The 57,671-nt window shown below is 70.5% G+C and carries 47 protein-coding genes and 2 pseudogenes (1 of these 49 cut by a window edge); 17 read left to right on the top strand and 32 right to left on the bottom strand.

The window, feature by feature from the left end; all coding sequences use genetic code 11:
* Positions 1 to 339 precede the first annotated feature (339 nt).
* Positions 340 to 1,467 carry a secretion protein snm4 gene (locus AB0D04_RS09425; RefSeq protein WP_362701114.1) on the bottom strand — a complete coding sequence of 376 codons (1,128 nt, stop codon included), beginning with the start codon at positions 1,465 to 1,467 and terminating at the stop codon, positions 340 to 342.
* Positions 1,468 to 1,639: 172 nt separating this feature from the next.
* Between AB0D04_RS09425 and AB0D04_RS09420 the strand changes: the two genes are divergently transcribed.
* The 7 genes from AB0D04_RS09420 to rarD all read left to right on the top strand — a co-directional run bounded on the left by AB0D04_RS09420 (position 1,640) and on the right by rarD (position 10,787).
* Complete coding sequence (locus AB0D04_RS09420; protein WP_362701111.1) at positions 1,640 to 2,836, top strand: sensor domain-containing protein; 1,197 nt, start codon at positions 1,640 to 1,642, stop codon at positions 2,834 to 2,836.
* Between the two features lie 211 nt (positions 2,837 to 3,047).
* Positions 3,048 to 4,364: a sensor domain-containing protein gene (locus tag AB0D04_RS09415; protein WP_362701108.1), complete on the top strand. Its 1,317-nt coding sequence runs from the start codon at positions 3,048 to 3,050 to the stop codon at positions 4,362 to 4,364.
* Positions 4,365 to 4,610: 246 nt separating this feature from the next.
* Complete coding sequence (locus AB0D04_RS09410) at positions 4,611 to 5,270, top strand: response regulator transcription factor (protein ID WP_362701176.1); 660 nt, start codon at positions 4,611 to 4,613, stop codon at positions 5,268 to 5,270.
* Positions 5,271 to 5,565: 295 nt separating this feature from the next.
* Entirely contained in the window at positions 5,566 to 7,506 is a 1,941-nt protein-coding gene (locus tag AB0D04_RS09405) for a 2-oxoacid:acceptor oxidoreductase subunit alpha (RefSeq protein WP_362701105.1), read from the top strand.
* Entirely contained in the window at positions 7,499 to 8,596 is a 1,098-nt protein-coding gene (locus AB0D04_RS09400) for a 2-oxoacid:ferredoxin oxidoreductase subunit beta (protein ID WP_362701102.1), read from the top strand. Before AB0D04_RS09405 ends, AB0D04_RS09400 begins: the two co-directional genes overlap by 8 nt.
* Before the next feature lie 183 nt (positions 8,597 to 8,779).
* Positions 8,780 to 9,688, top strand: coding sequence for an SDR family oxidoreductase (locus tag AB0D04_RS09395; RefSeq protein ID WP_362701099.1), 909 nt, complete (start codon positions 8,780 to 8,782; stop codon positions 9,686 to 9,688).
* Positions 9,689 to 9,770: 82 nt separating this feature from the next.
* Positions 9,771 to 10,787, top strand: a complete 1,017-nt coding sequence (gene rarD, locus AB0D04_RS09390) for an EamA family transporter RarD (RefSeq protein WP_362701097.1) — start codon at positions 9,771 to 9,773, stop codon at positions 10,785 to 10,787.
* Here the strand turns inward: rarD and AB0D04_RS09385 are convergent.
* The 4 genes from AB0D04_RS09385 to AB0D04_RS09370 all read right to left on the bottom strand — a co-directional run bounded on the left by AB0D04_RS09385 (position 10,777) and on the right by AB0D04_RS09370 (position 15,435).
* Complete coding sequence (locus AB0D04_RS09385) at positions 10,777 to 11,652, bottom strand: ABC transporter permease (protein WP_362701094.1); 876 nt, start codon at positions 11,650 to 11,652, stop codon at positions 10,777 to 10,779. The two genes, rarD and AB0D04_RS09385, sit on opposite strands and share 11 nt — an antisense overlap.
* Complete coding sequence (locus tag AB0D04_RS09380; protein ID WP_362701091.1) at positions 11,639 to 12,661, bottom strand: ABC transporter ATP-binding protein; 1,023 nt, start codon at positions 12,659 to 12,661, stop codon at positions 11,639 to 11,641. Before AB0D04_RS09380 ends, AB0D04_RS09385 begins: the two co-directional genes overlap by 14 nt.
* Before the next feature lie 119 nt (positions 12,662 to 12,780).
* Complete coding sequence (locus AB0D04_RS09375) at positions 12,781 to 14,082, bottom strand: DUF2092 domain-containing protein (protein WP_362701088.1); 1,302 nt, start codon at positions 14,080 to 14,082, stop codon at positions 12,781 to 12,783.
* A gap of 339 nt (positions 14,083 to 14,421) precedes the next feature.
* The gene (locus tag AB0D04_RS09370) at positions 14,422 to 15,435 is read right to left on the bottom strand and encodes a polyprenyl synthetase family protein (RefSeq protein ID WP_362701086.1); all 1,014 of its coding nucleotides are present in this window, start codon (positions 15,433 to 15,435) and stop codon (positions 14,422 to 14,424) included.
* A 1,687-nt stretch (positions 15,436 to 17,122) separates the two neighbouring features.
* Here AB0D04_RS09370 and fahA point away from each other — a divergent pair.
* From fahA to AB0D04_RS09355, 3 genes are all read left to right on the top strand, one after another.
* On the top strand, positions 17,123 to 18,406 hold the full coding sequence (fahA, locus tag AB0D04_RS09365; RefSeq protein WP_362701083.1) for a fumarylacetoacetase: 1,284 nt from the start codon (positions 17,123 to 17,125) through the stop codon (positions 18,404 to 18,406).
* The gene (locus tag AB0D04_RS09360; protein WP_362701081.1) at positions 18,403 to 19,080 is read left to right on the top strand and encodes a GPP34 family phosphoprotein; all 678 of its coding nucleotides are present in this window, start codon (positions 18,403 to 18,405) and stop codon (positions 19,078 to 19,080) included. Before fahA ends, AB0D04_RS09360 begins: the two co-directional genes overlap by 4 nt.
* Positions 19,081 to 19,547: 467 nt before the next feature.
* Positions 19,548 to 20,033: a hypothetical protein gene (locus AB0D04_RS09355; protein WP_362701079.1), complete on the top strand. Its 486-nt coding sequence runs from the start codon at positions 19,548 to 19,550 to the stop codon at positions 20,031 to 20,033.
* Between the two features lie 91 nt (positions 20,034 to 20,124).
* Here AB0D04_RS09355 and nuoN read toward each other — a convergent pair whose 3' ends face one another.
* From nuoN to AB0D04_RS09285, 14 genes and pseudogenes are all read right to left on the bottom strand, one after another.
* Entirely contained in the window at positions 20,125 to 21,777 is a 1,653-nt protein-coding gene (nuoN, locus tag AB0D04_RS09350) for an NADH-quinone oxidoreductase subunit NuoN (RefSeq protein ID WP_362701076.1), read from the bottom strand.
* A complete protein-coding gene (locus tag AB0D04_RS09345) occupies positions 21,774 to 23,456 on the bottom strand; it encodes an NADH-quinone oxidoreductase subunit M (RefSeq protein ID WP_362701073.1) in 1,683 nt (560 codons plus the stop codon). Before AB0D04_RS09345 ends, nuoN begins: the two co-directional genes overlap by 4 nt.
* 3 nt (positions 23,457 to 23,459) lie before the next feature.
* Entirely contained in the window at positions 23,460 to 25,343 is a 1,884-nt protein-coding gene (gene nuoL, locus AB0D04_RS09340) for an NADH-quinone oxidoreductase subunit L (protein WP_362701071.1), read from the bottom strand.
* A 13-nt stretch (positions 25,344 to 25,356) separates the two neighbouring features.
* Positions 25,357 to 25,656 (bottom strand): NADH-quinone oxidoreductase subunit NuoK, encoded by a 300-nt coding sequence (gene nuoK, locus AB0D04_RS09335; RefSeq protein WP_030067013.1) that lies wholly within the window; start codon positions 25,654 to 25,656, stop codon positions 25,357 to 25,359.
* The gene (locus AB0D04_RS09330; RefSeq protein WP_362701067.1) at positions 25,653 to 26,510 is read right to left on the bottom strand and encodes an NADH-quinone oxidoreductase subunit J; all 858 of its coding nucleotides are present in this window, start codon (positions 26,508 to 26,510) and stop codon (positions 25,653 to 25,655) included. The genes nuoK and AB0D04_RS09330 overlap by 4 nt, the downstream gene beginning before the upstream one ends.
* Positions 26,507 to 27,103 carry an NADH-quinone oxidoreductase subunit NuoI gene (nuoI, locus tag AB0D04_RS09325; protein ID WP_362701065.1) on the bottom strand — a complete coding sequence of 199 codons (597 nt, stop codon included), beginning with the start codon at positions 27,101 to 27,103 and terminating at the stop codon, positions 26,507 to 26,509. Before nuoI ends, AB0D04_RS09330 begins: the two co-directional genes overlap by 4 nt.
* The gene (nuoH, locus tag AB0D04_RS09320) at positions 27,096 to 28,484 is read right to left on the bottom strand and encodes an NADH-quinone oxidoreductase subunit NuoH (protein WP_362701064.1); all 1,389 of its coding nucleotides are present in this window, start codon (positions 28,482 to 28,484) and stop codon (positions 27,096 to 27,098) included. Before nuoH ends, nuoI begins: the two co-directional genes overlap by 8 nt.
* Positions 28,484 to 30,985, bottom strand: a complete 2,502-nt coding sequence (locus AB0D04_RS09315; RefSeq protein ID WP_362701061.1) for an NADH-quinone oxidoreductase subunit G — start codon at positions 30,983 to 30,985, stop codon at positions 28,484 to 28,486. The genes nuoH and AB0D04_RS09315 overlap by 1 nt, the downstream gene beginning before the upstream one ends.
* Complete coding sequence (gene nuoF / locus AB0D04_RS09310) at positions 30,982 to 32,355, bottom strand: NADH-quinone oxidoreductase subunit NuoF (RefSeq protein WP_362701059.1); 1,374 nt, start codon at positions 32,353 to 32,355, stop codon at positions 30,982 to 30,984. Before nuoF ends, AB0D04_RS09315 begins: the two co-directional genes overlap by 4 nt.
* Complete coding sequence (gene nuoE, locus AB0D04_RS09305) at positions 32,355 to 33,206, bottom strand: NADH-quinone oxidoreductase subunit NuoE (RefSeq protein ID WP_362701173.1); 852 nt, start codon at positions 33,204 to 33,206, stop codon at positions 32,355 to 32,357. Before nuoE ends, nuoF begins: the two co-directional genes overlap by 1 nt.
* Before the next feature lie 17 nt (positions 33,207 to 33,223).
* A complete protein-coding gene (locus tag AB0D04_RS09300) occupies positions 33,224 to 34,600 on the bottom strand; it encodes an NADH-quinone oxidoreductase subunit D (protein ID WP_362701056.1) in 1,377 nt (458 codons plus the stop codon).
* Positions 34,600 to 35,448, bottom strand: a pseudogene (locus AB0D04_RS09295) (NADH-quinone oxidoreductase subunit C); the annotation flags it as partial. The gene AB0D04_RS09300 and the pseudogene AB0D04_RS09295, both read right to left, overlap by 1 nt.
* On the bottom strand, positions 35,355 to 35,909 hold the full coding sequence (locus AB0D04_RS09290; RefSeq protein WP_362701053.1) for an NADH-quinone oxidoreductase subunit B family protein: 555 nt from the start codon (positions 35,907 to 35,909) through the stop codon (positions 35,355 to 35,357). The gene AB0D04_RS09290 and the pseudogene AB0D04_RS09295, both read right to left, overlap by 94 nt.
* 9 nt (positions 35,910 to 35,918) lie before the next feature.
* Positions 35,919 to 36,278, bottom strand: coding sequence for an NADH-quinone oxidoreductase subunit A (locus AB0D04_RS09285; protein WP_362701050.1), 360 nt, complete (start codon positions 36,276 to 36,278; stop codon positions 35,919 to 35,921).
* A 770-nt stretch (positions 36,279 to 37,048) separates the two neighbouring features.
* Between AB0D04_RS09285 and AB0D04_RS09280 the strand changes: the two genes are divergently transcribed.
* On the top strand, positions 37,049 to 37,843 hold the full coding sequence (locus AB0D04_RS09280) for an NlpC/P60 family protein (protein ID WP_362701047.1): 795 nt from the start codon (positions 37,049 to 37,051) through the stop codon (positions 37,841 to 37,843).
* Positions 37,844 to 37,922: 79 nt separating this feature from the next.
* On the opposite strand, the gene AB0D04_RS09275 is transcribed toward AB0D04_RS09280, so the two are convergent.
* The 7 genes from AB0D04_RS09275 to AB0D04_RS09245 form a co-directional block, all read right to left on the bottom strand.
* Positions 37,923 to 39,206: a geranylgeranyl reductase family protein gene (locus AB0D04_RS09275; protein ID WP_362701171.1), complete on the bottom strand. Its 1,284-nt coding sequence runs from the start codon at positions 39,204 to 39,206 to the stop codon at positions 37,923 to 37,925.
* 390 nt (positions 39,207 to 39,596) lie between these two features.
* Complete coding sequence (locus AB0D04_RS09270; RefSeq protein ID WP_362701045.1) at positions 39,597 to 42,131, bottom strand: zinc ribbon domain-containing protein; 2,535 nt, start codon at positions 42,129 to 42,131, stop codon at positions 39,597 to 39,599.
* A 129-nt stretch (positions 42,132 to 42,260) separates the two neighbouring features.
* Positions 42,261 to 42,959 (bottom strand): demethylmenaquinone methyltransferase, encoded by a 699-nt coding sequence (locus tag AB0D04_RS09265; RefSeq protein ID WP_362701043.1) that lies wholly within the window; start codon positions 42,957 to 42,959, stop codon positions 42,261 to 42,263.
* A gap of 281 nt (positions 42,960 to 43,240) precedes the next feature.
* Complete coding sequence (locus tag AB0D04_RS09260; protein ID WP_362701041.1) at positions 43,241 to 44,713, bottom strand: ABC transporter ATP-binding protein/permease; 1,473 nt, start codon at positions 44,711 to 44,713, stop codon at positions 43,241 to 43,243.
* 224 nt (positions 44,714 to 44,937) lie between these two features.
* The gene (locus AB0D04_RS09255) at positions 44,938 to 45,489 is read right to left on the bottom strand and encodes a hypothetical protein (RefSeq protein WP_362701038.1); all 552 of its coding nucleotides are present in this window, start codon (positions 45,487 to 45,489) and stop codon (positions 44,938 to 44,940) included.
* 25 nt (positions 45,490 to 45,514) lie between these two features.
* The gene (mqnC, locus tag AB0D04_RS09250; protein WP_362701169.1) at positions 45,515 to 46,714 is read right to left on the bottom strand and encodes a cyclic dehypoxanthinyl futalosine synthase; all 1,200 of its coding nucleotides are present in this window, start codon (positions 46,712 to 46,714) and stop codon (positions 45,515 to 45,517) included.
* Between the two features lie 122 nt (positions 46,715 to 46,836).
* Positions 46,837 to 48,597, bottom strand: a complete 1,761-nt coding sequence (locus AB0D04_RS09245) for a serine/threonine-protein kinase (protein WP_362701035.1) — start codon at positions 48,595 to 48,597, stop codon at positions 46,837 to 46,839.
* A 430-nt stretch (positions 48,598 to 49,027) separates the two neighbouring features.
* Here AB0D04_RS09245 and AB0D04_RS09240 point away from each other — a divergent pair.
* Positions 49,028 to 49,186: pseudogene (locus AB0D04_RS09240) on the top strand (alpha/beta hydrolase-fold protein); the annotation flags it as partial.
* A 32-nt stretch (positions 49,187 to 49,218) separates the two neighbouring features.
* Here the strand turns inward: AB0D04_RS09240 and AB0D04_RS09235 are convergent.
* A complete protein-coding gene (locus tag AB0D04_RS09235; RefSeq protein ID WP_362701033.1) occupies positions 49,219 to 50,109 on the bottom strand; it encodes a menaquinone biosynthesis protein in 891 nt (296 codons plus the stop codon).
* 249 nt (positions 50,110 to 50,358) lie between these two features.
* On the opposite strand from AB0D04_RS09235, the gene AB0D04_RS09230 reads away from it, so the two are divergent.
* A complete protein-coding gene (locus tag AB0D04_RS09230) occupies positions 50,359 to 50,562 on the top strand; it encodes a cold-shock protein (protein ID WP_003984261.1) in 204 nt (67 codons plus the stop codon).
* Positions 50,563 to 50,784: 222 nt separating this feature from the next.
* Here the strand turns inward: AB0D04_RS09230 and AB0D04_RS09225 are convergent, their stop codons facing one another.
* From AB0D04_RS09225 to AB0D04_RS09210, 4 genes are all read right to left on the bottom strand, one after another.
* A complete protein-coding gene (locus AB0D04_RS09225; protein ID WP_362701032.1) occupies positions 50,785 to 51,462 on the bottom strand; it encodes an SMI1/KNR4 family protein in 678 nt (225 codons plus the stop codon).
* 337 nt (positions 51,463 to 51,799) lie between these two features.
* Positions 51,800 to 52,300, bottom strand: coding sequence for a hypothetical protein (locus AB0D04_RS09220; protein WP_362701030.1), 501 nt, complete (start codon positions 52,298 to 52,300; stop codon positions 51,800 to 51,802).
* A 4-nt stretch (positions 52,301 to 52,304) separates the two neighbouring features.
* Entirely contained in the window at positions 52,305 to 52,601 is a 297-nt protein-coding gene (locus AB0D04_RS09215) for a DUF397 domain-containing protein (RefSeq protein ID WP_362701028.1), read from the bottom strand.
* On the bottom strand, positions 52,582 to 53,436 hold the full coding sequence (locus tag AB0D04_RS09210) for a helix-turn-helix transcriptional regulator (protein WP_362701026.1): 855 nt from the start codon (positions 53,434 to 53,436) through the stop codon (positions 52,582 to 52,584). Before AB0D04_RS09210 ends, AB0D04_RS09215 begins: the two co-directional genes overlap by 20 nt.
* A 110-nt stretch (positions 53,437 to 53,546) precedes the next feature.
* On the opposite strand from AB0D04_RS09210, the gene AB0D04_RS09205 reads away from it, so the two are divergent.
* From AB0D04_RS09205 to AB0D04_RS09195, 3 genes are all read left to right on the top strand, one after another.
* The gene (locus tag AB0D04_RS09205) at positions 53,547 to 53,765 is read left to right on the top strand and encodes a hypothetical protein (protein WP_362701023.1); all 219 of its coding nucleotides are present in this window, start codon (positions 53,547 to 53,549) and stop codon (positions 53,763 to 53,765) included.
* Between the two features lie 309 nt (positions 53,766 to 54,074).
* Complete coding sequence (locus AB0D04_RS09200) at positions 54,075 to 54,281, top strand: hypothetical protein (protein ID WP_362701020.1); 207 nt, start codon at positions 54,075 to 54,077, stop codon at positions 54,279 to 54,281.
* Positions 54,278 to 54,421, top strand: coding sequence for a hypothetical protein (locus AB0D04_RS09195; protein ID WP_362701017.1), 144 nt, complete (start codon positions 54,278 to 54,280; stop codon positions 54,419 to 54,421). Before AB0D04_RS09200 ends, AB0D04_RS09195 begins: the two co-directional genes overlap by 4 nt.
* 3 nt (positions 54,422 to 54,424) lie before the next feature.
* On the opposite strand, the gene AB0D04_RS09190 is transcribed toward AB0D04_RS09195, so the two are convergent.
* Positions 54,425 to 56,377, bottom strand: coding sequence for an AMP-dependent synthetase/ligase (locus tag AB0D04_RS09190; RefSeq protein WP_362701014.1), 1,953 nt, complete (start codon positions 56,375 to 56,377; stop codon positions 54,425 to 54,427).
* A 340-nt stretch (positions 56,378 to 56,717) separates the two neighbouring features.
* Between AB0D04_RS09190 and AB0D04_RS09185 the strand changes: the two genes are divergently transcribed.
* Positions 56,718 to 57,671 carry the 5' portion of a 3-oxoacyl-ACP reductase gene (locus AB0D04_RS09185; protein WP_362701012.1) on the top strand. Its footprint extends 462 nt past the window's final position, so only the first 954 of its 1,416 coding nucleotides appear in the window; the start codon lies at positions 56,718 to 56,720; its stop codon lies beyond the right edge, outside the window.

Here is a 57,671-nt window from a genome sequence, read left to right as displayed (position 1 = left end):
GGCCTGCGGCGCCGGGCCGGCCGAGGTGGTCGGGGCGGGGGCTGGTGGGGTGGTCGGTTGCGCCGCGGGCGCCGACGGCGCCGGAGCGGCCGGTGCCGGAGCTCCCGATGGCACCGGCGTCTTGGGGGCAGCCGGAACGGCCGCGCCCTCCGCCGCCGGCGCAGGCATCGGCCCGGCCCCGCCCCCCGCACGCGAACCCGAATCCGCACTCACCGAACCCACACCCCCTCTTGTTCACTCAACGCCTGGCCCGGTCGGCCCGGTTCCGCTCCCGCGCTCGTATGCGCTCCGGCACCGGCACTCGCTTCCCCTGACATCTTCCCTCCGCAGCCATCCGGGTCAGGATGCACCCAGCAGCAGGCTGTAGACCCCGAAGGCCCCCAGGGCCACCGGGATCAGCGCTATCACGGCAACCGACTCGACCCGATCCAGCCACCGTCGCAGCCCTACCCGCAGCAGCTCCGGCACCCGTACCGCCAGCACTGCAACCGGCAGCGCCGCCAGCACACCCAGCACCGCCAGAGCACCGGCCCGTTCGCCACCGTCCGCCCACAGCAGAACGAGCCGCACGCAGACGGCGGTGCCGGCCACCAGCAGCGCGACCACCTCCGCCGCCAGCGGATAGGCGCGGGCCCGCGAGAGCAGGACGACGCAGAGCAGCAGCGCGGCAAGCACGGTCCAGAGGCCGGGTGTGTCCACGGCCAGCACCCCCGCCGCACCGGCCGAGGCCGCCGTCGCCACCGTGGCCAGGGCAAGTCCCCGGTGGGTGGCGCCCAGCGCGGCCGCCACCTGATGCCGGCTGACCGGCGTGCCACCGGAGCGCCGGTCGTCCAGCCGGTTCAGCCCGGCGGCCGTAAGCGCGTACCGCGGCAGGTATCCGAGGACGAGGACGGAGACAAAGCCGAGCGCAACTCCCGTACGGGCGGGGGTGGTCAGCGCGAGGCCGAGCTCCCAGACGCCCACGGCGAGGGCCAGCGCGGCGGCCCCGGTCAGGCCGCCGCGCCCCAGTGGCGCGCAGAGCCCGAGGAGCGCGCACACGGCCGCGACGGTCAGTCCTACGGCGGCCAGTCTGGCGGCGCTGCCGGAGACGGCCTGCCAGGAGGCGACCACGCCGAGCGCGCCGCCGAGCAGCAACAGGGCGACACCGGGTGCGTGCCGGTCCGGCCGCCGTGCCACCTTGTTTGCCACCTTGCCGGTCGCCGCTCCGACGCCCGCGACAAGTACGGCTGCGCCGCCCAGCCAGGGGGCACTGCCGCCGTACCAGGTGACCGCAAAGATCCCGGCGACTGCCGCGAGCAGCACACTCCCCGTCACCGCCGTCCAGGCCCTGGTCCGTTCGCCCCAGCCCCAGCCACGGATGTCGAGCGGGCCGGCCGCCCCGTTGGCGAGACCGTGGCCGATGGGCTCCGGTTCCAGCACCTGGCTGTCACGATCCCGCGCCATCGCCCCGCCTCTCCCGCTCTGCACCGCCACACCATACGGTCCCGCCGCCGCGCCCTGTCCACCACGGGTGATAACGAGATAGCCACCAGCCTGCGGCGATGCCTGGAAGACGGCTTCGGCAGGTAGGGGAAACCCCACCCCCGCCACCCCGCGAACCCCATGGCACCGACGGCCTGAGCCGGGCAATCTGGGGCGTATGACGGAGAGTTCCCTGCCCAGCGCCGCCGACCACACCCTCGACGGCACCTCACCCCCACCCCCCAAGGCACCGCTCAGCGCATGGACCTGGCGGGAGATCGCGTATCTGCTCTCCAACTTCCCGTTGGGCGTCCTGGCGTTCGTGGTGCTGGTGGTCTGGCTCGCGCTGGGCATAGGGCTGGCCGTCACCGTGGTCGGGCTGCCGCTACTGGCGATGGGCCTGGTGGCGTGCCGGCGGTACGGGAGGATGGAGCGGGCGCGGGCGCGGGCCCTGCTCGGGGTGGAAGTGGACGAGCCGAGTCCGCTGCGGGCGCGGGAGACGGGGTTCCTGCCCTGGCTGTGGACGTGCCTGAAGGACCCGGTCGCCTGGCGGCACGCGCTGTTCGCGTTCATCCGGCTGCCCTGGGCGGTCCTCACCTTCTCGGTCACGCTCGTCTCGCTCTTCGTGGCGTGGCCGGCGCTGCCGTGGCTGGCGCGCTGGCTGTCGAATGCGGACCGGGCGATGGTGCGCGGACTGCTCTCGCCCTCGGACGAGTTGGAGCGGCGGATCATCGAGCTGGAGGCGGACCGGATTGCGGTCACCGACACCGCGGCGGCCGATCTGCGCCGTATCGAGCGGGATCTGCACGACGGTGCGCAGGCCCGGCTGGTGGCGCTCGCCATGGGGCTGGGACTGGCGAAGGAGAAGCTGCTGGAGGGCCGGGCCGACGAGAGCGTGGCGGCGATGGTGGACGAGGCGCACGGCGAGGTGAAGCTGGCGCTGCAGGAGCTGCGGGATCTGGCCCGGGGCATCCATCCGGCGATCCTGACGGACCGGGGGCTGGGGCCGGCGCTGGCCTCTCTGGCCGGGCGCTGCACGGTGCCGGCCACGACCTCCGTGGACCTGGCCGAGCGGCCCGCGCCCGCCATCGAGGGGATCGTCTACTTCACCGTCTCCGAGCTGCTGCAGAACGTCTCCAAGCACAGCGCGGCGCGAAAGGCATCCGTCGAGGTGTGGCGGGTCAAGGACCGGCTGCTGATCCAGGTGGAGGACGACGGGCGGGGCGGGGCGCGGCTGGACGGCGGCAGCGGGATGGCCGGGCTGGCGGAGCGGCTGGGGTCGGTGGACGGGCTGTTCGTGCTGGATTCGCCGGCCGGCGGGCCGACACGGGTGACGGCGGAGCTGCCGTGGCGGGCGCGTACGGCGAAGGGCTGAGGGGGCGCGGCCTCGGCGGGGTGCGCTCATCCTCAGGTCCGGTGGTGGGGAAAACCCCAGGGGAAGAGTGCGCTGAACCTCATGGTGCGGGCGGCGGCGGACGCGGACGCTTGTCGTAGCGGAAAAGAGCCGGGAACGGCCGGAGCAAGAGCCGGAATGAGCCGGCGCACCCACCGCACCGCATACGGCAGAACGGACGGACGACGAGTCGATGGATACCGCATACGCACCGCAGACCCGCGGCTCCCACGTGCCCGTGGGACTGCGCGCCCCGTTCTCCGGGCGCACCTGGCGCGAGTTCCTCTATCTCTTCCTCAGCCTCCCCCTCTCGGCCGTGATGTTCAGCTACGCGATAGCGGTGATCTCGCTGAGCGCCGGCCTGCTGATCACGTTTCTGGGCATCCCGGTGCTGGCCGGCGGGCTGGCCGGCGGCCGTGCGCTGGGCGTTCTGGAGCGCGCCCGGGCCCGTGCCCTGCTGGGGCTGAACGTGGCCGAGCCGGAGCCGGTCCGCCCTTCCAAGCCGGGCCTGATGGGCTGGACCGGGGCCGTACTGAAGAGCGGGGTGTCCTGGCGGCACCTCCTCTACTCCTTCTTCCACTTCCCCTGGGCACTGTTCTCCTTCGTCTTCTCGACGACCTTCTGGGCCGTCGGCTGGGGCCTGCTGGCCTATCCGCTGTGGCGGTGGACGTTCCCCACGTACCTCGGTCAGCCCGGCATCCAGATGTGGGGCGACGGCGACGGCAACGGCTTCTACCTCGACACTCCGCTGGAGACAGGGGTCATCAGCGCCGTCGGTCTGCTGCTGGTGCTGGCCGGGCCGTGGCTGATCCGTGGGCTGACGCAGGTGGACCGCGTGATGGTCCTGGGTCTGCTGGGCCCGTCCTCCCTCGCCGGCCGGGTCTCTGAGCTGGAGTCGGACCGCGGGGTGGTGGTCGACACCGCGGCGGCCGATCTGCGGCGCATCGAGCGCGACCTGCACAACGGTGCGCAGGCCCGGCTGGTCTCGCTCGCCATGGAGCTGGGCCTGGCCAAGGAGAAGCTGGCAAAGGACCCGGACGCCGCCGTACGAATGGTGGACGAGGCGCACGGCGAGGTGAAGATCGCGCTGCAGGAGCTGCGAGATCTGGCCCGCGGTATCCACCCGGCGATCCTGACCGACCGCGGGCTCGGCCCGGCCCTGTCGGCGCTGGCCGCGCGCTGCACGGTACCGGTCACGGTGACCGTCGATCTGGACCGCCGGCCCGCCGCGGCGATCGAGGGCATCGCGTACTTCACCGTCTCCGAGCTGCTGCAGAACGTCTCCCGGCACGCGCGGGCCACCAGCGCCGCGGTCGATGTCTGGCATTCGGCGGAACGGATCATGCTGCAGGTGACGGACAACGGCCGGGGCGGCGCGACCACCGACGCGGGCGAGGGTCTGGCGGGCCTGGCGGAGCGGCTGGACTCCGTGGACGGGCTGCTGGTGGTGGATTCCCCGGACGGGGGCCCGACGTCCATATCCGCCGAGCTGCCGTGGCGGAGCCAGTAGCCGGCCGGTAGCCGACGGCCGGGGCCGGGACGGGGGTCCGGCCCCGACCGCAGCTCGCCCCCGTCTCGCGGCCCGCACGCGTCTCACCGCCCGCCCCCGCCTCCCGCTTGCCCCGCACCCCCCGGTAAGGCACGCACGGCGCCGAATCCGCGGCTCCCGCCGCACCGCACCCCGGATGCTGGAATGCTGGGACCGCCAGGCGTGGTTGTACGAGGTACGGGGGGAAGCTGAGCCGTGGAGGACAGGGTGCGGGTCGTCATCGCCGAGGATTCGGTGCTGCTGCGGGAGGGCCTGACACGGTTGCTCACCGACCGTGGGCACGACGTCGTGGCGGGCGTGGGGGACGCCGAGGCGCTGATCAAGGCGATCGCGGAGCTGGCGGCCGAGGGAGCGCTGCCGGATGTAGTGGTGGCGGACGTACGGATGCCGCCGACGCACACCGACGAGGGCGTGCGGGCCGCGGTCCGGCTCCGCCGGGACCACCCTGACCTGGGCGTTCTGGTGCTGTCGCAGTACGTCGAGGAGCAGTACGCGACGGAGCTGCTGGCCGCCTCCAGCCGGGGCGTGGGCTATCTGCTCAAGGACCGCGTGGCCGAGGTGCGGGAGTTCGTCGACGCCGTGGTCCGGGTCGCCGGGGGCGGCACGGCGCTGGATCCGGAGGTGGTGGCGCAGCTGCTCGGCCGCAGCCGTAAGCAGGACGTCCTGGCCAATCTGACGCCGAGGGAGCGGGAGGTGCTGGGGCTGATGGCCGAGGGCCGGACGAATTCCGCGATCGCCCGGCAGCTGGTGGTCAGCGACGGTGCGGTGGAGAAGCACGTCAGCAACATCTTTCTGAAGCTGGGCCTGGCCCAGAGTGACGGGGATCACCGCCGGGTACTCGCGGTGCTCACCTACCTCAACTCCTGAGCGCTTGACAACCTGTCAGATGCGCAGGCCGGAGAGGCGCCACCCAGGGCCCAGGACCTTGGACCTAGAACTATTGGACGAAGTCCGGAGTGCCACGAAGAAGAGGTAACGGGGGCGGTGATTTCATGACAAACCATGCCGTTGCGGCGTCTCATCTTGACGTCCACCATGTGATCGACTCAGGGAAGGCGACCCTTACCCACGTACGATGGATATGGGACAACCGGTCGGTACGACACGTCCCGAGCCCTGCCCCAGGCGGGGACGCCGCACCCCTCGAGGGAGGTCCGAAGCAGTGACCAGCCAGGTCAGTAGCCCAGCCGAGAAGACCGACGGTGCGCTTGTCGGTGAACAGCGCACGCCCGGTGACGGCGGCGGAGGCAAGGAAGTCCAGCGCCTGGACCGGGTGATCATCCGGTTCGCGGGTGACTCCGGTGACGGTATGCAGCTCACCGGCGACCGGTTCACCTCCGAGACGGCGTCGTTCGGTAACGACCTGTCGACGCTGCCGAACTTCCCCGCCGAGATCCGGGCCCCTGCCGGCACGCTGCCGGGCGTCTCCAGCTTCCAGCTGCACTTCGCGGACCACGACATCCTCACCCCCGGTGACGCCCCGAACGTCCTGGTGGCGATGAACCCGGCGGCCCTGAAGGCGAACATCGGGGATGTGCCGCGGGGCGCGGAGATCATCGTCAACACCGACGAGTTCACCAAGCGCCCGATGGCCAAGGTCGGCTATGCGACCAGCCCGCTGGAGGACGGCTCGCTGGAGGCGTACAGCGTCCACCCGGTGCCGCTGACGACGCTGACGATCGAGGCGCTCAAGGAGTTCGGGCTCTCCCGCAAGGAGGCCGAGCGCAGCAAGAACATGTTCGCGCTGGGTCTGCTGTCGTGGATGTACCACCGGCCGACGGAGGGCACCGAGAAGTTCCTGCGGTCGAAGTTCGCGAAGAAGCCGGTTATCGCGGAGGCAAATGTCACGGCCTTCCGGGCGGGCTGGAACTTCGGCGAGACCACCGAGGACTTCGCGACGTCGTACGAGGTCGCCCCGGCCACCAAGGCCTTCCCGACCGGCACCTACCGCAACATCTCCGGCAACCTCGCGCTCTCCTACGGGCTGGTCGCGGCGGGCCGGCAGGCGGATCTCCCGCTCTACCTGGGCTCGTACCCCATCACCCCGGCCTCCGACATCCTGCACGAGCTGTCCAAGCACAAGAACTTCGGTGTGCGGACGTTCCAGGCGGAGGACGAGATCGCCGGTATCGGCGCGGCGCTGGGCGCGGCGTTCGGCGGGTCGCTCGCGGTGACGACGACATCGGGTCCCGGTGTGGCGCTGAAGTCGGAGACCATCGGCCTGGCGGTGAGCCTCGAGCTCCCGCTGCTGATCGTGGACATCCAGCGCGGCGGCCCCTCGACGGGCCTGCCCACCAAGACCGAGCAGGCCGACCTGCTGCAGGCGATGTACGGGCGCAACGGCGAGGCGCCGGTGCCGATCGTGGCACCCAAGACGCCCGCCGACTGCTTCGACGCGGCGCTGGACGCGGCCCGTATCGCGCTGACCTACCGCACCCCCGTCTTCCTGCTCTCCGACGGCTATCTGGCCAACGGCTCCGAGCCCTGGAAGATCCCCGACGTCGAAGAACTCCCCGACCTGCGCGTCCAGTTCGCCTCCGGCTTCAACCACGAGCTGGCGGACGGCACCGAGGTGTTCTGGCCCTACAAGCGCGATGAGCAGACCCTGGCGCGCCCCTGGGCCGTTCCGGGCACGCCGGGGCTGGAGCACCGTATCGGCGGCATCGAGAAGCAGGACGGCACGGGCAACATCTCCTACGACCCCGCCAACCACGACTTCATGGTGCGCACCCGCCAGGCGAAGATCGACGGCATCGAGGTCCCCGACCTCGAGGTCGACGACCCGTCCGGCGAGGCCAACACCCTCGTCGTGGGCTGGGGTTCGACGTACGGGCCCATCACCGCGGCGGTACGGCGCGTAAGGGGCGCAGGGGAGCACATCGCCCAGGCGCATCTGCGCCATCTCAACCCCTTCCCGAGGAATCTCGGCGAGGTCCTCCGGCGTTACGACAACGTGATCGTGCCGGAGATGAACCTCGGACAGCTCAGCACCCTGCTGCGCGCCAAGTACCTCGTGGACGCGCGCTCGCACACCCAGGTCAGCGGAATGCCGTTCAAGGCCGAGCAGCTCGCGGAGGTCTTTAAGGAGGCCATCAATGACTGAGACGATCTCGGAGGAGAAGCCCGCACAGATCGAGGCGCTCTCCCTGGTGCCCAAGGCCGAGGCCAAGCAGTCCATGAAGGACTTCAAGTCCGACCAGGAAGTGCGCTGGTGCCCCGGCTGCGGTGACTACGCCGTCCTCGCCGCCGTGCAGGGCTTTATGCCCGAGCTCGGCCTGGCGAAGGAAAACATCGTCTTCGTCTCCGGCATCGGCTGTTCCTCCCGCTTCCCGTACTACATGAACACCTACGGGATGCACTCCATCCACGGCCGCGCCCCGGCCATCGCCACGGGCCTGGCTTCCTCGCGGCGCGACCTGTCGGTGTGGGTCGTCACCGGTGACGGGGATGCGCTGTCCATCGGCGGCAATCACCTCATCCACGCCCTGCGGCGTAACGTCAACCTCAAGATCCTGCTGTTCAACAACCGGATCTACGGCCTGACCAAGGGCCAGTACAGCCCCACCTCCGAGGTCGGCAAGATCACCAAGTCGACTCCGATGGGCTCGCTGGACGCGCCCTTCAACCCGGTCTCGTTGGCGATCGGCGCCGAGGCGTCCTTTGTGGCCCGCACCATCGACTCCGACCGCAAGCACCTGACGTCGGTGCTGCGGGAGGCCGCCGCCCACCCGGGCACGGCGCTGGTGGAGATCTATCAGAACTGCAACATCTTCAACGACGGCGCCTTCGAGGCCCTCAAGGACAAGGAGACGGCCCAGGAGGCCGTCATCCGCCTGGAGCACGGGCAGCCGATCCGCTTCGGCGCCCCGGCCGCCGACGGCCTGGGCTCCAGGGGCGTGGCCCGCGACCCGGCCACCGGCGACCTCAAGGTCATCGACGTGGAGGCGGAGGGCACGGACGCCGTGCTGGTGCACGACGCGCACAACCCGTCGCCCACCACGGCCTTCGCCCTCTCCCGGCTCGCCGACCCCGACACGCTCTACCGCACCCCGATCGGTGTGCTGCGCAGCGTCGACCGGCCGGTGTACGACACCGCGATGAGCGACCAGCTCGACGCCGCCATCGAGCAGAAGGGCAAGGGCGACCTCGCCTCCCTGCTGACCGGCAACGACACCTGGACCGTCGTCGGCTGACCCGACACCCCGGGTGGTGCCTCTACGGGTGCCCGTGCGGGAGCGCTTCACAGCGTTCCCGCACGGGCATCCGTTTGTCGTTCCTGCCGCTCCTCGCCGCCCGTCGGACCGGCCCCTGCGCGTCTCTTCTGCGCGGGGCGAGGGGGTGCCATGCTGGCGGCTTTCCCTGAGCAAGGGGCAGGTATGAGCATCGTCGTCACCGGCGCCACCGGAGCGCTCGGCCGGCTCGTCATCGAGGCGCTGTGGAAGCGGATCGCGCCGGGCGAGATCATCGCGGTCGCGCGTGACCGGGCCAGGACGGCGGACCTCGCGGCGCGCGGCGTCGAGGTACGGATCGCGGACTACAGCAAGCCCGAGACCCTTGAGGGTGTCTTCGCGGCCGGCGACCGCGTGCTGCTCATCTCCGGGAACGAGGCCGGGCAGCGCGTCGACCAGCACCGGGCGGTCATCGACGCCGCGCGGGAGGCGGGCGTCACGCTGCTCGCGTACACCAGCGTGCTCGGCGGGCCCGCCGCCACCTTCTCCATCGCCGAGGAGCACATCGCCACCGAGCAGGCGCTGCTGGCGTCCAGGGTGCCGTACTGCCTGCTGCGCAACGGCTGGTACCACGAGAACTACACCGGGGTACTCGCCACGACACTGAGCACCGGCGCGGTGGTCGGCAGCGCGGGCGCCGGCCGCGTGGCCACCGCCGCACGCCGGGACTACGCAGAGGCGGCCGCCATCGTCCTTACCGGCACCGGCCACGAGAACTCCGTGTACGAGCTGAGCGGCGACACCGCATGGACGATGGCCGAGTACGCGGCCGAGGTCTCCCGGCAGACCGGCCGGAAGATCCCTTACCGCGAGCTGCCGCCGGAGCAGTACGTGGCGCTGGGGGTCCCCCCCTGCTCGAGCGCAGCCGAGAGCTTGGGGGAGGTCGAGGCGGGCGTACCGGCGCTGGGCGCACAGATGGTGGCCGACGCGGATGCCGCGATCGCCCGTGGCGAGCCGGCCGCCACCCCCGGTGACCTGGCCCGTCTCCTCGGCCGCCCGACCACCCCCCTCGCCGAGGCGATCGCCGACGCCCTCCAGGAGCTGCCCCTGTCATGACCGTATGCCGAAACGGGCATGACAGGGGGGGCCGTACGGCGTTACCTTCACTGAGTCGACGCAGCATCACCGGGAGGGCCACTTGCAGCCTCGAACCGATCAGCGCACAGGGCTCGCCTTCGGACTCGCCGCGTACACCATGTGGGGCCTGCTGCCCCTCTACTGGCATCTGCTGGACGCCGCCTCGCCGTCCGAGATCCTGGCCCACCGCATGGCGTGGTCGCTGCCCGTCGCCGTCGTCATCCTGGCCGTGCTGCGCCGCTGGGCGTGGATACCCCCGCTACTGCGGCAGCCCAAGCGGCTCGGGCTGATCCTGCTCTGCGCCGCGGTCATCTCGGTGAACTGGTTTCTCTACATCTGGGCCGTCAACTCCGGGCACGTTCTCGAAGCCTCGCTCGGCTATTTCATCAACCCGCTGGTCAGCATCGCTTTCGGCGTTCTGGTGCTGCGTGAGCGGCTGCGTCCGCTTCAGTGGGCCGCGGTGGGTGTCGGCGCCCTCGCCGTTGTCGTGATGACCGTCGCCTACGGCAACATGCCCTGGATCGCGCTCGGGCTGGCCTTCTCCTTCGCGACGTACGGCCTGGTCAAGAAGGGCATCAAGCTCGACGGCATCGAGGGCTTCAGCGCCGAGACGGCCCTGCAGCTGCTGCCCGCGCTGGGCTTTCTGGTCTTCCTCGGCGCGCGCGGCGAGTCCGCCTTCACCACCGGCGGCCTGGGCCAGGCGCTGCTGCTCGCGGGCTGCGGGATCGCGACCGCGGTGCCGCTGATCTGCTTCGGCGCGTCGGCGATGCGACTGCCGCTGGTGACGATCGGGATGATGCAGTACCTGGCGCCGACGTTTCAGTTCGTGCTGGGCCTGGCGGTCTTCCACGAGGAGATGCCGCCCGAGCGCTGGGCCGGTTTCGCTCTGGTCTGGCTGGCCCTGTGCGTGCTGACCTGGGACGCACTGCGCACGGCACGGCGCTCACGCATCGCGCTGGCCACCGCGGGCGCACGCGCGGCCAACGCCGCGGCGGAGGCCGCGCTGGCCGGGACGGACAACCTGACGGCCCGGACGGAGCCGGCCACCGCCGACCCGAGCCCCCGCATCACGCCGTGACGTCGCGCGTCGTGAACCGCGCCCACGCCGCCGAGCCGAACACGACCGTGTACAGGGCCTGCAGGCCCAGGTTCTTCTGCAGCTGGTCCCAGTAGACGGGGTCGCGCAGCAGGTCCGCGAAGGACAGCCAGTAGTGCGGGAAGAGATACGGCTGGATGGCGTGCAGCTGCGGGATGGTGTCCAGGATCTGCACGGTGATCAGCAGGCCGACGGTGGTCGCCATGGCCGCGATACCGCTGCTGGTGAGCGTCGATATGAACAGGCCGACGGCGGCCACTCCGACGAGGGAGAGCGCCACCACGCACGCGATGGCCAGCGCGCGCAGCAGCCCCTCACCGAGGGATATGGAGGTGCCGGAGAGCAGGGTGAGGTCGCCCAGCGGGAAGAGCAGAGCTCCGGTCACCAGGGCCGAGGCCGCCACGACCAGGGTCGCCGCCAGGCAGAACGTGACGGTCGTGGCGTATTTGACGAACAGCAGGCGCGTACGGCCCGCGGGGGCGACGAGGAGATAGCGCAGCGTCCCGGCGCCGGCCTCCCCCGCGAGGGAGTCACCTGCGATCACGCCGATGGCCATCGGGAGGAAGAAGGGCAGCGTCACGGCGAGCGAGGCGAAGACCAGGAAAACGCCGTTGTTGGTGACCTGGGAGATGAACGCCGGGCCGTGCTCGCCACCGCCGCCGCCCGCCGATCCGCCGTCGCCGGTCTCGATCTTCACGGCGATGCCGACCAGGACCGGTACGCCTGCGAGCACCGCCAGCAGCGCGAGGGTGCGCCAGCGCCGGAACGTCGTATTGATCTCGCTGCGCAGCAGGCCCAGCGACCACAGCGGCCGGGGGCGGCGGAGCACCGTTTCAGCCTGCGACATCGAAGCCCTCCCCGGTCAGATGCACAAAGACGTCCTCCAGCGAGGCACGTTCGGTGCCGAAGCCGCGGACACGTATGCCGGCCTGGACGAGCGCGGCGTTGAGATCCGCGAGTTCCCACGGCTCCTGGCCGTCGGGCGCGGCTGCCGCGGGCAGTTCACCGGTCACCCGGTCGTCGGTGACCTGGAGGTCGGTGACGCCCCGCTCCTTCAGGACGCGCGCGGCATCCGCGCCGTCCGGTGTCGTCACCGTCAGCCTGCCGCGGCCGTGCGAGTCGAGGACCGTGGCGGAGAGGTCGGCGACCGTGCCCTGGGTGATCAGGCGGCCGCGGGCCATCACCGCGGCATGGGTGCAGACCTGCTCGATCTCGTCGAGGAGGTGCGAGGAGAGGAAGACCGTGGTGCCGTCCGCCGCCAGCTCGCGGACCAGGGCACGGATCTCCCGCATGCCCTGCGGGTCGAGGCCATTGGTCGGCTCGTCGAGCACCAGCAGCTCACGGGGCTGGAGCAGTGCCGAGGCCAGCCCGAGGCGCTGCTTCATACCGAGGGAGTAGGCGCGCGCCTTCTTGCCGGCCGCGGCGGCCAGCCCGACCCGCTCCAGCGCACTCCCGACCCGCTCGGCACGGGTGCGGGGATCGGCGGTCGGGTCGGCCGCGTCGAAGCGCAGCAGATTGTCGCGGCCGCTGAGGAAGCCGTAGAGCGCCGGACCCTCGATCAGGGTGCCGACCCTGGGCAGCACCTGTCGGCTCGCGCCGGGCATCGGTGCGCCCAGGACCCGCGCGCTGCCGGCGGTCGGTTCGATCAGGCCCATCAGCATGCGGATGGTGGTGGTCTTGCCGGAGCCGTTGGGGCCGAGGAAGCCGAAGACGCTGCCGCGCGGTACGGCGAGGTCGAGGCCGTCGACGGCGAGCTGGCCGCCGCGGTACGCCTTGGTCAGCCCATGGGTCTCGATCACTTGGTCCCCGTCGGGCGGGACCGGGTGCTCGGAACCCGCGGCGGGTGGCGGTGGCATCGGCTCCCCCAACTCATGGCGTACGTACGGCGTGGCGTGTGGCGTGACGTATGGCGTAAGGGCTGCGCCGCGCCCCCGGACGGGAGGCGCGGCGAACCCTCGATTGCTCCAGTGGCCCGTTACTTGGCGGCGTTGGCCGCGCCGATCAGGGCCTGCTTGTCGACGGCACCGACGTAGACCGTGCCGTTGTCGGTGATCAGGGCATTGACCAGGCGGGTGCTGAAGACCCGGCCGGTGCCGAAGGATCCGGTCACCTTCTCGCCGATGCTGTCCAGGAATGCGCCCGCGTCGCCGGCGGCGCCCTGGTCCTTGCCGGCGGGCAGGCCGGAGCCGGAGCTCTTGATCGTGGCGATGGACGTCCAGCCCTTGCCGATGACGTTCAGCCCGCCGCGGTCCTTGAAGTCCTCCAGGCCCTTACGGTCCTTGACGTCCTTGCCGTGCCGGCGCTCGGCCTTCGCGCGCTCCTTGTCGGCGTCGACGACCTTTGCGCCCTTGGGGGGCGTGAAGGCGAAGGAGCTCGCGGCGGGCTTGGCGAAGTCGACGTTGGTGTAGCCGACGTCGACCGCGGCCGCGCCACCGCTCTTGGGCGTCAGGGTGAACTTCAGCGGGACGCCGTTGGCGGCGTCCACCGCTATCCGGATGGAGCCGACCGTCGAGGCGGACTGCTTGGGCTTGACGAGGAGCTGGTAGGCGTCCCGCCCGGCGACCCGCGCCGTGCCGTCGACCGTGACCGAGGTGGTGTCGCCCGCCGCCTTCAGGACCTCCTTGGCAAGGTCCTGCGGCGTGGCGTTCTTCAGGCCCTTGGGCAGGTCCTTGGGCAGGTCCTTGGGCAGGTCCTTGGGCAGGTCCTTGGGCTGGTGGTGCCGCTGGCCGGCCTTGCCGTGCCCGTCCGCCGTGCTGTGTACGGCGGTGTTGCTGCCGCTGTCGTACGCCCAGACCTGGTCGCCGTTGTGGATGATGCTGTATTCGGCGGCCTTGTCGATGATGGACACCCGCTGCTTGTCGGGGCCGTCGGCGGCGACGCGCAGCGTGTGCGCACCGGACGCCAGCTCCATCAGCTTGTTCTGCGGGGACGCGGACGCCTCGTCCTTGCCCTTCGCGCCCTCGTCCGGGCCCTCGTCGCCGAAGGCTCCGGCGCTGCCGCCGCCCGGAAGGGACGGCAGGCCGAGGTCCGTGGTGACCCGGACCGTGCCGGACAGCTGCTGGACATCGGACTTGGCGATTTTCGCTATCAGGTCCTGCGCCGAGATCTTCGGCAGGTCGGGAGATCCGGAGCCGGCGAATGCCGGGACCAGCCCGATCGTGGCCGCCGCCACCGCTGCCACCGTGACCGGTACGGCATACCGCGCCGCCTTATGGCGCTTCGGTGAGTGCCCCCCGTCCCATCCGTCGGTGCCCTCTGTCGGTTCGTTCCGTGGCATGTGCCCTACCTCCGTCGTGTACGGCGGTTTCCGCGCGATGCACTCGTCCACCCCTCGGGCTCATTGTGGCCCGTCCGCCGTGTTGTGGTGCTTCCCATCCCACCAAATCGCCGCCGACATGGCGTCAGCCCGCGGGTGCAACTCGTCGTACTGCTGAGGGATGACGCCGGGCCACCACACGGCGGATCACGTACAACGTGAGGCTGATCATTCCCTAGGGGACGGCTACGGATCACGGAGCGTCATACCGAGGGGTGGGTGCCGGCCCGGAACGTCCCCGAACCATCCACGCCGCCCGGACCGCCCTGCCGCCCGCCCGGCCGGGGCCTTTGCCCGGACTCAGCCGGCGCGGTGCACCACCGCGTCGCACAGCCCTTCCAGCGCCTCCTTGGCCGGACAGGACGGCAGCGGCGCCAGCATCTCGCGGGCCTGCTCGGCGTAGCGCACGGTGTCGCGGCGGGCCTGCTCCAGCGCCGGGTGGGCGCGCAGTCCGGCCAGCGCCTCGGCGTGCCGGGCGTCGTCGGTGAGGTCGCCGGCCAGCAGCTCGCACAGCGCGCGGTCCTCGGCCGTACCGGATTCGCTCTCGGCCTGCGCCCGCAGATGCAGTACGGGCAGCGTCGGGATGCCCTCGCGCAGGTCCGTGCCCGGAGTCTTGCCGGACTCATGGGAGTCGCTGGCGATGTCCAGGACGTCGTCCGCCAGCTGGAAGGCGGTGCCCAGCCGCTCGCCGTACTGGGTGAGGATGTTCACCACCGACTCCTCGGCGCCCGACATCATGGCGCCGAAGCGGCATGCGACGGCGACCAGCGAGCCGGTCTTGCCCGCGAGAACGTCCAGGTAGTGGTCGACGGGCTCCTGGCCGTCGCGCGGTCCGGCGGTCTCCAGGATCTGGCCGGTCACCAGGCGTTCGAATGCCTCGGCCTGGATCCGGACCGCCTCGGGCCCGAGGTCGGCCAGGATGTGCGAGGCGCGGGCGAAGAGAAAGTCGCCGGTCAGTACGGCAACGGAGTTGCCCCAGCGGGCATTGGCGCTGGCCACGCCGCGGCGCACATCGGCCTCGTCCATCACGTCGTCGTGATAGAGCGTCGCCAGATGCGTGAGCTCCACGACGACCGCCGAGGGCACCACGCCGGGGGTGTACGGGTCGCCGAACTGCGCGGCCAGCATCACCAGCAGCGGACGGAACCGCTTGCCTCCGGCGCGCACCAGATGCTGCGCGGCCTCGGTGATGAACGGCACGCCGCTCTTGGTGGCCTCCAGCAGGCCCTCCTCGACACCGGCCAACCCGGCCTGGACATCGGCCTCAAGAGCCTGGTCCCGCACGCTCAGCCCAAAAGGCCCGACGACGGTCACGAGGGGTACTCCTGTCTGCTGACGATCAAACGGAATGTCGATCTGTCGCTGTCTCCACCACTGGCCAGCGTATCCGGTCGCAGTTCGATCACCGTGAGCGCCCGCCCCTCGAACCACCCGGCCAGCACACCGACCCATCGGCCGATATGTTCCAGATCCTCCTTTGGTGCGGGTTTGCACCGAGAAGGAAGGGACAGCAGAGGCAGGCGAATTCCCGAAGGCCCCTGGAGCCACAGCCGTGACCGCACAACCGCATACTCGCGAGGACCATAGGTTCTTCGGCCATCCTCGCGGCCTGCTCACCCTCTTCTCCCTGAGGACGTGGGAGCGGATCTCCGGCTGCCGCGCGGCCCTGTGGGGCGCGGCAGCCTCATCGCCTGCGGCCACTACTCCATGGCAGTGCCCGCCGGGGCCATGACCTGGGTCGGCCTGCGGCTGATTCATCGCCCGTACGGGCGCCTGCTCATGCCGAGCGCGTCCCCGATGATCGTCACTCTCGGTAGGACGCTCGGCCCGGTCCGGCACCCAGTGGGACGGCGTGGGCTCGCACCGGTTGTCGCCTCCGTCCGGGTCACGTTGGGCCATCGTCAGCCATCTGCCTCGCACAAGATCGCGTACGGCGTGCTCCTGGGCGCTGTCGTTCCTGGCAATGGTCCCGGCCACCACGGGCGCAGCGGCGACTGGACGACGGCCGCCGGGTGGCCGGCCTTCTCGCGCCGGCGCTCTCAACGGCGCGACAGCCGTCGACGGCGGCCTGGTGGTGCTCGCCGCCGGACCGTGGCTGCGCCGCACCGCGCACCCCGTCCACTCACCCGCGTTCCTCCGACGCGCCCCCGTCCTGCCACTTCCGCGACCCCCTCATGCACATCCGCACCGACTTCCCCCACCAGACCTGCCGCGAGAACGCACGGATCCCCCTGCCGGACGTCACGAGGCTGTACGCCCGGATCTGGCGCCCCTGCGGCACCTAGCCCGCACCCGCCGTGCTCGAATACCTGCCCTACCGCCTCCGGACGGCCTGAAATTCACCGAGGACGCCCTGGGGTCGTACGCATCCGCGGCACGACCCGACCAGCGCTCACACCCGCTCCACCTGATCGGTCCGGGGGCGCCGCCCGGCCATCGGGTGGGGCACACGGATCGCGACCACCTCCGAAATCACCGCGGACGAGGGCGATTTCCGCATCATGAACGAGATCGTGTGCCACGACGGCGAACAGGAGGTCTTCCGGCGGACGTGGCACCGGAGGCTTCCGCGGACGGCGGGATGACCGCAAGGCGGGGCGATTCCTGGAGATGGGCGAACGGTTGGGTGCGGCGGTTCCCATGCATGCCCCCGGCGTGGCTGAGAGACAGTTCCTACAGCTGAAACACCGAGGTGGGCGAGGCGGTTGCTGCAGCGGGTTCAGGAAACAGGCTCAGGGGCCGGCTCTTGAGCCGATTCGCGATCGTTTTGCGGATCGATATGCAGACTGGATTGCGGATCGACTTCCCGATCGACTTGCCCCCGTTCCAGCGGCCGGGCCGGAGGTTATCCACAGGCTCCCCCGCCGCATTGCACCCCGCCGTACTCTGATCTTCGGACCGACCGGCCATGGACCGGGCGGCCCGCCGACCGACCGGCCCGGCCATCCGATGCCAGGCCGGCCGGCCGCCCACCCGGCGATGACGAAGCGAGGAGCTGTCCATGCCCGAGCAGAGCCCGTTCGACCTGGCAGAAGGCGATCCCTTCGGCCCGCACAACCTCCCCTACGGCGTCTTCAGCACGGCCGCCGCGCCCGACCGGCGCCGACTCGGCGTCCGCTACGGCCGTCACGTCCTGGACCTGAGCGCGCTGCCGAGCGCCCTGCCCCCCGTCGTTCGGCCGCCGCATGCCGCGCTGCTCGCCGCGCCGACCCTCAACCCTCTGCTGGCCGCCGGCCGCACCGTCTGGCAAGAGGTACGCGCGGCCGTCCGCACCGCCGTAACGGCCACCGAGCACCGCCCCGCCCTGACGCCGCTCTTCCACCCCCTCGACGAGGTGACCCTGCACCTCCCCTTCGAGGTCGCCGACTACGTCGACTTCTACTCCAGCGAGCACCACGCCACCAACGTCGGCCGGATCTTCCGCCCCGACGGTGCGGCACTGCCCCCCAACTGGAAGCATCTGCCGATCGGTTACCACGGCCGGTCCGGCACCGTTGTCGTCACCGGCACCCCGGTCGTACGCCCCAATGGCCAGCGCAAGGTCCCAACGGACGCCGAACCGACCTTCGGGCCGTCCGGCCGCCTCGACATCGAGGCCGAGGTCGGCTTCATCGTCGGCGCCCCCTCCGCCCACACCGAACCAGTGGGGCTGGGCGCCTTCCGCGACCATGTCTTCGGCGTCTGCCTCGTCAACGACTGGTCCGCGCGCGACATCCAGGCCTGGGAGTATCTGCCGCTCGGCCCCTTCCTCGGCAAGTCCTTCGCGACCTCCGTCTCCGCCTGGATCACTCCGCTCGACGCCTTCGACGAGGCCCGTACGCCACCGCCCGCCCGGGACTTCCCGCTCCTCCCCTATCTCGACGACTCGGCCATGGAGCCGGGCGGCTTCGACATCCGCATCGAGGTGACCGTCAACGGCGAGCACCTCTCCAACCCGCCGTTCTCCGCGATGTACTGGACGGCCGCCCAACAGCTCGCCCATATGACGGTCAACGGCGCCTCGCTGCGCACCGGTGATCTGTTCGCTTCCGGCACCGTGTCGGGGCCAGAGCCCGACCAGCTCGGCTGTCTCCTCGAAATCACGCAGGGCAAGGGCCCCTACCTCCAGGACGGCGACGAGGTCACCCTCGCCGCCTGGGCCCCCGGCCCCGAGGGCACCCGGATCGGCCTGGGCGAGGTCACCGGACGCGTCCTGCCCGCGCCCGAGCTGGGCACGGTCCCGGCTGCGGCGGGGGCAGGCGCGGGCTCCGAGGCGACCACCACGGCACCCCGGGACGGCACATGACAGACCCGCAGGGGACCGGTGCGCCCGCCCTCACCCTCCCCGAAGAACTGCTGTTGCTCGCCCTGGACCCGGTCCGTGGCCGGCCCATGAGCAACCTCAAGTACCTGACGTACGGCCTGGCGGGGGCGGCGCTGGCCGACCTGGAGGCGGCCGGGCGGATCGCCGTCGAGCGCGGGGACCGGGTCGTGGTGATCAATCCGCTGCCGATGGACGATGCGGTGCTGAACGGCGCCCTCACCGCGCTGCCCGACCCGGGCAAGAACCGTGGCAGCAGCGTCAAGGCCCACCGCTGGGTACGCACGGCCGCCCGGCCGGTGCATGGGCTGTGTCTGCGCCGCCTGGAAGAGCGGGGCGCGGTGCACCGAGAGGCCCGGCGCGCCCTGGGCCTCTTCCCGTACGACCGGTTCCCGGCGGGCCCGGTCGACCTGACCGGCCCGGCCCGCGCCCGCTTCCGGTCCGCGATCGACGCCCATCTCCCCGACCACCGCAGCCGCCTCCTGGCCGCCTATGCCTCCGCCACCGACCTGGACACCAAACTCCTGCCCGGCGGCTCCTTCCGCGCCCAACGCCGCGACCTCAAACGCCTCGCCAAGCAGGAGTGGACCGCCCACGCGGCCTACCACGCCGTCCAGATGGACAAGACCGCAGCTTCGAATTCGGGAGGTGGGACGTAGAGGGGAAGGAGGCCGAGAGCGGCCGGTGGTGAGAAATCCGGGGCGCAGAGGTCGCCGTCCGCGGGCCGCGGTGGGAGGGGCCCGGCTGCGAAGACTGCAGTCCGCGGGTGCCACGGCCCGGGTGACAGGGGCGGAGAGGCCGCGGGGCAATGGGTCAGGTCTGAACGTCCAAGGTTGCGGCGGGCGAGAGGTCGGCGGCCGTGGGGCACAGCAGGCGAGGCGGAGGGCATGACGGCGACGTATGCCGGGCCGACGTAGGCGAGGGGCCCACTCGCCAGGCCGATGCGCGCGCAACGGACGTCCGGAGTCTGGCCTGTGCAGGCTGACGACCGAGGCGGAGGGGGGTGGGGGGTGGGGCGGGGGCCGGGGGGGGAAGGCCCCCCCACCACCAGCCCCACGCAGCCGCCCCCGCCCCACCCCCGGCTGCTACCCTCGCCCCTCCCTGTCCCACAACGGAGGAGACGTACGTGCGCAAGGCAGCGCAGATCGCCGGGGCGGCCGCGATTGCCGCGATGTTGCTCAGTGGCTGCGGGAGCAGCGGCGACAAGGGCAGCGACAGCGCGCCGAGCAAGGCGCCGGAGAGTGGGCCGTCGACTCCGGGCGGGGGTGACAAGCCCGCGGACGGCAAGGCGTTCGAGGGGGCCTGGAAGGCCGGATCGGCCGACAGTCCGCTGGTGCTCGGCATCACGCAGGGCACCGTCGTGTTCGCCGAGGGGCACAAGACGGCCTGTGTGGGCAAGATCCAGGAGATGGGCGGGATGACGATGGCCGCCCTGAAGTGCACCAAGGGCGATGACAAGACCCGCACCATGGGCGCCCTCAAGCCCAGCTCGGACGGCAAGACCCTGACGGTCTCCTGGAAGAACGGGCCCACCGAGAAGTACACCAAGTCGACCGATGGCAGCGTGAAGATCCCGGACATGCCGAAGCTGCCGAGCATGCCCAGCAGCTGACCGCTCGCACGGACAACGGCCGCCGCCCGGAACCCGCTTGGGGTTCCGGGCGGCGACCGTGTGGGACCTGCTGTACGGCGCTGCGGTCGCCTCAGCGGATGAAGACCCCCGCCTGACCCGCCAGGTCGAGGAAGTACTGCGGGGCCAGGCCCAACGCCAGCGTGACCACGACGCCGACCGCGATGGCCGTGGTCGTCAGCGGGCTGGGCACCGCGACGGTCGGGCCGTCCGCCTTCGGCTCGCTGAAGAACATCAGCACAATGACGCGGATGTAGAAGAAGGCGGCGATTGCCGAGGAGATGACACCGACCACGACCAGCCAGCCCGCGCCGCTCTCCGCCGCCGCCTTGAAGACCGCGAACTTTCCGGCGAACCCGGAGGTCAGCGGGATGCCCGCGAAGGCCAGCAGGAAGACGGCGAAGACCGCGGCCACCAGAGGGGAACGGCGGCCGAGGCCCGCCCACTTGGACAGATGCGTGGCCTCGCCGCCCGCGTCCCGTACCAGAGTGACGACCGCGAACGCACCGAGCGTCACAAAGGAGTAGGCGCCGAGGTAGAAGAGCACCGAGGAGATGCCGTCCTCGCTGGTGGCGATGACACCGGCGAGGATGAAGCCGGCGTGTGCGATGGAGGAGTAGGCCAGCAGGCGCTTGATGTCCGTCTGCGTGATGGCGACGATGGCGCCGCCCAGCATCGTGATGATCGCTACGCCCCACATCACCGGCTGCCAGTCCCAGCGCATACCGGGCAGGACGACGTACAGCAGGCGCAGCAGGGCGCCGAAGGCCGCGACCTTGGTGGCGGCCGCCATGAAGCCGGTGACCGGGGTGGGGGCGCCTTGGTAGACGTCCGGGGTCCACATGTGGAAGGGGACCGCGCCGACCTTGAACAGCAGGCCCATGAGGACGAGCGCCGCACCGATCAGCAGCAGGGCGTCATTGCCCATCGTGCCGGCCAGCGCCGGGTCGATCTGCTTGGCGCCGTCCGAGACGACCTCAGCGATGCGGGCATAGGTGACCGTGCCCGCGTAGCCGTACAGGAGGGCGATGCCGAACAGGAGGAACGCGGAGGAGAAGGCGCCGAGGAGGAAGTACTTGACCGCGGCTTCCTGGGAGAGGAGGCGCTGGCGGCGGGCCAGGGCGCACAGGATGTAGAGGGGGAGGGAGAAGACCTCGAGGGCGATGAAGAGGGTCAGCAGGTCGTTGGCCGCCGGGAAGACCAGCATGCCGCCGATCGCGAAGAGGGCGATCGGGAAGACCTCGGTGGTGGTGAACCCGGCCTTGACCGCGGCCTGTTCGGCGGGGCCACCGGGGACGGCCGCGGCCTGGGCGGCGAAGGAGTCCACGCGCTTGCCGTGCGCCACGGGGTCCAGCCGGCGCTCGGCGAAGGTGAAGACGGCGATGAGGGACACCAGGAGGATGGTGCCCTGCAGGAACAGCGCGGGACCGTCCACGGCGATCGCGCCCATCGCGGCGATCTGCGCCTTGGACGAGCCGAAGCCACCCGCCGCCAGGCCGATCACCGCGGCGAACGCGGCGGCCAGCGCCACCACGGACAGCACCAGCTGGGCGTAGTAGCGGCTGCGGCGGGGCAGCAGCGCCTCGATCAGGATGCCGATCACCGCGGCACCGAGGACGATCAGTGTCGGCGACAGCTGGGCGTACTCGATATGCGGCGCCGGGATCCGGCCGGGCACATCGGCCGCCACCGTCCACAGGCTGTGGACACTTGCCACGGAACTCACTTCGCGGCCTCCACGTCTTGATCAGGCGCGGCGTGGCCGTGCCGGCCTCCACCGGGCACGGCGTCCACCTGCACCGCGGGCTTGGGGTCCTTCTTGTCCACGACGGACAGGGTGTGGTCCACCGCCGGGTTGACGATGTCGGTGAGCGGCTTGGGATACACCCCGAGGAAGAGCAGCAGTGCGATAAGCGGCGCGACCACCACCAGCTCCCGGACCCGCAGGTCGGGCATGCCGCGCACCTCGGCCTTGACCGGGCCGGTCATCGTCCGCTGGTAGAGGACGAGGACGTAGAGCGCGGCGAGGACGATGCCGATGGTGGCGATGATGCCGATGACCGGATAGCGGCTGAAGGTGCCGACCAGGACCAGGAATTCGCTGATGAACGGGGACAGTCCGGGCAGCGACAGGGTCGCCAGACCACCGACGAGGAAGGTGCCGGCGAGGACCGGGGCGACCTTCTGGACGCCTCCGTAGTCCGCGATCAGGCGCGAGCCGCGGCGGCTGATCAGGAAGCCGGCAACCAGCATCAGCGCGGCGGTCGAGATGCCGTGGTTGACCATGTAGAGCGTCGCGCCGCCCTGGCCCTGGGTCGTCATGGCGAAGATGCCCATGATGATGAACCCGAAGTGGGAGATGGAGGCGTACGCGATCAGGCGCTTGATGTCCCGTTGGCCGACGGCGAGCAGCGCGCCGTAGACGATGCTGATCAGCGCGAGTACGAGGATGACCGGCGTTGCCCAGCTGCTGGCCTCGGGGAAGAGCTGGAGGCAGAAGCGGAGCATCGCGAAGGTGCCGACCTTGTCGACGACCGCGGTGATCAGCACCGCCACCGGGGACGTCGCCTCGCCCATGGCGTTGGGCAGCCAGGTGTGCAGCGGCCACAGCGGGGCCTTCACCGCGAAAGCGAAGAAGAAGCCGAGGAAGAGGAGGCGCTCGGTGCCGGTGGCGAGGTCCAGCTTGCCGGCGGCCCGTGCTTCGACGATCTGCTGGAGTGAGAAGGTGCCGGTGCCGAGCTGGTCGGCGGTGGCGGCGTACAGCCCGATCACCGCGGCGAGCATGATCAGGCCGCCGGCGAGGTTGTAGAGCAGGAACTTCACCGCGGCGTACGACCGCTGGGTCGCCGCCTGCTCCTCGCCCTGCTGATGAGCGCGGTCGCCGAAGCCGCCGATGAGGAAGTACATCGGGATGAGCATGGCTTCGAAGAAGATGTAGAAGAGGAAGACGTCGGTGGCCTCGAAGGAGATGACCACCATGGCTTCCACGGCCAGGATCAGGGCGAAGAAGCCCTGGGTGGGCCGCCAGCGGTGGTTCTGGTCGGCCGCGGCGGAGCCGCTGTCGGACGCGGCTTCCAGCGGGTCGGCGTCGTGCCAGCCCGCCAGGATGACGAACGGGATCAGCAGGGCGGTCAGTGCGATCAGGGCGACCGCGATGCCGTCCACGCCGAGTTCGTAGCGGACGCCGAAGTCCGGGATCCAGGCGTGCGATTCGGCGAGTTGGTACGGGCCCTTGGCGCCCGGCACGAAACGGAACGCGATCGCCAGGGCCAGCGCGAAGGTGACCAGCGAGAACGCCAGCGCCAGCCATTTGGCCGTGGTGCGCTTGGCGGCGGGCACCGCGGCGGTGGCGATCGCACCGATCGCCGGGACCGCGGCAGTCGCCGTCAGCAGGGGAAAGGACATGGCTCAGACACCCCTCATCAGCAGGGTCGCGGCGACGAGAACGGCGGCCCCGCCCAGCATCTGGACCGCGTACGAGCGGACGAAGCCGCTCTGCAACTGGCGCAGCCGGCCGGAGAGTCCGCCCATGGAGGCCGCCGTGCCATTGACCACGCCGTCCACCAGGGAGTGGTCGAGATAGACGAGCGTGCGGGTGAGGTGTTCGCCGCCGCGCACCAGGACGACGTGGTTGAAGTCGTCCTGGAGCAGATCGCGGCGGGCGGCCCGGGTGAGCACCGAGCCGCGTGGGGCCGTGGCCGGTACTGGCCGGCGGCCGTACATCGCCCAGGCGAGGCCGACGCCGATGACCAGGACGACCATGGTCGCAGCGGTCACCGTGGTGGCGCTGAGGGGGGAGTGGCCGTGTTCGAAGGAGGTGACCGGCTCCAGCCACTTCACGAAGGCCTCGTTGAGGCTGAACAGCCCGCCCGCGAAGACCGATCCGATGGCCAGCACGATCATCGGGAGCGTCATGACCTTCGGCGACTCGTGCGGATGGACCTCTTCCGGATCCCAGCGCTTCTCGCCGAAGAACGTCATCAGCATCACCCGGGTCATATAGAACGCGGTGATCGCGGCGCCCAGGAGGGCCGCGCCGCCGAGGATCCAGCCCTCGGTGCCGCCCTTGGCGAACGCCGCCTCAATGATCTTGTCCTTGGAAAAGAAGCCGGACAGTCCGGGGAAGCCGATGATCGCCAGATAGCCGAGGCCGAAGGTGATGAAGGTGACCGGCATGTACTTCCGCAGGCCGCCGTAACGGCGCATGTCCACCTCGTCGTTCATGCCGTGCATCACGGAACCGGCGCCGAGGAAGAGGCCCGCCTTGAAGAAGCCGTGGGTGACCAGATGCATGATCGCGAAGGCGTAGCCGATCGGGCCGAGGCCGGCGGCCATGATCATGTAGCCGATCTGCGACATCGTCGAGCCGGCCAGCGCCTTCTTGATGTCGTCCTTGGCGCAACCGACGATCGCACCGAAGAGGAGGGTGACGGCACCGACCGCGACGACGGCGGTCTGGGCATCCGGCGCGGCGTTGAAGATCGCTCCGGAGCGGGTGATCAGATACACGCCTGCGGTGACCATCGTGGCGGCGTGGATCAGGGCGGAGACCGGGGTCGGGCCCTCCATCGCGTCACCCAGCCAGGACTGCAGTGGCACCTGTGCCGACTTGCCGCAGGCGGCCAGCAGCAGCATCAGCCCGATGGCCGTCAGCTTGCCCTCGCCGGTGTCGCCGGCCGCGGCAAGCACCGGGCCGAACGCAAACGTCCCGAACGTCGTGAACATCAGCATGATCGCGATGGACAGGCCCATGTCGCCGACGCGGTTGACCAGGAACGCCTTCTTGGCGGCGGTGGCCGCGCTGGGCTTGTGCTGCCAGAAGCCGATCAGGAGGTACGAGGCGAGGCCGACGCCCTCCCATCCGACGTACAGCAGAAGGTAGTTGTCGGCGATGACGAGCAGCAGCATCGCCGCGAGGAAGAGATTGAGGTAGCCGAAGAAGCGGCGGCGCCGCTCGTCGTGCTCCATGTAGCCGATCGAGTAGATGTGGATCAGTGATCCGACACCGGTGATCAGCAGGACGAAGGTCACCGACAACTGGTCGAGCTGGAAGGCGACGTCGGCCCGGAAGCCGCCGACCGGGATCCAGCTGAACAGATGCTGATGCAGCGTGCGGTGCTCGGCGTCCTTGCCGAGCAGGTCGGCGAAGAGCACCACCCCGATGGCGAACGAGGCCACCGCGAGCAGCGAGCCGATCAGGTGGCCGGTGCGGTCCAGTCGTTTGCCGCCGCACAGCAGCAGGGCCGCACCGACCAGCGGTACCGCGACAAGCAGCGCGATCAAGTTCTCCACTTTGTGCGACCCCTTACAGCTTCATCAGGCTGGCGTCGTCGACCGAGGCCGTATGACGGGTGCGGAAGATCGACACGATGATCGCCAGGCCGACCACGACCTCGGCCGCAGCGACGACCATCGTGAAGAAGGCGATGATCTGGCCGTCCAGATTCCCGTGCATCCGCGAGAAGGTCACGAAGGCGAGATTGCAGGCGTTGAGCATCAGCTCGATGCACATGAACACCACGATGGCGTTCCGCCTGATCAGCACCCCGGCCCCGCCGATGGTGAACAACAGGGCAGCCAGATAGAGGTAGTAGACCGGGTTCATTTCTTGGCCTCCTCCTTCGGCGCCGCGAGCCCGGACGACGATGCCGGTGGCGCTGCGGACGGCTCGGAGCCGCGCTCCAGCCATTCCTCCGAGCGCTGCTCCAGCGCCTTGAGTTCGGCGAGCGACTCACGGGAAACATCGCGGATCTGGCCGCGGCCGCGCAGCGTCGGGTTGACGGTGAGCTCGGACGGTGTGCCGTCGGGCAGCAGGCCCGGGATGTTCACGGCGTTGTGCCGGGCGTAGACGCCGGGGGCGGGCAGCGGCGGCACCTGCTTGCCTTCCTTGACGCGCGCGATGGACTGCTCGCGCTGGGTCCTGGCGCGCTCCGTACGCTCGCGGTGGGTGAGCACCATCGCGCCGACGGCCGCTGTGATCAGCAGCGCGCCGGTGATTTCGAAGGCGAAGACGTACTTGGTGAAGAGGAGCGCGGCCAGGCCCTGCACATTGCCGCCGGCGTTGGCCTCGCCCAGGCCGTTGAACTCCTTGAGCGAGGCGTTGCCGATGCCGGCGATGAGCAGGATGCCGAATCCGATGCCGAGGCCCGCGGCGAGCCAGCGCTGGCCCTTGAGGGTCTCCTTGAGGGAGTCGGCCGCGGTGACGCCCACCAGCATGACGACGAAGAGGAACAGCATCATGATCGCGCCCGTGTAGACGACGATCTGGACGACGCCGAGGAAGTACGCACCGTTGGCCAGATAGAAGACCGCCAGGACGATCATGGTCCCGGCGAGTGAGAGGGCACTGTGGACGGCGCGCTTCATCAAGATCGTGCACAAGGCGCCGACGACGGCGACGATGCCCAGGATCCAGAACTGCACGGCCTCCCCGGAGGAGGCCGCGGCGGCGAGGCTCATGCCTGCACCCCCTTTTCCTGAGAGGCTTCTTCTTCCTGCGGCTTCTCGCCCTTGGAGGTGGCCACCTGACGGGCGGTCCCGGGCGCGGCCTCGGTCACCAGGCCCTTGTAGTAGTCCTTCTCCGTCATGCCGGGGAAGATCGCATGCGGTGTATCGACCATGGGCTCCTCCAGGCCCGCGAGCAGCTCCTCCTTGGTGTAGATGAGCGATTCGCGGGACCGGTCGGCGAGTTCGTACTCATTGGTCATGGTCAGCGCGCGGGTCGGACAGGCCTCCACGCACAGCCCGCACAGGATGCAGCGCAGGTAGTTGATCTGGTAGACGCGGCCGTACCGCTCACCCGGGGAGTAGCGCTCCTCGTCGGTGTTGTCCGCGCCCTCGACATAGATCGCGTCCGCCGGGCAGGCCCAGGCGCAGAGCTCGCAGCCGATGCACTTCTCCAGGCCGTCCGGATGGCGGTTGAGCTGATGGCGGCCGTGGAAACGCGGGGCCGTCGGCTTCTTCTCCTCCGGGTACTGCTCGGTCAGCCGCTTCTTGAACATGGCCTTGAAGGTCACGCCGAAGCCGGCCACGGGGTTCTGGAACTCAGGCACCGTCGCCCCCCTTTCCGTCGGTCTCATTTCCGTCACTGACAGTGTCCACCCGACCACTGACAATCAGCTCCCGCTCCCCGCGCGGACGCCTCCGCGGCACCGGCGGCAGGCTCTGCCCGGGCAGCGGCGGTACCGGGAATCCACCGGCCATCGGGTCGAACTCCCCGTGTCCGTCCGGCTCTTCCTCCCGTTCGCCGCGCCGGAAGAAGTCCACGACGAGCGAGATCAGCAGCAGGGCGATGGCGCCCCCGGCGACGTAGAGCACGATCTGCTGGAACTGGTAGCCCTCGTTCTTCAGGGCCCGGACGGTGGCCACCAGCATCAGCCAGACCAGCGAGACCGGGATGAGGACCTTCCAGCCGAGCTTCATCAACTGGTCGTAGCGCACGCGCGGGAGCGTGCCGCGCAGCCAGATGAAGAAGAACAGCAGCAGCTGCACCTTGATGGTGAACCAGAGCATCGGCCACCAGCCGTGGTTCGCACCCTCCCAGAAGGCGGTGATGGGGTACGGGGCCCGCCAGCCGCCCAGGAACAGCGTGGTCGCGACCGCCGAGACCGTCACCATGTTCACGTACTCGGCGAGCATGAACATCGCGAACTTGATGGACGAGTACTCGGTGTTGAAGCCGCCGACGAGGTCGCCCTCGGACTCCGGCATGTCGAACGGCGCGCGGTTGGTCTCTCCCACCATCGTCGCGATGTAGATGAGGAAGGACACCGGCAGCAGGAGGATGTACCACTTGTCGTGCTGCGACTCCACGATCGTGGAGGTCGACATCGACCCGGAGTAGAGGAACACCGACGCGAAGGCGGCGCCCATCGCGATCTCGTACGAGATCATCTGGGCGCAGGAGCGGAGGCCGCCGAGCAGCGGGTAGGTCGAGCCGGAGGACCAGCCCGCCAGGACGATGCCGTAGATGCCGACCGAGGCCGTGGCCAGGATGTAGAGGATGCCGATCGGGAGGTCGGTGAGCTGCATCGGGGTGCGGACGCCGAAGATCGAGACCTCGTTGTCGGCGGGCCCGAAGGGGATCACCGCGATCGCCATGAAGGCCGGGATGGCCGCGACGATCGGCGCGAGGATGAAGACCGCCTTGTCGGCCCGTTTGACGACCAGGTCCTCCTTCAGCATCAGCTTGATGCCGTCGGCGAGGGACTGGAGCATGCCCCAGGGGCCGTGGCGGTTGGGGCCGATGCGCAGCTGCATCCATGCGACGACCTTGCGTTCCCAGACGATGGAGAACAGCACGGTCAGCATGAGGAACGCGAAGCAGAAGACCGCCTTGATGACGACCAGCCACCAGGGGTCGTGGCCGAACATCGACAGGTCTTCCTGTGCCAGCGCGGGTCCCACGGCTGTCAGTTGATCGAGCCGCTGCATCAGACCTCCTCCTTGGCGGGCTCCGGCGTACCGGGTACGGCGGAGACCTTCACCAGCTCACCGGGGCGCGCCCCGGTGTCGGCGGCGACGCCACCGCCCACGGAATTCAGCGGCAGCCACACCACCCGGTCGGGCATCGGCGTCACCTGGAGCGGTAGCCGGACCGAGCCGGCCGGTCCGGTGACCGCCAGCAGGTCGCCGTCCTTGACGCCGGTCTCCTGGGCGGTGGCCTGCGAGAGCCGGGCGACCGCGGCGTGCCGGGTGCCGGCCAGTGCGTCGTCGCCCTCCTGGAGCCGCCCCTGGTCCAGGAGGAGCCGGTGCCCGGCCAGTACGGCCTCGCCGGTGTCGGGGCGGGGCAGTGGGCGCCCGGTCTCCACGGGCTCGCCCGCGTACGGGCCGTCCCAGCCGCCGAGCCGGTCCAGCTCACGGCGCACGGAGCGCAGGTCCGGCAGCGCCAGGTGGGCGTCGAGGGCGTCGGCGAGCAGGTGCAGCACCCGGGCGTCCGGCAGCAGATGGCGGCGGGTCATCTGGTCGGGCTTGAGTGCGGCCTCGAACAGCCGCGCCCGGCCCTCCCAGTTGAGGAACGTTCCGGCTTTCTCGACGACGGCCGCGACCGGGAGGACCACGTCCGCCCGGTCGGTGACCTGCGAGGGCCGCAGCTCCAGACTGACCAGGAAGCCGACCTCGTCCAGGGCGGTCAGCGCGCGGGCCGGGTCGGGCAGGTCGGCGACCTCGACGCCCGCCACCAGGAGCGCACTGAGCTCACCGGTTGCCGCGGCCTCGATGATCTGTCCGGTGTCGCGGCCGTGGCGGTGCGGGAGCTCGGCCACGCCCCAGGTGGCGGCGACCTCGTCGCGGGCCCGGGGGTCGGTGGCGGGGCGGCCACCGGGCAGCAGCCCCGGCAGCGCGCCCGCCTCGACGGCGCCGCGTTCGCCGGCCCGCCGCGGGATCCACACCAGTTGGGCGCCGGTGGCCGAGGCGGCGCGGACCGCGGCGGTCAGGGCGCCGGGCACCGCGGCCAGCCGCTCGCCGACGATGATCAGCGCGCCGTCCTGCCGCAGCGCCTCGGCGGCGGTGCGGCCCTCGCCCTCCAGGCCGACGCCGCCCGCGAGTGCGTCGAGCCATTCGGTTTCGGTGCCGTGCGCGGCCGGGAGCAGCGTGCCGCCCGCCTTGATCAGACCGCGCGAGGCGTGGGTGGCCAGCCCGTAGGTGCGCTGGCCGCTCTTGCGGTGCGCCTTGCGCAGCCGCAGGAAGACGCCGGGGGCCTCCTCCTCCGCCTCGATGCCGGCCAGGAGGACGGCCGGGGCCTTCTCCAGGGCGGTGTACGTGATGCCGTTGCCGTCCAGGTCGCGGCCGCGGCCGGCGACCCTGGCCGCCAGGAAGTCGGCCTCCTCGGCGCTGTGTACCCGCGCCCGGAAGTCGATGTCGTTGGTGTCCAGCGCGATCCGGGCGAACTTGGCGTAGGCGTAGGCGTCCTCGACGGTCAGCCGGCCGCCGGTCAGCACGCCGGTGCGCCCCTTGGCGGCCGCCAGTCCGCGGGCCGCGGCCTCCAGCGCCTCGGGCCAGCTCGCCGGCTCCAGCTCGCCGGTCTCCCCGTTGCGTACGAGGGGCTGCTCCAGCCGGTCCCTCTGCTGCGCGTAGCGGAACGCGAACCGCCCCTTGTCGCAGATCCACTCCTCGTTGACCTCGGGGTCGTTGGCGGCCAGCCGCCGCAGGACCTTGCCGCGCCGGTGGTCCGTACGGGTCGCGCAGCCGCCCGCGCAGTGTTCGCACACCGACGGCGAGGAGACCAGGTCGAAGGGGCGGGAGCGGAAGCGGTACGCGGCGGAGGTGAGCGCGCCGACCGGGCAGATCTGGATGGTGTTGCCGGAGAAGTACGACTCGAAGGGGTCGCCCTCGCCGGTGCCGACCTGCTGGAGGGCGCCGCGCTCGACCAGCTCGATCATCGGGTCGCCGGCGATCTGGTTGCTGAAGCGGGTGCAGCGCGCGCAGAGCACGCACCGTTCGCGGTCCAGCAGCACCTGGGTGGAGATCGGCACCGGCTTCTCGAACGTGCGCTTCTTGCCCTCGAAGCGGCTGTCCGGGTCGCCGACCTGCATCGCCTGGTTCTGCAGCGGGCACTCGCCGCCCTTGTCGCAGACCGGGCAGTCCAGCGGGTGGTTGATCAGCAGCAGCTCCATCACCCCGCGCTGGGCCTTCTCGGCCACCGGGGAGGTGAGCTGCGACTTGACGACCATGCCGTCGGTGCAGGTGATGGTGCAGGAGGCCATCGGCTTGCGCTGGCCCTCGACCTCGACGATGCACTGGCGGCAGGCGCCGGCCGGGTCCAGCAGCGGATGGTCGCAGAAGCGCGGGATCTCGATGCCGAGGAGTTCGGCGGCACGGATGACCAGCGTCCCCTTGGGGACGGAGATCTCGATGCCGTCGATCGTCAGGGTGACGAGGTCCTCCGGCGGGATCGCCGCGGATCCGTTGTTCGACCCCGTGGTCGTGACGGTCATGCATTCACCCCCAGGTGAGCGTCGTTGTCGGCCCACAGGGTCGACTTGGCGGGGTCGAAGGGGCAGCCCTTGCCGGTGATGTGCTGCTCGTACTCGTCGCGGAAGTACTTGAGCGAGGAGAAGATCGGCGAGGCGGCGCCGTCGCCGAGGGCGCAGAAGGACTTGCCGTTGATGTTGTCGGCGATGTCGTTGATCTTGTCGAGGTCGTCCATCCGGCCCTTGCCGGCCTCGATGTCGCGCAGCAACTGCACCAGCCAGTAGGTGCCTTCGCGGCAGGGCGTGCACTTGCCGCAGGACTCGTGTGCGTAGAACTCGGTCCAGCGGGTGACGGCCCGTACGACGCAGGTGGTCTCGTCGAAGCACTGGAGCGCCTTGGTTCCGAGCATCGAGCCGGCGGCGCCGACGCCCTCGTAGTCGAGGGGTACGTCCAGATGCTCATCGGTGAACATCGGCGTGGACGACCCGCCCGGCGTCCAGAACTTCAGCCGGTGGCCGGGGCGCATGCCGCCGCTCATGTCCAGCAGCTGGCGCAGGGTGATGCCCAACGGGGCTTCGTACTGGCCGGGGTTGGCGACATGGCCGCTGAGCGAGTAGAGCGTGAAGCCCGGGGACTTCTCGCTGCCCATCGACCTGAACCAGTCTTTTCCTTTGTTCAGGATCGCGGGAACCGACGCGATGGATTCGACGTTGTTCACGACAGTGGGGCAGGCGTAGAGGCCCGCCACCGCCGGGAAAGGAGGACGCAGCCGGGGCTGTCCGCGACGGCCTTCCAACGAATCCAGCAGCGCGGTTTCCTCACCGCAGATGTACGCGCCGGCGCCCGCGTGCACGATCACGTCCAGGTCGAGTCCCGACCCGAGGATGTCCTTTCCGAGGAAGCCCGCCGCATACGCCTCGCGCACGGCCTCGTGCAGCCGGCGCAGTACGGGCACCACCTCACCGCGCAGATAGATGAAGGCGTGGTGCGACCGGATCGCATGACAGGCGATCACGATCCCCTCGATGAGGGAATGCGGGTTCGCGAAGAGGAGCGGGATGTCCTTGCAGGTCCCGGGCTCCGATTCGTCGGCGTTGACAACCAGATAGTGCGGTTTGCCGTCGCCCTGCGGGATGAACTGCCACTTCATGCCGGTCGGGAAGCCGGCGCCGCCGCGGCCGCGGAGTCCGGAGTCCTTGACGTAGGCGATGACGTCGTCGGGCGGCATGGCGAGGGCCTTGCGCATGCCCTCGTAGCCCTGGTGCCGGCGGTAGGTCTCCAGCGTCCAGGATTCCGGTTCGTCCCAGAAGGCGGACAGGACGGGCTCGAGGATCTTCTCGGGGTCGCTGCCGGCCTCGGGCCGGGTGCCCCCGTACTCGGCTGCCACGGTCATCACTCCCCCTCCTCTGCGGTCGGACCGGCCGGGTGGGCCGGGTCGGAGTCCGAGGTCTGCTGCGGTGCGTCGTGCGAGCTCGGGTGCCCCGCGGGAGCCGGTTCGTCGGAGTGGCGGCCGGGGGGTTCGTCCGTGGGGCCGGCTGCGGGCGTGCGGGGGGCGATGACGTGGTCCGTGCCGCGGCCCGGGGCCACCTCGCCCTTGGCCAGGCGGAGGCCGACCAGCGAGGCGGGGCCGGCGCCGCCGGTGGCCTCGACGGCGCCCGGCCGTTCGTCGGGGAAGCCGGCCAGGATCCGGGACGTCTCCTTGTACGTGCACAGGGGGGCGCCGCGGGTGGGTTCGACGGTCCGGCCGGCCCGCAGGTCGTCGACCAGGCGCTTGGCGGTCTCGGGCGTCTGGTTGTCGAAGAACTCCCAGTTGACCATCACGACGGGGGCGAAGTCGCAGGCGGCGTTGCACTCGATGTGTTCGAGGGTGACGGCGCCGTCCTCGGTGGTCCCGCCGTTCTCGACGCCGAGGTGCTGCTTCAGCTCGTCGAAGATGGCGTCGCCGCCCATCACCGCGCACAGGGTGTTGGTGCAGACCCCGACCTGGTACTCGCCGCTGGGCCCGCGGCGGTACATCGAGTAGAAGGTCGACACCGCCGTGACCTCGGCTGTGGTCAGGTCGAGCAGCTCGGCGCAGAAGCGGATGCCGGTGCGGGTGACATGCCCTTCCTCGGCCTGCACGAGGTGCAGCAGCGGCAGCAGCGCGGAGCGCGAGCCGGGGTAGCGGGCGATCACCTCCTTGGCGTCCGCCTCGAGCCGGGCCCGTACTTCGGCCGGGTAGTCGGGGGCGGGGAGTTGGGGCATGCCCAGCTGGACGTCGTTCACCGGTCGACGCCTCCCATCACGGGGTCGATGGACGCGACGGCGACGATGACGTCGGCCACCTGGCCGCCTTCACACATCGCCGCCATGGCCTGCAGGTTGGTGAAGGACGGGTCGCGGAAGTGCACGCGGTAGGGGCGGGTGCCGCCGTCGCTGACCGCGTGGACGCCCAGCTCGCCCTTGGGGGACTCCACGGCGGAGTAGGCCTGTCCGGGCGGGACCCGGAAACCCTCCGTCACCAGCTTGAAGTGGTGGATCAGGGCCTCCATCGAGGTGCCCATGATCTTCTTGATGTGGTCCAGGGAGTTGCCGAGGCCGTCCGGCCCCAGGGCCAGCTGTGCCGGCCAGGCGATCTTCTTGTCCTCGACCATGACCGGTCCCGGCTCGAGCCGGTCCAGGCACTGCTCGACGATCCGCAGCGACTGGCGCATCTCCTCCAGCCGGATCAGGAACCGGCCGTAGGAGTCGCAGGTGTCCGCGGTCGGCACCTCGAAGTCGTAGGTCTCGTATCCACAGTACGGCTGGGATTTCCGCAGGTCGTGCGGCAGTCCGGCGGAGCGCACGATGGGTCCGGTGGCGCCGGTGGCCAGGCAGCCGGCCAGGTCGAGATAGCCGATGCCCTCCATCCGGCCCTTGAAGACCGGGTTGCCGGTGGCGAGCTTGTCGTACTCGGGGATGTTCTTGCGCATCTTCTTGACGAAGGCGCGCACCTGGTCGACGGCGCCCGGGGGCAGGTCCTGGGCGAGGCCGCCGGGGCGGATATAGGCGTGGTTCATCCGCAGGCCGGTGATCAGCTCGTAGATGTCGAGGATGAGTTCCCGGTCGCGGAAGCCGTAGATCATGATCGTGGTGGCGCCCAGCTCCATCCCGCCCGTGGCAATGGCCACCAGGTGGGAGGACATCCGGTTGAGCTCCATCAGCAGCACGCGGATGACCGTGGCCCGGTCGGGGATCTGGTCGGTGATGCCCAGCAGCTTCTCGACGGCCAGGCAGTAGGCGGTCTCGTTGAAGAAGGGGGTGAGGTAGTCCATCCGCGTGACGAAAGTGGTGCCCTGCGTCCAGGTCCGGTATTCGAGGTTCTTCTCGATGCCGGTGTGCAGATAGCCGATGCCGCAGCGGGCCTCGGTGACGGTCTCACCGTCGATCTCCAGGATCAGCCGGAGCACGCCGTGCGTGGAGGGGTGCTGCGGCCCCATGTTGACGATGATCCGCTCGTCGTCGGACTTGGCGGCACGCGCCGCGACCTCGTCCCAGTCGCCGCCGGTGACGGTGTAGACCGTGCCTTCCGTCGTCTCGCGAGCGACAGACGGGGGCGGCCCGGAGGGCCTCGTTGAGGGGCGGTGGTCGGGTGACGGGTGGGCAGGAGGAGTGGTCATCAGCTGTACGACCTCCGCTGGTCCGGAGCCGGGATCTGGGCGCCCTTGTACTCGACGGGGATGCCGCCGAGCGGGTAGTCCTTGCGCTGCGGGAAGCCCTGCCAGTCGTCGGGCATCATGATCCGCGTCAGCGCCGGGTGACCGTCGAAGACGAGCCCGAAGAAGTCGTAGGTCTCGCGCTCGTGCCAGTCGTTGGTCGGATAGATGCCGACGATCGAGGGCACATGCGGGTCGGCGTCGGGGGCGGAGACCTCCAGCCGGATGAGCCGGTTGTGGGTGATGGAGCGCAGGTGGTAGACGGCGTGCAGCTCGCGCCCCTTGTCTCCGGGGAAGTGCACCCCGCTCACGCCCGTACAGAGCTCGAAGCGCAGCGCCGGGTCGTCGCGCAGGGTCTTGGCGACGGTCGGCAGGTATTCCCGCTCGATGTGGAAGGTCAGCTCGCCGCGGTCGACGACGGTCTTGGAGACGACGTTCTCGGGGACGAGGCCCTGTTCGTCGAGGGCGCCCTCCAGCTCGTCGGCGATCTCGTCGAACTCTCCGTACCCCTCACCACCGCCCGGTCCTCCGTACGGCCGCGGGGTCGCCCCGGGCAGTCGTACGGTCCGCACCAGGCCGCCGTAACCGGAGGTGTCGCCGCCATTGTTGGCGCCGAACATGCCGCGGCGGGTGCCGATCACCTCGCCGGTGTCGTCACGCTGGACCGGGACGCTGCCGTTGTGGTTTCCCTGGTCGCTCTCGGGGTTCTTGGGATCACTCACTGCAGCAGCCCCTTCATTTCGATGAGGGGGAGCGCCTTGAGGGCCGCTTCCTCCGCCTCGCGGGCCGCCTGCTCCTGGTTGACCCCGAGCTTGGTGTCCTGGATCTTCCGGTGCAGCTTGAGGATGGCGTCCATCAGCATTTCGGGGCGCGGCGGGCAGCCCGGCAAATAGATGTCAACGGGAACAATGTGGTCAACGCCCTGCACAATCGCGTAGTTGTTGAACATGCCGCCCGATGAGGCGCACACGCCCATGGAGATCACCCATTTCGGGTTCGGCATCTGGTCGTAGACCTGCCGCAGAACGGGCGCCATTTTCTGGCTCACCCGGCCGGCCACGATCATCAGATCCGCCTGCCGCGGGGAGCCGCGGAAGACCTCCATGCCGAAGCGGGCGAGGTCGTAGCGCCCGGCCCCGGTCGTCATCATTTCGATGGCGCAGCAGGCCAGCCCGAAGGTCGCGGGGAAGACCGAGGATTTGCGCACCCAGCCCGCGGCCTGTTCGACAGTGGTCAGCAAAAAGCCGCTCGGCAGCTTCTCTTCAAGTCCCATGGGTGACCCCTAGTCCCATTCCAGGCCGCCACGACGCCAGACATAGGCGTAGGCGACGAAGACGGTGAGCGCGAAGAGGAGCATCTCGACGAGCCCGAAGAGCCCGAGGGCGTCAAAGGTGACGGCCCAGGGGTAGAGGAAGACGATCTCGATGTCGAAGATGATGAAGAGCATCGCCGTCAGGTAGTACTTGATCGGAAAGCGACCGCCGCCGGACGGCTGCGGGGTCGGCTCGATTCCGCATTCGTACGCCTCAAGCTTCGCCCGGTTGTAGCGCCTGGGTCCGACGAGCGTGGCCATCACGACAGAGAAGATCGCAAAGCCTGCCCCTAGGGCTCCCAGTACGAGGATGGGCGCATAAGCGTTCACCGTCCTCGCTCCCTTCAGTCGACGATGACTGGATGGCGGTCCGCTCGGGCCCACTGGCTGCCCCGTAGAGATCGTGCATATGTGAGGCAGTTCACAAGCCCGAACGCCTGCATCTTATGCCCGCTGGTCTGTGATCTGCGACACGGGGTACGACAACGAGTTTGTGATCTTCACCACCTGACGAAGGATCATGAAGCCGGGCGGACGATGATCTTCGTACGGGAAGCGCGCAAGCGATCACCAACGGTGATATCTGGCGGGGTTACCGCTGGTCAGGGCGGTGCTGCCCTATCAAGCCATGCCTCGTGCAAGCAAATTGGCGCTGGGCGATGTCAACTGCTATATGCGCCGTACCCCGTTGAGTGATCCGACCGTGACGCGGTCGTGATCATCGGTACGTGCCCGCATTCACGAGCGGGCGGGCGGGTGGCCGGCCGCGGCGTCGGCCGCGCGACCCGGCAGACGACCCCCGCCGTCAGATCACGGGAACATAACGGACACTCAAGAGTGACCTATCCCACGCACTTTCACGCGATAAGTCCTTGACGGCCGGGAAGCCTTGGCGTGGCGGGCGCAGAGGTGGTAAGCCCCTCCCGACGCCGCATCAGGCTGCAAATGCCATGCGTAGGAACATGATCGCGGAATCCGGACATCACACTTCCGGCGCCGCGCGCGACCGAAAGATCCCTTTTATTCGCCGCGTACACGTCAAGTGTGGCGCACCACACCTTTGTTGGCAGCAACCTACGGCGCCTGATAGCCGTGGTGCCATGTCCCCGAACGCACTCATACCCAGCCACCGGAAGCCCCGCCGTTCCGCGTCCTCGCGGGCACTGCGTGCGGGCGTGACCGGTGGCTTCCTCACCCTCGCGGTGGCCGGCGCGACCGTGCCGGCCAACGCCGCGGAAAAGCCCGTCTCCGAAACGCAGGAGATGCCCACCATCACGACGGCGCTCGCGACCAGCGCCGCCAAGAGCGCAGACACCGCTCAGCAGGTCGCGTTCGACTACGAGCGCCAGGCTCTCCAGGAGCGCGCGCTCGACCGGGCCGCCGAGGCCGCAAAGAAGCACAAGGCCGCCGCCGTGAAGAAGGCCAAGGCCGAGGCCGAGGCCAAGAAGAAGGCCGCCGCGGCCCGTAAGGCCAAGGAAGAGGCCCAGGCCCGCGCCTCCCGCTCCGACGAGCGCACCACCCTGTCCGCTCCGTCCGCCACCGGCAGCACCGCCGCCCTGGTCTCCTTCCTCAAGGCGCAGCTCGGCAAGGCGTACGTCCTCGGCGCCACCGGCTCCTCGTCGTACGACTGCTCCGGCCTGACCCAGGCCGCGTTCCGCCAGATCGGTATCGACCTGCCGCGCGTCTCGCAGGACCAGTCCACCACCGGCACCCAGGTGGGCCTGGACAACCTCCAGGTCGGCGACATCCTCTACTGGGGCAGCGCGGGCAGCGCCTACCACGTCGGCGTCTACGTCGGTGACGGCAACTTCATCGGCGCCCAGAACTCGAGCACCGGCATCGTCGAGCGCCCGCTCAGCTACGACATGCCGACCGGTGCGGTGCGCGTCCTCTGAGACCCTGCTCCCCCGGTTCCGTGAAGGGCCGCCCCTCCGTGGGGGCGGCCCTTTGCCGTACCGGGACAGTGCTGAGGCGCTACGCCTTCGGGGCCACCTTGCTCAGACCGTTGATGATCCGGTCCATCGCGTCCCCGCCCGTCGGGTCCGTCAGGTTGGCCAGCATCTTGAGGGTGAAGCGCATCAGCATGGGGTGGGTCAGGCCGCGCTGGGTGGCGATCTTCATGACCTTGGGGTTGCCGATGAGCTTCACAAAGGCGCGGCCGAGGGAGTAGTAGCCGCCGTAGGTGTCCTTGAGGATCTTGGGGTAGCGGTGCAGGGCCAGCTCGCGCTGGGCGTAGGTGGCGCGGGCCTGGGCCTGGACGATGACCTCGGCGGCGATGGCGCCGGACTCCATGGCGTACGCGATGCCCTCGCCGTTGAAGGGGTTGACCAGGCCGCCGGCGTCGCCGACCAGGAGGAGGCCCTTGGTGTAGTGGGGCTGGCGGTTGAAGGCCATGGGGAGGGCCGCGCCGCGGATCGGGCCGGTCATGTTCTCGGGGGTGTAGCCCCAGTCGGCGGGCATCGAGGCGCACCAGGCCTTGAGGATCTCGCGCCAGTCCAGTTCCCGGAAGGCGGAGCTGGAGTTGAGGATCCCCAGGCCGACGTTGCTCGTCCCGTCACCCATGCCGAAGATCCAGCCGTAGCCGGGCAGGAGACGGTCCTCGGCACCGCGGCGGTCCCAGAGTTCGAGCCAGGACTCCAGGTAGTCGTCGTCGTGCCGCGGGGAGGTGAAGTAGGTGCGGACGGCGACGCCCATCGGGCGGTCCTCGCGGCGGTGCAGACCCATGGCCAGGGAGAGGCGGGTGGAGTTGCCGTCGGCGGCCACGACGATCGGGGCGTGGAAGGTGACCGGCGTCTTCTCCTCGCCGAGCTTGGCGTGGACGCCGGTGATGTGGCCGGTGAGGTCGTTGATGATCGGCGCGCCGACGTTGCAGCGCTCGTAGAGGCGGGCGCCGGCCTTCTGGGCCTGGCGGGCCAGCTGCTCGTCGAAGTCGTCGCGCTTACGGACCAGTCCGTAGTTCGGGTACGAGGCGAGGTCCGGCCAGTCGAGCTGGAGGCGGGAGCCGCCACCGATGATGCGCAGGCCCTTGTTGCGCAGCCAGCCCGCTTCCTCCGAGATGTCGATGCCCATAGCGACCAGCTGCTTGGTGGCGCGCGGGGTGAGGCCGTCGCCGCAGACCTTCTCGCGCGGGAACGCCGTCTTCTCCAGGAGGAGGACGTCCAGACCGGACTTGGCCAGGTGGTAGGCGGTGGCCGAGCCGGCGGGCCCGGCACCCACGACGATCACGTCCGCGCTGTGCTCAGAGCGGGGTGTGGTCACGGACTCGCTCACGGACGCGGACGCGGACTCGGTCACGGGGGGTCTCCCGAAGTCGATGGGGGGCGATATCTGGATATCTGGGTGCCGGTCGGCACGGGGCAAGTGCAGTCTATGGGGGCCTTGATGATCCGAAACTGAAGGGTTGTCCCAGGAAGCCTGCGACCACGCCGCCGATGAACTCCCCGCTGCCCCCGTCACGCTGCGCGTGCGCGCGCAACGAGCGGTCGATCGCGGTGACCCGGCGGCCGGGGATGCGGCGGGCGGAGACGGTGCTCACGCCGGTGGGGAAGCGGGGCGCACTGCCTGCGGCTGGATCTTTGAGCCCCGCCCGGCTCCCCCGTGCCGTCGGGCCGGTGTGGCCCGACGGCACGGACAGGGGTGACGGACCGGCTAGTCGACGTCCACGTCGGACACCTTCCAGGTGCTCAGCGCGGTGCTGAACACCTTGTCGCTCTCCGGGTCGTAGAGCGTGTCCAGGCACTCGTAGTAGATGCCGTACTCGGTGCCGTCGGCGGCGACATATGCCTGGTCGATGGCGTGGATGGTGTTCCCCGTGTCGTTGACGTAGGTGAACTCCCAGCGTGCGCCCTCGCTGTCTTGGAAGGTGTTCCGCTTCAGCTCCGCCCGCTGGTAGTTCGTACGCTTCTTGGCGCCCTTCTCCATGCTGAGGAAGTTGTCGTACGAGGACTGCGGGGCATTGGCGATGACACCGATCCGCAGGTAGGACTCGCCGGCCGGCGCCTTGTAGTCGACCTGGGTGCCCTTGGCCGAACGCTGCCAGCCGCGCGTCACGCCGAGCGAGAAGCCGTACGGGTCGTCCTTCCGCTCGAAGCCGGCGGGGAGGCCGGCGGACGGGGAGGAAGGGGAGCCGGTCGGGGACGGGATGGCCGTCGGGGTCGCGGACGGGGTCGCGGAGGGGGCGGCGGTGGGATGGCCGCTCTTCTCCACGGCGGGCTTCTTGGCCGACTTGTGGTCGTCGGCGCCGGCCGTGTGGTTCTTGTAGTAGACCGCGCCGGCCGTGGCACCGCCGCCGATCAGGAACGCGGCGAGCGCCAGCGACACCCACTTCACGACACCGCGACGGGCCGAGCGCGGCGCATCGGGGGCGGGAGCGGGCGGCGCGTCGGCAGGGGTTTCCTCGGCGGGCGCGGGCGGTTCCGGGCTCGCGGGCGGTTCCGGACTCGCGACCGGCGCCACGGGAGGCCCGTCGAGCGCGGCCGGAGGCGTGGGCGCAGGCGCGGCCGGAGGCGTGGGCGAGGCTGCCGGTGTGGGTGGCGCGGACGGTGTGGGCGGAGCCGCCGGGGCGGGCGGCGCGGCCGGAGACGCCGCGGGAGCACCGTACGGAGCAGGCGGGACGGCCGGTGCGGCCGAGGCCGCGATCATGGACGGGCTGCCGCGGCCGACCATCATCAGCAGATACGGGACGACCAGCACCGCCCCGAAGGTCCACAGCAGCGCAACCAGCAGCGTTTCGACGCCGCCCGCGGCCAGTTCGGCGTGCCCGACGAGGCCGGCGCCGTCACCACTGCCGTACCGGCCGCCGTAGTCGCCCCCGTAATCGCCGCCGTAAGTGCCCCCGTAACCGCCGCCGGGGCCGTCACCGCTCCCGGCCTGGAACGCCGCGGACGCGCTCGCCCCCGCGGCCCACACCACCAGCACCAGCGCGACCACGACGAAGCCCGCGGCGAGCAGCTGTTCGCGCCGGTCGGCGCTGCGGCGGACGGTCAGGAAGCCGACCAGCAGGGCGCAGGCCAGGCCGCCGACGATGATGCCGAACAGCGCCCAGTCGTTGCCGAGGTGGCCCAGCTCGGAGTAGCCGATCGACCTCCGGCCGGACTCCAGGAACGGGAGGTCGGGGAGGTTCCACTCGACGTTCACCGGCGCACCCCAGGCCATCGCCAGCGCGATCGCGCCGAGGTTGGGGAGCAGCATCAGCAGGACGAACGCCCCACCGCCAGTGACGTCGTCCGCCGTGGCGAGGACGACCACGTAGGCGACCACACCGGCCACCAGGACGACGGTCAGCAGCGTGACCAGCGCGGTCCGCAGGGCCCCGATGACGACGTGCCACCCGGGCCGGACGGCGAGCCAGGCCTGTGTCTCGTCCCGCGCCAGCACCAGGCCGCTCACCACGGCCGCCAGCACGAAGGAGCACAGCAGCGCGCGCCAGGCGGACGAGGACAGCTCCAGGCCGTTGTAGGAGGGTTGGGCCAGCAGGCCGAGGGCGAGGGTGCCGACGCCGCACAGCGCCGCGATCCGCAGGGCCGACTCCAGTACGGCCGCACCTGGTCCGGCCGTACCCGGTATCGCGCCCGGTACGGCGGCCCCCGCTGCCCCGGCGGCCGCGCGGCGGGCCTTACGGGCGGCGACCGCCAGCAGCGTCACCCACAGCCCCGTGACCACCAGCGGCACCAGCGACACCGACGTCTCGCCGTTGAGCCCCGCGCCCCACTCCCCCAGGGAAGCGGCGGCGCTGCCGGACAGCGTGACGCCGCCGCCCACGCTCTGCAGCAGCAGTGCGAGGGCGCAGCGCATCCGTGTGCCCCAGTCGAGCCCGGCGCCGTTTGCGCCGTCCTCGCCGTCCGGGGAGAAGATGCCGAGCACACACGCGAGGACGAGCAGCATCAGCGTCGGCCAGGCCGCGATCTTCAGCGCCGGACGCCAGTCGCCCCGCGCCGTACGGCCGAGAAAGGCGCCGAAGGGCGATGCCGGTCCCGCCTGCTCAAGGGCTCGGGAAACGGCGGGCGCGGTGGACGGCGCCGGACCGGGCGGCGCCGCCGGGACCGGAGGCCGGGCCGGGGGCGGTGGCCCGTCCGGCGGGGGCGGTGCGGCGGCCTGCCGCTCCCGGCCGCAGCCCATGCAGAAGCGCGCCTCGGGCGGGGAAGAAGAACCACATTCCGGGCAGGAGGCGGAACGGTCGGACACATCGGGCTCCGGGAACTCAACGGGCAGCACGAACAGCTACCGCTTGCGAACGTAGGGACATGACTGTCCCCCGCATGGTTCCCGCCAATTCACGCTCTGTGAAGCGACGTTACCCAAGCGAGTCCGTGCTCAGGCGGCCGGCTTCGTCCCGCGGTGGAGCGCGACCACACCACCGGTCAGATTGCGCCAGGCGACCTTGGTCCAGCCCACGCCCTGCAGCCGGGCGGCGAGTTCGGGCTGGTTGGGCCACGTACGGATGGACTCGGCGAGATAGACGTAGGCGTCCGGGTTGCTGCTGACCGCGCGGGCGACCGGCGGCAGCGCGCGCATCAGGTACTCGGTGTAGACGGTCCGGAACGGCGCCCAGGTCGGCTCGCTGAACTCACAGATCACGACCCGGCCGCCCGGCTTGGTGACCCGGTACAGCTCGGCCAGCGCGACGTCCGTGTCCTGGATGTTGCGCAGCCCGAAGGAGATGGTGACGGCGTCGAAGACCCCGTCCGCGAACGGCAGCCGGGTCCCGTCACCTGCGGTGAACGGCAGCCAGGGGTGCCGCTTCTTCCCTTCCGCCAGCATCCCGACGGAGAAGTCGCACGGCACGACGTAGGCACCGGTCCGGGCGAATGGCAGCGACGAGGTGCCGGTACCGGCCGCGAGGTCGAGCACCCGCTCCGCGGGCCGGGCGGCCACCGCGCGGTCCACCTCTTTGCGCCACAGCCGCGCCTGCCCCAGGGAGAGCACGTCGTTGGTGAGGTCGTACCGCGCCGCCACGTCGTCGAACATCGCGGCGACTTCGTGCGGCTGCTTGTCCAGGGATGCTCGGGTCACCCGGCCATTGTCCACCGTGCGGCGACCGGCGCCCGCACCGGGCACGGCTCCGCGCCGGGAACGCTGGACGGGGACGGCCGGGATGCCCCCCTCAGAACATCCGGGCGGTCCAACGAAGCGCAGTGCATCGTGAGCGGCCGGGCGCCGACCGTCCCCGCGGTAAAGATCCTCGCCGTCCGAATCCGTCGTTCCGTTTCCGTTGACGCCACCCTGACGTGCGGCGGGGCCGCGTTGACGGTTCCCTGACGAGCACGCGCCGGCGGCTGCTCGCCGGCCCTGGCTCACCAGTCCTTGATCGCCTCCGCCGGGGACATCCGCGCCGCGCGCCGGGCCGGCAGCACCGTGCCCGCGGCCACGACAAGGACGGTGCACAGCAACAGCAGCGCCGTGGTGCCCGCCCCCGGCATCAGCACCCGCTCCGTCAGGTACGGCGCGAGCTCCCCGTTGGAGCGCGGCGCGGCCGCGCCGAGGCTGCCGAACACCGTGCCCAGCACCGCGCCCGCGACCGCCGCGACCGCGCCGACCAGCGCCATCTCCGTGATCAGCAGGGTGAGCACGGCGCGGGTGCGGAAGCCGACCGCCTTCAGAATGCCGATCTCCCGGGACCGCTGACGGGCCGGCGCCCCGGCGCCGGTCAGCGCGCCCGCGAAGGCGAGGACGGCGAGGATCGCCGGCACCGTGCCCGCCGTGCGGATCAGCTCGAGGACCGAGGCAGCGCGGTGAGCTGCTGCTGCAGGCTGATGGCCGACAGGCCCCTGGCTGTCGAGGCAGCTCTGTGCGGGGGTGCCGCTCCCGGCCGCCGCCCAGCGCACCACGGTCGCCTCGTCCACGAACGCGGCGTCGGGGTTGTCCATCTGCCGGCTCGGGTCGAACAGGCCGACGACCCGGACATGGTCCTCCGCCCCGGTGCCCTCGCCCTGCCGGACGAACCGGGTCGTATCGACGGTGATCCGCTTGCCGAGCAGGCCGCCGAGCTTGCTGCCCTGCGAGGCGGCCGGCAGCACCACTTCGCCCGCGCGCAGCGGGAAGAGGTTCTTGCGTACGGAGCGGGTGACGGGCGGGTGACGGGCGGGGCGAGCGCCGGGCGGTACGTGGTGGCGTACAGCAGCAGGGTGGTGTCGCCGGCCGAGTAGCCGAAGGAGACCTGGGCGCGGTGCTGTACGGGTGACCAGCAGCACCGCCCGGCCGTCGTCGGTCAGCTCCCGGAACAGTCCGAGCAGCAGCTTCTCGCTCTCCGTGTCGAGGTTGCCGGTCGGCTCGTCGGCGAGAATCACCTTCGGGTCGTTGACCAGCGCACGGGCCGGCGCCACCCTCCCCCACCTACGGCGGGGGACCCCCAGCTGCTCGCCGCCCGACGGCTCGCCCGGCCGGTGCCCGGCCCGCTCGGCGAGCCCGACCCGGCCCAGCAACTCCTGCGCCCTGGCCGCTCCTTCACGGGCGCGGCCGGCGTACGGCAGCGCGACATTGCGCAGCGCGGAATGCTGCGGCAGCAGGTTGTACGACTGGAAGACAAAGCCGATACGGGCCCGCCGCAGGTCGGCCCGCCGCCCGTCACCGAGCCCCGATGTGTCCTCGCCGTCGACGAAGACCTGCCCGGCGTCCGGTTCCGCCAGCAGCCCCAGCAGGTGCATCGGCGTGGATTTGCCGGACCCCGAGTGCCCGACCAGCGCGGTCACTTCCCCCGCCTGCACCGGCACATCGACGCCCCGCAGGAAATCGACCCGTCGCCCGCGCGGCGCGTAGGACTTCCGCACGCCGCAGGCGCGCAGCAATGTTCTGTTGTCCCCCCGTTGGCTCTCGCTCTTTGAACGGCCGGGCGAGGGTGGATGGTTCCGCCGTACCGTCCCCCGTAGCGCCGCTTCCCCGTGGCCCTCGTCGAGGCGGGCGCTCGACGAGTACCCGCGGGTTGACCTGGCCCTTTGACCGGTCCAGGTCACCAGCCGGAGAGCCGGGGCAGCGGCCGGTTCCGGCGTCGGCCTCAGCGCCGCCGGTACACCAGCCGCCCGGCCAGTGCCGTGGCCAGACACGCCCCGTCCGCCCCGAACACGGCGAAATGAGCCGGGCCCCCGGTGGCCAGCACCCGCGGCGCCGGGCCGGGCAGCACCACGAGCCCGGACCGCTGGACGGCCGTACGGACCGCGGGCCGGGTGAACGGCCCGGTCAGCGCCGTCGTCCCGGCCGCCAGCAGGCGCTGCAGCCCGCGCCGCGCGCTGGCGCCCCAGCGGGCCTCCGTCATGCCGAGCGCGGCAAGCGCCTCCCCCGTGATCGGCTCGCTGCCGAGCTCGTCGGCCTCGCGCGGGTCGGGGTGGTAGGCGGCCTCCAACAGCGCGGCCGCGTCCGGCTCGTAGCGCCCGGGTGTCAGGACGCCGTCCCACTCCCGTACGCGCGCCCTCGCGCCATACACCGCGAACAGCTCCTCGTACGGGCCGACGGCGGCGATCTGGGCGCCCTCGACAACGACCGCGTGCCCGGCATCCAGGCCACCGTCATGGACGAGCCGGACCCCGCGCACGCGGTGAAGTGTCAGCATCGGGAATTCAGTTGGTCCGGGCGTTTCAGTTGGCCTCGACGAGCTTCAGCTCCGGATGCGCCGTCCCGCCCTCGATGGCGGTCGAGGACAGGTGCGAGACCACCCGCTCGTCCACCGGATCGTTCGCCGGGTCGTCGTGCACGACCAGGTGCTCGTACGTCGTCGCCCGCTGCGCCGGCACCCGCTCCGCCTTGCGGATCAGGTCGATGATCTCCATCCGGTTGGAGCGGTGCTTGGCGCCCGCCGAGGAGACGACGTTCTCCTCCAGCATGATCGAGCCGAGGTCGTCGGCGCCGTAGTGCAGCGACAGCTGGCCGGCCTCCTTGCCGGTGGTCAGCCACGAGCCCTGGATGTGGGCGACGTTGTCGAGGAAGATCCGGGCGATGGCGATCATCCGCAGGTACTCGAAGAGGGTGGCCTGCGTCTGGCCCTTCAGGTGGTTGTTCTCCGGCTGGTAGGTGTACGGGATGAAGGCGCGGAAGCCGCCCGTACGGTCCTGGACGTCCCGGATCATCCGCAGATGCTCGATCCGCTCGGCGTTGGTCTCGCCCGTCCCCATCAGCATGGTGGAGGTGGACTCCACGCCCAGCTTGTGCGCCGCCTCCATGATCTCCAGCCAGCGCTCGCCGGACTCCTTCAGGGGCGCAATCGCCTTACGTGGCCGGGCGGGCAGCAGCTCCGCACCCGCGCCGGCGAAGGAGTCGAGGCCCGCGGCGTGGATGCGCGAGATCGCCTCCTCGACCGAGACGCCGGAGATCCGCGCCATGTGCTCCACCTCGGACGCACCGAGCGAGTGGATCACCAGCTGCGGGAAGGCCTCCTTGATGGCCGAGAAGTGCTTCTCGTAGTACTCGACGCCGTAGTCCGGGTGGTGCCCGCCCTGGAACATGATCTGGGTGCCGCCCAGTTCGACGGTCTCCGCGCAGCGCCGCAGGATGTCGTCCAGATCCCGCGTCCAGCCCTTCGCGGTGTCCTTGGGCGCGGCGTAGAACGCGCAGAACTTGCAGGCCGTTACGCACACATTGGTGTAGTTGATGTTGCGCTCGATGATGTACGTCGCGATGTGCTCGGTACCGGCGTAGCGGCGGCGGCGTACGGCGTCGGCGGCCCGGCCCAGCGCGTGCAGCGGCGCGGAGCGGTAGAGGTCGAGCGCCTCCTCCGGTGTGATGCGGCCGCCCTGCGCGGCGCGGTCGAGTACGGACTGGAGGTCGGCGTTCTCGGTCACCGGGGCGTCCCTTTCGGAGGCGGGCATAACGACCGAACCAGCGTACGTCAGGGGTCCGACAGCCTCGGCCGCCGGTCCGCCGTCGTGCCGGGCCGGCTGCCGGCCGGCGCGGGGTGGGCGGCTCAGCGCTTGGTGAGCGTCGACGTCGGGATGCCGCCCGCCTCGTCGTCCGAGGTGAAGGCGATCCTTCCGTCCTTTCCGAGCGTGTAGGTCACCTCGGAGGTGCTCCCCGTACAGCCGGGCCCCTGCTTGCCGTCCGGCCGCTCCCGCAGGACCAGCTTGTCACGGGTGGCCGACACCAGCTTCGCCTTGGCCTCGCACCGCACCACCACCACGTCATACGTGGTGTGGATGACGTAATCCCCCCTGCCGCCCTGCTTGATCACGCTGGTCATCGAGCCGTTCCAGCCGCGCCGCGTCGTCACGCTGCCGGTCCAGGTACCGAGAAAGCCCTTGGCGACGGAGGCCTCGGGGGCCGTGTCGCCGGGCGAGAACGTGTCGTCGCCGACGGGCGGCTTGGCCCCGGCCGCGTCCCGGTCGCCGGTCCCGCCCGGCAGCAGGTTGAAGACAAAGGCCGCTGTCGTCACGGCGGCCAGCGCACCGGCCACCGACAGCACCAGCGTGCAGCTCACCCGGCGCGGCCGGTCCTTGCCGCCGACCGCCCCGCTCAGCGCGATCCGCCGCTCCTTGGGGGCGGAATCCGCCGTCGGGGCATCGGCGACCGCCGCTCCGGCGACCGGCCAGGGCGCCGGCTGCGGACCGGGCTGCGGGGTGGGGCCGCCTCCTGGAGTCGGGGTGGGCCGGCCGACGGGCCCGGACGCCTCCCGCTCGAACGGCACCAGCCCGGAGGGCTGTCCGGCCCCGTTCGAGGCTTCCGCCCCCGCGACGTGCGGAGCAAGCGCTCCCGCCCCGTACGACGGATCCGGCGGCCCGAACGCCCCGCCGGGCGCGGCCTCCGCCGCCCCGGACGGCGCCCCCGCCTCCAGATTCAGCAGCTCCACCGCCCGCCGGCTGACCTGCTCCACCACGGCCCCCGGCAGCCACCCGGCACCCACCAGCCCCGCGGCCCCGCCGCTCCCCTCCCCCGCAAGCCGCGCCGCGAGCTCGGCCGGACCGGGGCGACCCGCAGGATCCTTGGACAGACAGGAGGCCACCAGCTCCCGGACCTCGCCCACGAGTTGCGGCCCCAGCTCCGGCTCCTCGTGCACCACCTTGTAGAGCAGCGCCGCCGACGAGTCCCCCGAGAACGGGCTCACCCCCGTCGCCGCATACGCCAGCACCGCCCCCAGCGAGAAGACATCGGCGGCCCCCGCCGCCCCCTTCCCCACGATCTGCTCGGGCGCCATATAGCCCGGCGACCCCACGGACACCCCGGTCGAGGTCAGCGAGGCCGTCCCCGCCGTGGCCCGCGCGATCCCGAAGTCGATCAGCACCGGCCCGTCCAGCGTCAGCAGCACATTGGACGGCTTGACGTCCCGGTGGACCAGCCCGAGCGCATGGACGGCGGCCAGCGCCTCGGCCAGCCCCGCCCCCAGGGCCCGTACGGAGTGCTCGGCCAGCGGCCCGACATCGGCGACGGCCTGGGCGAGCGAAGGGCCCGCGACATATCCGGTGGCGATCCAGGGAACGGACGCGTCCGGGTCGGCATCCAGGACGGGCGCGGTCCAGGCGCCGCCCACCCGCCGCGCGGACTCGATCTCGCGCCGGAAGCGGGCCCGGAACTGGTCATCGGCCGCGAGCTGCGCATGGACGACCTTCACCGCAACCGTACGGCCGCCCTCGCTGCGCCCCAGATAGACCCGCCCCATGCCGCCGGCTCCGAGCCGGCCGAGCAGCCGGTACCCGCCCAGGATCCGTGGGTCGTCGACTGCCAGCGGCTCCATGGCTTCCCTCCCCCTCGTACGGCGCACTTCAGCTTATGGCCCATGGCATGCGCAGCCCCCGGAAACCCCGATTCCACTTTCCGCATCAAACAGGGTGCAAGCCAGCAACTCGCCCCATCCTGCCCCGCGGCAGATTGACCGTCCGGAGTACGTCCGTGCCCCCCGCAGAAAACGGCCGCTCCTCATAGGCGCCGCCGTCCTGGCCCTGATCCCCGGCGCCGCCGCCCCCGCCCTGATGCACCACTTCGGCGTCTTCTTGGACAACTTCTCCGACAACGGCGAGCCCCTGTCCTTCGACCGCCCGGCGGCCGGCGGCCGGCTCCGCGGATTCCGCTCCCACCGCCCCCTCCGTACGCCTGCCCACCGGCCCCCGGGCCGCATTCCGTACGGCCAACACCCTCGCCGACGGCACCAAGGTCGACGTCACCACCTGGTCAGGGCCAACTTCCGGACGTTCACCACCCGCGACGGCTGGGCCTTCATGGGCTCCTCGTCCGGCGGGTTCGCCGGCCTCAAGCAGGTCCTCCACCACCCGGACCGCTTCAAGGCAGTCATCGCCTCCGGCCCGGACACCCGACCGGACTCCCCCCGCGGGCCCGGCCATGACCCATCGGACAGGCCCTAGCTGCCCAGCAGATCCACCTTCACATCGGCCGGGAACCCGGTCGTCGGCCCGACCCGCCGCGCGAATTCCGTGACGCCGCGCAGCTGCTCGGCCCCGAACCGGAAATCCAGCGTCGTGAAATACCGCTCCAGCACCGGCTCGTCGAACCGCTCCCAGCGGGCCGCCTGCTCCGCGACCTTGCCGACTTCCTCCAGCGACAGATCGCGGGAGGCCAGAAACGCCTCGTGCACCTTCTCCACGACCAGCGGCTCGCGCTCCAGATACTCGCGCCGGGTCGCCCATACGGCGAAGACGAACGGCAGCCCCGTCCAGTCCTTCCACATCTGCCCGAGGTCGTGGACCTCCAGGCCGAGCCGGGGCCCGTCGTGCAGATTGGCGCGCAGCGCGGCGTCGCCGATCAGCACCGCGGCATCCGCATCCTGCATCATCAGCCCGAGGTCCGGCGGGCAGCTGTAGTACTCCGGCTGCACCCCGATCTTCTCGGCGAGCAGCAGCTGGGCCAGCCGTACGGAGGTCCGCGAGGTCGAGCCGAGGGCGACGCGGGCACCGTCCAGCTTCTCCAGCGGCTTCTGCGAGACGATCACGCAGGACATCACGGGCCCGTCGCACCCGACGGCAAGATCGGGGAACGCGACAAGATCGTCAGCGGCCCGCAGAAACTCCACCAGCGTCACCGGCGCGATGTCGAGCTCCCCGCGGACCAGCTGCTCGCTGAGCTTCTCCGGGGTGTCCTTGGTGAGGTCCAGGTCGAGCAGGGTGCCCGTACGGGCGAGGCCCCAGTAGAGGGGCAGGCAGTTCAGGAACTGGATGTGGCCCACCCGCGGCCTGGCGCGACGGTAGTCGGCCGGCGCCCCTGCGGGTGCGTCTCCAAAGGTTGAATTGTCCACATGCGGAGGCTAGACCTGCGGTCCCCGGGGCAGCGCGGCGGGTCCGCGTATGGCTCCCGCACCGTTCGGCTAAACGTGATCTTTGGCTCTTCCACCTCACGAGCGCACCATGCTACGCTCAGCGCAAGTTGCAGTTTGGTTTCCCTTGCAGTACAGAGCCTGCGGAGCATGTGACCCGCAGGCTTTTGTAGTTTTCAGACTTGTTTGCAGGTTCTGGAGCAGGGCAACCCTTTGGCCCAAGGAGGGCTTATGGCTACCGGAACCGTCAAGTGGTTCAACGCTGAAAAGGGCTTCGGCTTCATCGCCCAGGACGGCGGCGGCCCGGATGTCTTCGTCCACTACTCGGCGATCAACGCCTCTGGTTTCCGCTCCCTCGAGGAGAACCAGCAGGTGAACTTCGACGTCACGCAGGGTCCGAAGGGCCCGCAGGCGGAGAACGTTACGCCGGTCTAAGTTGCCCGGTCCGACCTTTAGGTCGACTTAGCAGTACCCAAGGAGCCCTGCTCCTCACTTCGGTGAGGAACGGGGCTCCTGCCTTTTGTGCGCGGCGCGGCGTCGGCGTGAAGGGCAGCTACATGAATTCCTGCCACCGACTCGTTGAACAATGCCGAGCAACGGGATATCGGGGAGCACGGCGGCGGAATTCCCCGGGAGCCCCACGCACTCTCCGGACAGTCACTTGTCGGAGGTCGGCCGGAAGCGTGGCGGCAGTTCGGCCGTCTCGTCCCAGGCCTGGCGCTCCGCACGCTCGAGCCAGTCCAGGTACCACTCCGCGAAGGACACGTGCCCCGATTTGCCGCGCAGTTCGATCGGCACCACGCCCTCGCCGACGGACGACACGTCCTCCCACACGGTGCCCCGATGGGGACCCGTGACCACGAGAACGAAGTAGTACGAGCAGCCGCGGTGGCTGAGGCAGAGGGTGCCCTCGGTCAGGGCGCCGCACAGCTCGTCGTAGCGGGCCTCCCAGACGGCGTACGCGGCGGTGAAGGCATCGTCGTCCGGGTAGTCGGCCTGCTGGGGCTCCGCGTAGCACTGGTGCTCGTCGAGCTCGGCTGTGAGCTCGGGGCGGAAGGGCAGCGCGCAGTGGCCGGTGCTGGGCGGGGCGTCGGGCTCGGGCGGCTTTATCGGGAACAGCCCGTAGCCGGGGCCCGCGCCGCCCGCGCCCACCTCCAGGAGGAACATGCGGTACTCATCGGGCAGTTCGATTCCGAGCCACCGCTCCGCCGCCCGCAGCTGCTCCTCGGTGAGAACGGGCCGCAGCTCGAAGCGGTGGCCGCTGTTGGCCCATTCGGCGCCGAACACCGCCCACCATCGCGGCGCCCTCCGCAGCGCGAGCACACGCTCACGCACCCCTGCCCAAGTCCCGCCCATCGTTCCCCCTCCGGAATCTCGCGCCGTCACCTTGCGCAGCGGGGTCCGGCCCCCGGCCGCGAACCCTGATCGGGCCAGGTCCGAGGGGTCGGGGGCACCCATCGGACACTGCCTGGCGGTAGTAGGTCCGGGTGGCCAGGCCGGTCGGTGCGCCATCGGCGAGTTCGAGGTCCAAAGCCGCCGTGCCTTCGGGTGTGAAGCGGAGGCCGGGGCGTCGGGTGTCGTCGTTGTGGCCGGTCAAGTTGCTGGTCAAGGCCGTCCTCCCCCGTCAGGTCCTGATGTTCACGACCGTAGCAAGGGGGACTGACAAGGGGACTCAGGCGACGTTGTCCAGCTCCGCCTGCAGGGCTCTGGCCTCGGCGTACAGGCGGTCGACGGCCACCTCGTCACAGCAGATCTGCAGCCCCAGGGCCAGCGGGTTGAGCGCCCCGGAAAACTTGAAGTACGACTGGTAGTTCAAGCCCGGCCGGAGCCCGTCGGTCGCCTCTCGGAAGACGGACAAAGCGGCGAGATGCGTGCGCTTCGGTGGCTTCGAGGCCATCGCTCTCGTGTCGGGCTCCGAATAGTCGAGCTCCCGGTCGTAGGGCTCGGCCGATGTCGGCATGTCCAGCATGGCCTGGGCGAATTCCCTGACGTGCGCGACGTCGTCGAGTGGCAGGACCTCCGTGAGGAGGGGATGGCTGGCCAGCAGCAGCCATCGCCGCCCGGTCTCGCTCGGCTCGTAAGCCACCGCAAGGGCCGATGGGTGCTCCGTCGACGGGTCGTCGTTCCACCCGTAGGTGAAGACTTCCTCGTAATCCGTGGGAAAGCCGGCCACTGCTCTAGGCCTGGAACGCGTTGCCCTTGACCGCCGCGACGAAGCGGGTCCAGACGGCGGCCGGGATGATGACGGTCGGGCCGTGGGGGACCGTCTTGGTGTCGCGGACGGGGACGAGGCCGGGGAGGTTGTCGGCAACCGAGATGCAGTTGCCGCCGGAGCCGTTGCTGTGGCTGCTCTTGCGCCAGCGGGCAGCACCGGGGAAGTCCTTAGCAACCTCGATGCAGTTACCGCCGTCGCCATTGCTGTAGGTGCTCTTGCACCAAGCGGCGGCACTCAAGTCAATGTGGCTGCTTGCCATTTCGGTAATCCTCTGCCGCTGCCTCGATCATGGCCAGGGACGCCTCAGGCGGCAGTGCGGCGGCCCTGAGCCGATCGTATGCCTTGCGGTAGTTCTTCACGAGCGCCGGATCGTCGATGGTGGCGCCGCTGTACGCGGACTCCGTGTAGACCAGGGGCGGGGCGTCGGGGAAGGTCATCGCCATGATCGTGCCGAGCATCAGAGGATACGGCCCGCTATTCCACGGAACGATCTGCGTAACGATCCGGCGGCGCCGTGCCAGCTGCACGATGTGGTCGAGCTGTTCGGCCATTTCCTCCGGCGGGAGGACGGGATGGCGCAGCAACGACTCGTGCAGGATCGCCCAGTACTCCGGCTTCTTGTGGTCGTCCTCGAAGAGACGCGACCGTGCCAGCCGTGCGTTGATCTTCTCCTCCACCTCCTTGTCGGAGGCGCTCGGATGCGCCGCCAGAACCATCACCCGCGCGAATGCCGCAGTCTGCAGCAGTCCGGGGATGATGGTGGGGCACCACTCCTCGATCGACTCCGCGTGCTTCTCCGCCTCCAGGACCTTCTCGAAGTACCTGGCATGGCCGGCCATCCGCGCCTTCCGCACATCCTCACAGCGCCGCTCGAAGAACCCGTCGGTCTTCAGCACACGGTCCACATGGACGGCCATGTCCAACGGCATGCGCCGCTGTCCGCGTTCGATCTCGCTGAGGTAGCTCGGCGAGTAGTAGATGCCGTCGACGGTCGCCTGGAGGGTGAGGCCAACCTTCTCCCGCTTCCAGCGCAACTCGGAGCCGTAGAAGGCGGGGACACTCGCTGATCCGTCAACGTCCTTGCGTGCGGGCATTTTTCACCGTTCCACGGTTCTCGTGCCGTAAGGGAAATCCCTTCCAAGCTACGCCGCACCGCGGCACTCTGTGAGCAGTTCGTCACGATGCGCACAGGGAGAGAAGGCCCATGCTCAACCACGGCTACAACGAGATCGACGACGTGGACGACTGCACCGAGGCCCTCCGGGTCGCCCTCGCGGCCAACGGCATCACGCTGCCGTCGCTCGGGGTCGAGCTGCCGGCCTACGCGGGCAACTACCGCATCTCGCTCATCGTGCTCGGGAACTGCAATACCGCTACGGCCCGCATGCTGACGGATGCGCTCCGTAAGGCCGCCGCGCAATGACAGGCCCCGTGCCACCTCCCCCACAGAGGTGACACGGGGGTTCCAGTCTGACGCGCCAAGCGCCCCGGCTCCAGAGGAGGGGCCGCCTTGTTTCGTACGACATCCGGAAACACCCCCGCGGCCGTGCGACCGGCCCAGGGGCATGGCCATCAACCCCTCAGGAGGCTGACACGCATGACCGAGCTTATCCGAAGAATGTTGCTGATGGTGCTGGGTTGGTTACTTCCGGCACGCGGGCAGCATCGCGTGGCAGGCGGGAGCAGTACCGCCTGCACCGGGCCGCGCCATCCCGCTCCCTCCGTGCCGCCGGTGCGCCGGTTCCGCCGTCCCGCCGAGGTCCCGCTGCGGGGCGAGGACAGCTGCCTGATCAGGCCGTATCTGCTGACGGACGAGGAGTGGCAGCTGCGCCGCAAAGAGCGCGCACAGCGGCATCGGCGGTGGGACCTCTGGCTCGCCACGCACGGCATCGACAGCGGGCCGCACTGGATCCACGGGGTGGCGGTGGCGGAGCGATGAACAGGCAGCGGGACCCGAAAGACCGGAAGGACCGGGGGAACCAGGGGGACCAGAAGGGCCAGGACGCCAAACGCGATGAGCTGGAGGAGAGCGTGCGGCGGCTGAACCGGTGGTCCTCGGGCGGCGGCGGGCGGCGGTGAAGGTCAGTTCTTCTCGTACAGCGCCTCGATCTCCTTGGTGAAGTCGCGGGCGACGGCGCCGCGCCGGAGTTTCAGGGACGGGGTGAGGTGGCCGGTGTGCTCCGTGAACTCGACGGGGAGGACGGCGAAGCGGCGGATGGACTCGGGGCGGGAGACCAGGCTGTTGGCGTCGTCGACGGCGTGCTGGAGGTCGGCCAGGAGGCGGTCGTCGTGGACGAGTTCGGGGAGCGGCACGTTCTGTTTCTTGGTCATCTGGCGCCAGTGGGAGAGGCCGTCGGGGTCGAGGGTGATCAGGGCGGTGATGTACGGGCGGTTGTCGCCGAGGACCATGCACTGGCCGACGAGGGCGTGGGAGCGGAGGCGGTCCTCCAGGGGCGCGGGGGCGACGTTCTTGCCGCCCGTCGTGACGAGGATTTCCTTCTTGCGGCCGGTGATCGTGAGATAGCCGTCGGAGTCCAGGGCGCCGAGGTCCCCGGTGGGCAGCCAGCCGTCCTGGTCGGTCATCGGGGTGACGACCCCGCGTGCCGCGTCCCAGTAGCCGGCGAAGACATGGCCACCGCGCAGCAGGATCTCGCTGTCGTCGGCGATGCGGACGGCGCTGCCGGGGAGCGGCCAGCCGACGGTGCCGATACGGGGTCGCAGGGGCGGGGTGACGGTGGAGGCGGCGGTGGTCTCCGTCAGGCCGTAGCCCTCGAAGATCTCGATGCCGGCGCCGGAGTAGAAGGCGGCGAGGCGGTGGCCCAGAGGGGAGCCACCGCAGATGGCATAGCGGACCTTGCCCCCCAGGGCGGCGCGGATACGGCGGTAGACGAGGGGGTCGTAGAGCTTGCGGGCGGCCTTGAGGGCGAGTCCGGGGCCTGGGCCGGTGCCGTGTTCCTGGGCCTCGACGGCCTCTCCGTAGGAGCGGGCTATGCGGGCGGCGCGGTCGAAGGACGAGCCGCGGCCCATCTTCTCGGCGGTGGCGCGGCCGGTGTTGAAGACCTTCCCCAGGACGTAGGGGATGGCCAGGAGGAAGGTGGGCCGGAAGGTGGCGAGGTCGGCCAGCAGGTCGTCGGTCTGGATGCTGGGGGCGTGGCCGAGGCGGACGCGGGCGCGGAGGCAGCCGATGGCGACCATGCGGCCGAAGACGTGGGAGAGGGGGAGGAAGAGGAGGGTGGCGGCGGGTTCCGCGCTGACGGACGTGAAGACCGGGTGGAGGAGCTCGATGGAGTTGTCGACCTCGGCGAAGAAGTTGGCGTGGGTGAGGACGCAGCCTTTGGGACGGCCGGTGGTGCCGGAGGTGTAGATGAGGGTGGCGGGAGAGGCCGGGCCGGCGGTGGCGCGGCGCTCGTCGACCGCCTCGTCCGGGAGGTCGCGGCCGGCGGAGACGAGCTGGGAGACGGCGCCCGTGTTGAACTGCCAGAGGTGGTCGAGGGCGGGGAGTTCGGTGCGGATGCCGCTGATCAGGCGGGTTTCGTCGACGTTCTCGACGACGCAGGCGCGGGCGCCGGAGTCGTGCAGGATCCACTGGGCCTGGTGGGCGGAGGAGGTCGGGTAGATGGGGACGGTGACCAGGCCCGCGGCCCAGGCGGCAAAGTCGATCAAGGTCCATTCGTAGGTCGTACGGGCCATGATCGCGAGCCGGTCGCCGGGACGGAGGCCATGGGCGATCAGCCCCTTGGCGACCGCGCGTACCTCGGTGGCGAATTCCGCGGCGGTGATGTCGCGCCAGGCGCCGCTGGGTTGCTTACGGGCCAGGACGACGTCGGCGGGGGCTTCGGCGGCGTTTGCGAAGGGGAGGTCGCCGAGGGAACCGGTGGCGACGGGTGGGGCGAAGGCGGGGACGGAGGCCTCGCGGACGGTGCCGTTGAGGACGGTCTTCCGGGGCTCTACGAGGGTGGGGGCCGGGGCATTGGGGGCGGTTGCCGTTCCGGCGGTGACTGCGGTTCCGGGGGCTGCGCTTTCCTGGCTGAACACGTGCGGCTCCTCATTTCTTCCGCGAAATCTGGGAAATGGCGGCGCGTTCTGGCGGTAGGGGGCGCGTGCTGGCTGTGGGGGCGCGCAGAGGTCTAGGCGGGGCGTTCTCGGATGGCGGTGATTCCCTGGCCGCCCGCGGGGATGCGGCCGCTTCCCGCGGGGATGCGGCTGCCATCGGTCACCGCAACATGGCGTATCCGCCGGCCAGTTGGGGTGCCTACCGCCGGTCCCGCGGTCGGTCCTGCCGTCGGTCCGCCGGCAGCGCTCATCCTCGACCAACTCCTGACCCATCAGTAACCTTACTTCGAAGTAAATTTACGCGAGGACCAGGAGTTGGCCAATGCCCGATCGCTACCTTCGTCTCACCAATTCCCGCCCCGGCCACTTCCTCGCCCGTCGTCTCGGCCTGCCGCAGCCCACGCCGCTGCGCCGCTGGAGCCCCGAACGTCCCGGTCTGGACGGGCCCGTTCTGCACCTGACCGCCGGGAAGCCGCGCGATGGCGCGGGCGCCGTTCTCGCGCGCACGGGTCTCGCCGTGCATACGGCCTTTGCGGCCGGCGCCCGCTACGCCGCCGCCGTCCTGGACGCCACCGGGGTCGCCGACCTCGATGGCCTCCGGGAGGTGCACGCCGCGCTGCACCCCGTCGTACGGTCCCGGTCCCTGGACGATCACGCGCGGGTGGTCGTGCTCGGCAGCGAGCCGGATCCGCTCGACCACCATCAGGCGGCGGCTCAGCAGGGCCTGGAGGGGTTTGTCCGGTCCCTGGGGAAGGAGCTGGGGAAGGCCCGTACGGCCCAACTGCTGCGGCTGGCAGCGGAGTCGGGCGTTGCGGCGGAGGCTGCCGATGTGGCGGAGACGAGCGATGCGGCGGAGGCGCACGGTGTGGCCGATGCCGCCGATGCCGCCGATGCGGCCGAATCCACGCTGCGGTTTCTGCTCTCGCCCCGTTCGGCCTTCGTCAGCGGGCAGGTCATCGAGATCGGTGTCTCCCGGGCGGTTGCCCCCGGTGACTGGGCGCGCCCCCTGGCCGGCCGTACGGCCCTGGTGACCGGCGCCGCGCGGGGCATCGGTGCGGCGGTCGCCGAGACGCTCGCCCGTGACGGCGCGCAGGTCGTCTGCCTCGACGTACCGCAGGTGGAGGCCGATCTCACCGCCGTCGCCGACCGGCTCGGTGGCACCGCGCTCCCCTTGGACATCACCGCCCCCGACGCGGGCGCCCGTATGGCCGCCGCACTCCCCTCCCCCGGCCTCGACGTCCTCGTCCACAACGCGGGCATCACCCGCGACCGGCGG

Origin of the sequence: Streptomyces sp. NPDC048483 (genome assembly GCF_040651455.1) — a bacterium.
Taxonomy (GTDB): domain Bacteria; phylum Actinomycetota; class Actinomycetes; order Streptomycetales; family Streptomycetaceae; genus Streptomyces.
Note: the sequence above shows the minus strand (reverse complement) of the source record. Positions and strands in the feature narration are given on the sequence as shown.

Bases quoted from the DNA above. Each gene is read 5' to 3' on its own strand.
- AB0D04_RS09420 (WP_362701111.1), top strand. From the start codon at position 1,640: ATGACGGAGAGTTCCCTGCCCAGCGCCGCCGACCACACCCTCGACGGC.
- AB0D04_RS09415 (WP_362701108.1), top strand. From the start codon at position 3,048: ATGGATACCGCATACGCACCGCAGACCCGCGGCTCCCACGTGCCCGTG.
- AB0D04_RS09400 (WP_362701102.1), top strand. From the start codon at position 7,499: ATGACTGAGACGATCTCGGAGGAGAAGCCCGCACAGATCGAGGCGCTC.
- AB0D04_RS09395 (WP_362701099.1), top strand. From the start codon at position 8,780: ATGAGCATCGTCGTCACCGGCGCCACCGGAGCGCTCGGCCGGCTCGTC.
- AB0D04_RS09385 (WP_362701094.1), bottom strand. From the start codon at position 11,652: ATGTCGCAGGCTGAAACGGTGCTCCGCCGCCCCCGGCCGCTGTGGTCG.
- AB0D04_RS09380 (WP_362701091.1), bottom strand. From the start codon at position 12,661: ATGCCACCGCCACCCGCCGCGGGTTCCGAGCACCCGGTCCCGCCCGAC.
- AB0D04_RS09375 (WP_362701088.1), bottom strand. From the start codon at position 14,082: ATGCCACGGAACGAACCGACAGAGGGCACCGACGGATGGGACGGGGGG.
- fahA (WP_362701083.1), top strand. From the start codon at position 17,123: ATGCCCGAGCAGAGCCCGTTCGACCTGGCAGAAGGCGATCCCTTCGGC.
- AB0D04_RS09360 (WP_362701081.1), top strand. From the start codon at position 18,403: ATGACAGACCCGCAGGGGACCGGTGCGCCCGCCCTCACCCTCCCCGAA.
- AB0D04_RS09345 (WP_362701073.1), bottom strand. From the start codon at position 23,456: ATGTCCTTTCCCCTGCTGACGGCGACTGCCGCGGTCCCGGCGATCGGT.
- nuoK (WP_030067013.1), bottom strand. From the start codon at position 25,656: ATGAACCCGGTCTACTACCTCTATCTGGCTGCCCTGTTGTTCACCATC.
- AB0D04_RS09330 (WP_362701067.1), bottom strand. From the start codon at position 26,510: ATGAGCCTCGCCGCCGCGGCCTCCTCCGGGGAGGCCGTGCAGTTCTGG.
- nuoH (WP_362701064.1), bottom strand. From the start codon at position 28,484: ATGCAGCGGCTCGATCAACTGACAGCCGTGGGACCCGCGCTGGCACAG.
- AB0D04_RS09315 (WP_362701061.1), bottom strand. From the start codon at position 30,985: ATGACCGTCACGACCACGGGGTCGAACAACGGATCCGCGGCGATCCCG.
- nuoF (WP_362701059.1), bottom strand. From the start codon at position 32,355: ATGACCGTGGCAGCCGAGTACGGGGGCACCCGGCCCGAGGCCGGCAGC.
- nuoE (WP_362701173.1), bottom strand. From the start codon at position 33,206: ATGCCCCAACTCCCCGCCCCCGACTACCCGGCCGAAGTACGGGCCCGG.
- AB0D04_RS09300 (WP_362701056.1), bottom strand. From the start codon at position 34,600: ATGACCACTCCTCCTGCCCACCCGTCACCCGACCACCGCCCCTCAACG.
- AB0D04_RS09290 (WP_362701053.1), bottom strand. From the start codon at position 35,909: ATGGGACTTGAAGAGAAGCTGCCGAGCGGCTTTTTGCTGACCACTGTC.
- AB0D04_RS09280 (WP_362701047.1), top strand. From the start codon at position 37,049: ATGTCCCCGAACGCACTCATACCCAGCCACCGGAAGCCCCGCCGTTCC.
- AB0D04_RS09255 (WP_362701038.1), bottom strand. From the start codon at position 45,489: ATGCTGACACTTCACCGCGTGCGCGGGGTCCGGCTCGTCCATGACGGT.
- AB0D04_RS09245 (WP_362701035.1), bottom strand. From the start codon at position 48,597: ATGGAGCCGCTGGCAGTCGACGACCCACGGATCCTGGGCGGGTACCGG.
- AB0D04_RS09230 (WP_003984261.1), top strand. From the start codon at position 50,359: ATGGCTACCGGAACCGTCAAGTGGTTCAACGCTGAAAAGGGCTTCGGC.
- AB0D04_RS09215 (WP_362701028.1), bottom strand. From the start codon at position 52,601: ATGGCAAGCAGCCACATTGACTTGAGTGCCGCCGCTTGGTGCAAGAGC.
- AB0D04_RS09210 (WP_362701026.1), bottom strand. From the start codon at position 53,436: ATGCCCGCACGCAAGGACGTTGACGGATCAGCGAGTGTCCCCGCCTTC.
- AB0D04_RS09205 (WP_362701023.1), top strand. From the start codon at position 53,547: ATGCTCAACCACGGCTACAACGAGATCGACGACGTGGACGACTGCACC.
- AB0D04_RS09195 (WP_362701017.1), top strand. From the start codon at position 54,278: ATGAACAGGCAGCGGGACCCGAAAGACCGGAAGGACCGGGGGAACCAG.